The sequence below is a fragment of the Flexivirga endophytica genome (assembly GCF_014640635.1).
Classification (GTDB): domain Bacteria; phylum Actinomycetota; class Actinomycetes; order Actinomycetales; family Dermatophilaceae; genus Flexivirga; species Flexivirga endophytica.
This window is the reverse complement of the sequence record NZ_BMHI01000005.1, coordinates 399,240-456,910: the sequence shown is the minus strand read 5'-3', so window position 1 is coordinate 456,910 and position 57,671 is coordinate 399,240. Positions and strand designations below refer to the sequence as shown.

Genomic DNA, 57,671 nt, shown 5'->3' with positions numbered 1-57,671 from the left:
CATACGACGACCCGCACCTGGGCAAGGACCCGCAGCCGGCCACGATGGCCGCCTACCAGGACCTGCCGCACGACGAGGAGCACGACAACGGCGGAGTGCACATCAACTCCGGCATCCCCAACCGCGCGTTCTATCTGGCGGCAACCGCCGTCGGCGGCAACACCTGGGACGGCGCCGGTCGCATCTGGTATGACGTGCTGACCAACGCCGCTCTCCCGAAAGACGTTGATTTCAAAGGCTTTGCGGAGGCGACCATCAAGTCGGCGGGCACGATCTTCGGCGCCGGCACCAGTCAGGAGCAGGCTGTCCAGCAGGCGTGGATCGACGTGCAGGTGCTGACTACCGCCTGATGTCGGTCAGCCGCCGGATCGCGAAGTAGCGCTCGTCGATCTCCTCGATGCCGAAGTGCCCGATCGGCACCTCGCCGAGCACGAGCTCCTCGTCCAGTCCGAAGGCGTGGATCGTCGAGACGACCTCGCGCACCTGCTCGCCGTCGCGCAGCACCCGGAAGGTGTTGGTGATCTCGACCCGGCCGTCCGGCACCGGCTGCGCCTCGAACCACCGTTGGTATTCCATCCGTCCCATGGTCGAGGACGTCAGGAGCGACCGCTCCACGGGTTTGTCGGGCACGCCGCCGTAGGACCGGCTCAGCAGGATCGGCGCACCCGGCACCATGACCTGCGCCATCCGCTCCCAGAAGGCCTCACGCGCCCGCCCGCCGAGGAAATAGATCACGTTGAACAGCAGTGCGCCGCCGCACTGGTCCGGCAGCCAGGCGTCCAGGATCGACTCTGGCAGCACCGTGGTGCGGCTTCGGATGTCGTCGCGTTCAGCGATGCGCAGCATCTGCAGCGAGCGGGTCAACGGCTCCGGCTCGACCGAGATGACCTCGGTCGACGGGAAGCGCTCGGCCAGCGTGATCGTCGTCAGCCCACTGCCCGACCCGATGTCGATGAGGGGCAGCTCGGACAGGAAACCTGCCTCGTCCCAGGGGATCCCGTGCACATAGTCGCGCTCCGGATCGACCGGGAGGCGCAACACTTCACCGAACTCCGCCCAGGCCAGACTCTCCCGATCACGCGCCATGACGTCAGAAACCGAGCTTGGACAGCTGGTTGGGGTCACGCTGCCAGTCCTTGGCGATCTTGACGTGCAGGTCGAGGAAGACCTTCTGCCCGAGCAGTTCCTCGATCGCCTGGCGGGACCGGGTGCCGACGTCCCGCAGCCGCGAGCCGCCGCGGCCGATGATGATGGCCTTCTGGCTGGACCGCTCGACGAAGATGTTGACCCGCACGTCCATCAGCGGACGGTCGACCGGGCGATCGGCGCGGGGGGTCATCTCCTCGACGACGACCGCGATGCTGTGCGGCAACTCGTCACGCACGCCCTCCAGGGCTGCTTCGCGCACGAGCTCGGCGACCATCACGTCGTCCGGCTCATCGGTGAGCACGCCGTCCGGGTAGAGCTTGGGCGACTCGGGCAGGTACTTCATCAGCACCCCCAGGACGGTCTCGACCTGCTCGCCGCTGGTGGCCGAGCACGGCACGATCTCCTGCCAGTCTCCCAGCTGATCGATGGCCAGCAGGTGCTGGGCGAGCCGGTCGCGGTCGACGGTGTCGGACTTGGTCGCGAGGGCGACCACGGGGCGCTTGCGGCCACGGCGCAACTCGGCGAGCTCCGCTGCGATGAACTGGTCACCCGGGCCGATCCGCTGGTCGCACGGGAGACAGAAGCCGATCACGTCGACATCCATCAGGGTCTCCCGCACCACATCGTTGAGCCGCTGACCGAGCAGGGTGCGCGGCTTGTGCAGGCCCGGGGTGTCCACCAGGATCAGCTGCGCGTCGTCCGTGGTCGCGATGCCGCGGATCGTGTGCCGCGTCGTCTGCGGTTTGCTCGACGTGATCGCGACCTTCTGGCCGATGAGGGCATTGGTCAGCGTCGACTTGCCGGCGTTCGGCCGGCCGACGAGACAGGCGAACCCGGCGCGATAAGGCTTGTTCTCCGGTGGCGTTGCAGGTCGCAGGCTCCCGGCACCGTCACCGGATCTCAAGCCTTCCGAGCCGGTGTTTGATGAACTTCCGTAGCTACTCATTGCAGTACATCCTTTGCCGACTTCCGACCATCGTGCTGTATGGCGTCCGGTTGCCCCGCATCCGCCCCTGTTTCGGACCGGACCCCGACGTGGTCCGGCTCGTCCTCGATCGGCTGCACGCGATCGGCGACCACGCTGGCGATCTGGTGCCGGCGACCGGCCAGCCGCTCGGCCGTCAGCTGCAGACCGGCCACCTGCGCGGTGGCACCGGGGATCGGCACACGTCCGACGAGTTTGGCGAGCAGTCCACCGACCGTCTCGACGTCGTCCTCCTCGATGGTGACGTCGAAGTAATCGGCAAGGTCGTCCACCGACATACGGGCAGGAACGCGGACTGTGCCGTCCGGCAACTCCTCGGGCCCCGGTGTGACCCGGTCGAACTCGTCGTCGATCTCGCCGACGACCTCCTCGATGATGTCCTCGAGGGTGACCAGCCCGGCAGTGCCGCCGTATTCGTCTATGACGATCGCGAAGTGCCGGCGGTCCAGTTGCATCTCGCGCAGCAGGTCGTCGGCCGGCTTGCTGTCCGGCACGAACGTCACGTCGCGCATCGCCGCGGTGACCGGCTGATCGAGCAACTCGTCGCGCCGGAAGACCCGCGCAGCGACATCCTTGAAGTAGAGCACGCCGTCGATGGCGTCGGGGCTGCCACCGGCGACGGGGATCCGGGAGAAACCGGAGCGCATGAACAACCGCATCGCCTGGCCGAGCGTCTTGCTGGAGTCGATGGTGATCATGTCCGGGCGCGGCACCATCAGCTCGCGGACCACGGTCTCGTCGAGATCGAAGACCGACTGGATCATCTTGCGCTCGTCGTCCTCGATCAGCTCCGAATCCGTTGCCAGATCGACGTATTCGCGTAGCTCCTCCTCCGTGTCGAAGGGGCCGTCGCGATAACCGTGGCCGGGTGTGACGGCGTTGCCGACAGCGACCAGCGCACGGGCGATCGGTCCGAGGATGCGGTGCAGCCACAGGACGATCGGCGCCGTGCCCAGCGCCACCGAGATGGCGTGCTGGCGTCCCAGCGTGCGGGGTGACACACCGACCAGGACGAAGGAGATGACGGCCATCGCGGCGATCGCGACCAGCAGGGCGACCCAGAAGTTGTCGACCGCCTCGCGTACCGCGAGGGTGACCAGCACCGCAGCAGTGGCCTCGGCGGCGACGCGCAGAAAGGTGAGGACCATCGCGACGGAGGAGGTGTCCTCGACCAACCGGTCGAGCGCGTCCGCGCCGCGTCGGTGCTGCTCGACCAGGTCGCCGGCGGTATGTCGCCCGATCCGGCTGAGGGCAGCGTCGATCGCGGCGAAGCCGAAGCCCAGGACGACCGAGGCCAGTGCCGCAAGGAGCAGGGGGATCATCGGTCTCACTCGCCGGTCGGCGGGATGATGCGCACGTCCTCACCCTGCCGCTCGCGGCCGGCCAGGAAGGTGAGCAACAGGGTGCGCTGCAGCGAGAACATCTCGCGGCGTTCGTCGGGCTCGGCGTGGTCGAAGCCCAGTAGGTGCAGCAGTCCGTGGACCGTCAGCAACAGCAACTCCTCGGCCGTCGTGTGCCCGGCGTCGGCGGCCTGCTTGGCGGCGACCGTCGGACACAGCACGATGTCACCGAGGACGCCCTCCACGGGATCCTCGCCGGTCCGTCCGGGCCGCAACTCGTCCATCGGGAAGCTCATCACGTCGGTCGGGCCGGGCAGGTCCATCCACTGCTTGTGCAGGACCTCCATGGCGGACTCGTCGATGATGCCGATGTAGAGCTCGACCTCGGGGTGCACGTTGAGCTCCCGCAGCACGTGCGCTGCGCATTCGTGCAACTCCGGCAGATCGACCTCGAAGTCGGTCTCGTTGAGCAGGTCGATGCTCATCGGCTCCCCCGGTCGGCCCGCACGACGTTCGCCGGCCGTGCGGAGGCTGCTCCACGTGCGTCGAACTCGCCGTACGCCTCGACGATCGCACTGACCAGCCGGTGCCGCACGACGTCCTGTGCCGTGAGCCGGGAGAAGTGGATGCCCTCGACATCGCCGAGGACGTCCTGCACGACCCGCAGGCCGGATTGGGTGCCGCCAGGGAGGTCGATCTGGGTGACGTCTCCGGTCACGACCATTTTGGAGCCGAAACCGAGGCGGGTCAGGAACATCTTCATCTGCTCGGCCGAGGTGTTCTGGGCTTCGTCGAGGATGATGAAGGAGTCATTGAGCGTGCGGCCACGCATGAACGCCAACGGCGCGACCTCGATGGTGCCGGCCGCCATCAGCCGCGGGATCGAGTCGGGGTCGATCATGTCGTGCAACGCGTCATACAGCGGTCGCAGGTAGGGGTCGATCTTGTCGTTGAGCGTGCCGGGCAGGAAGCCGAGCCGCTCGCCGGCCTCGACCGCGGGGCGGGTCAGGATGATCCGGTTGACCTGCTTCGCCTGCAATGCGGCGACCGCCTTGGCCATTGCCAGGTAGGTCTTGCCGGTGCCGGCGGGGCCGATGCCGAACACAATGGTGTGGTCGTCGATGGCGTCGACGTATTCCTTCTGGCCCAACGTCTTCGGGCGGATGGTGCGGCCACGGCTGCTGACGATGTTCATGGTCAGCACGTCGGCCGGACGCTCACGGGTGCGGCCTCGCAGCATGCCGATCGACCGCTCGACAGCGTCGCGGTTGAGCGGCTGGCCCGCGTCGATCACGGTCAGCAACTCGTCGAGCAGGTCCTCGACCAACGCCATGTCTGCCGGCGCACCGGCGAGATGGAAGACGTTGCCGCGCACGTGGATCGTGAGCTTCGGAAAGGCGCGCTCCACGGTGCGCAACAACTCGTCGCGCGGCCCGAGCAGCGTCACCATCGACACGTCCGGTGGGATCTCGACGGTGTGCTCGGCGTGCACGTCGCCCGGCGCGCCGGGATCGGTGGCCTTGTCGTTGCCGGCGTGTTTGCCGTGGGCCGACCGCTTCAGCGCTCCGGGCTGTGGATCATGATCGTCACTTGTCATCGTGCGCCCATTCTACGGGCGCGGCACGACACACTCGAATCGTTTCCGTTCTCGTTCGGTAGGTGAGTGCGGAGCATCGGCTGTCGGTTCGAGAGCACCGCTGCACGACGCCAACTGGAGGTCGATGCAACTCCAGGCGCTCGTGATCCGTCCAGACGGCGAGCAATAGTGGTTTCGTAAGACGCCCCGGTCCCGGTGACGACGTCCGGACATCCTCTACGGGACGTTGGTCGCGTTCTCGCGGCCGGATCGTGTTGCGACCGACCGCTCGCCGTTCGGGGTTCGCATGTGGAACGTCTATTGGGACAGGGCAGGGTGACTCTTCAGAGTCTGATCACGAACCGTTGCGCACGTCCGTCGTCCAACACCTTCTCGAGAGTTCCGCCGCACCGTTCGATGGTCCTGATCGATGCCACGTTGTCGGACAGGCAAACCAACGCAATTGACTGTCGACCCGCGTCGCGAGCGAGGTCCACTACTTGTGCCAATGCCCAAGACGCAACACCGCGACCGCGCGCCGATGGACGGACTCCATAACCAACGTGGCCATGTCGCGCAGCCCGGGGATCGTCGGGAGCGCGGAGTGCGATTCCTCCGAGCACAACTCCATCCTCGACGATCCACCACAGGTCGCCCGGACCCTGGCGGAGTTTGCTGATCCAGGCGGCGAACCCAACCTCGCTGTCGACACGGTCGTCTTCGCCAATGCCGAACCCGTCTTCGTGAAGACCTGGACCCCATTCGCGGTGCGCTGCGATCCAGGCGTCGTAGCGGTCCACGGACGGATGAACGAGGCTGAGCACCCGATCCAGATTAGTGGTAAGCGATCTTGTTGGTGCGGCGATCGGGCCGCCGTAGGTGCATCGTGATTCGTTATGGCACGCGCCGTTTGACGATCGGCTAGCGGCGAGTCGATTCCACTGCTACCGCCATCGCCGACCGAAGTAGTGCCCCATCCGCGCGCAGTGTCGGCATTCCGTGTCAGCAGACAGGGGCTCTGCAACGATGGCAGACATGGCGTGGTGCGATGTCTGCGATCTTGAACGTTCGATGTGTGTGCATGGCCTGCACGATCACCAGATCGCGCGCGAGCAAGCAGCTCCGGTTCGAGTCTCGCCGAGAGGCATGGCCCACTTTGACGGATGCCCACACAAGGGCGACGATCCCAACTATGACCTGTGGGGACAGGTAAACGAGAAGGGCGCTTGGCAACGGCTCGGCAATGGTGAGTCGATCAGGGTGGTCGACGCGACGGGGCATGAGCTCGTAGCGACTTCACGATGCTCCGACTGCGTGGACCACGGACCTTGGTAGGAACAGCAGGACAACCGGCAATTTCCATAGCGGCAGAGCGCCAGTCCGTAACGTACCCGGGGCCGACGTTTGCGCCCGCAGATGTACACGCCACTCCAGCTGCCCGTCGCGCGGTGTTGGATCCCACCCGCAAGGGGATCGATATCCCGAACGTCGCCCCATAGGTCTTCAATGTAGCGCGGCGTCGGGGGTCACAGCCGCGACAGGAGCGTCCGGCATGGTTCGACGCCACGAAGCTGGATGTTGTCGCGGCGTTGGGTTGCCCACGTGTCTCGGGCCAGTCGCCAGCGGTTCATCAGCGCAGGCTTACCGTGTCGTGTCGCCCACTCCACTCCGTTCGGCTCGTAACCGAGGCCGCGAGAAATAGCGTTGGAGCCGTGAATGTCGACAAATGCCTCACTGCTGGCTTCGGTCGCGGCGAGCCCGTCGAAAGCCAAGTGTAAGGCGGCAGAACGCATTTCGTGACCGATCCCGCGCCGTCGGTGGTCCGCCGACACCCACGAGAAAGTCGTGACGGTCCCGAAGGTCGTGAAGTTCACGCCGATGACGTCTTGCATCCCGATCGGTTCGTCATCGGCTACGACGACGAAGAACAGCCGCCACGATTGCGCATTGAGCACGCCTCGCCCGCGCCAGATCGCTTGCAACCACTTGGCCACCCGCAAGTCCGGGTCGGCCTCGTAGAACGACATCGGATCGTCATAAGGTGCGGGGTCAGCCGATGCCTTGCCCGCACGTACGACGTCAGAGAGTTCGTCCAACATTTCGTCGGTCGCAGCACGCAACTGCAGCATCGGAGTCTCGACACTCAGCTCAAGGAAGGGATACCTCGTCATCGCGTCCGTCCTGCCGCCGTAAGAAGTTGCCGAGCAACCTCGATCCAACCCGGACCAGCCATCTCACGCACGCGAATTACGCCGCCCAGAGAGCGAGGCTTCCAGTTGAGGTCATGTAGCTAGGCAGGCAGCTTCACGTCGACGACAGAGCCGGTTCAGGTGTCCGCAATGGGTTCAGGCTGCTGCGGTTTGGTGGCCGGGCATCAGGCCGGGTGTGAGGTCCCATTCAACGCGGTCGGGTTGTATGTCGGCGGTGTAGCCCTTGCGGTGCACGGTCTGATGGTGTCGGCCGCACAGCATGGCCGAGTTGGTGAGGGAGGTTTCGCCGCCGGCCCACCACGGCCGGACATGGTGCACTTCGCAGAAACCCGGTGGCCGGTCACAACCGGGGAAGCTGCACCCACCATCGCGCAGGATCACCGCGGCCCGGATCGCTTTGGTGGCCAGGCGTTCCCGCCGGCCCACATCCAACGGGGCGCTGGGTCCGCCGAGCACGGCCGGGATCAGGTCCGCGGTGCAGGCGAACCTTCGTGCCGCACCCGCGTCGACCGTGTCACCGGTCGAGGTGGACGCCGCACCCACACCCTTGGTGAGGGTCTCCAGCCCCATCGTCAACAGCACTGTCGCCGCACTGGACTGGGTGCCTTCCCCGGTCGCGGCCCGGGCACCCGCACCAACCAAATCCAGCAGCGCGTCCAGGCGTCGCTTGCCCGGAGACCGCTCATCCCGCACCTTCTCGTCCCGCGGTTCCTCGTCCTGCACCTTCTCGTCACCGGCTTGCCCGGTCGTGTCGCCGAGGCCGAATGCCGCACCCGACCCGTGACCGCCACCGGCAGCCCGGGCTGCGCTGGCAGCGTCGTGGGTCTGCTCGTCGGCCGTGTTCCGAGTGTTGTCAGCGGGTTTCGCGGGGCTGGGTGCGGACTTGGCGTTGATCGCGTCTTTGAGGATCGCCGCGTTCGCCGGCGACAACTCCGCCACCAGGCGGGTCATCCCGGTCGGAGTGGTGGACCAGGTCAACGACTCGGTCCGCTCCAACTTCTCATCGCCCTGGGAGAGTTTGTCCGGGTCGAACCGGGCGAAGATCTGCCGCGTCAACTGCGTCAACCCCGCACACCCGAGGGCCGGGTCCAGTTGTAGGTACCACCCCAGGATCTCCTCACGGTCGGCGGTGGGGATGACGGGGGCGACCTTGTCCGCCTGGGTCAACGCAGTCCGTGCGGACTCCACCGAACACGAACCGTCCCGCAACGCGGCGGTGATGACAGTGTTCTTCCGGTCCCGGCACGCATCCGCCACCGACGCCATCGCCCGCACCGTCCGCGGTTCCACCGGCACGTCACGCACATGAGCGCCCAACCACTGCGCCGTCGTCGCGGCGTCGGAGCCGACCAGGACGCCACGAGTCACCGCGTCCGAGGCCACCAGGGTCACCACTTGCGCGGACCGGCCCAGCAACCGCAAAAGCGTTGTCACCAGCTCGGCTTCCTGGTCCTGGCCCAGTTGGTGCACGGCGCCGAGGACCTCGTCCAACACCTGCTCCGCGGCCTGCAGGAACGCGAGCACTTCCGGTCCCCGTCCCGGTTCCGCGACCGGGGCACCATCCACCACGGGTTGATCATTGGTCATGGCGTGAATTCCCTTCCCCTGTAAGCGTTTCCGCTACCTACAGGATACCGAGAAGAGGCGCTAATGGCTAGGGTTTCTTCGAACGTATTTCGGTATTCCGCACAGCCGAAGACGAGCTGATCCGACTACGACGGTCACCTCAGAGAACGTTTGTCGGTGAACTTCGACAAGACGACGCGCCATCGAGACGGCAACAACCGATGCATGAGCGACCCGTGCTCCTCTGCCACGCAAAGCACAGAAGTAGCTGCACGTGCGCTTGAGGTCAGCGACGCGGCGTACCTGCCGCTGTCAGCCCGCCGACGACCCAGATCCCAGCACCCACGACGAAGCACCACGCCATCCGAGCGGTCGAGGAGCCCACCGCGACCGGTCCTGCGATGGCGCCGAACAACGCCACCCCGAACGACGTGCCCGTCTGCCTGGCCGCGTTGTTCAGACCACCCACCAGCCCGCTGTATGACGGCGCTGCCGCCACCGCCGTGGCGACCAGCGGCATCACCAGCATCCCGAGTGCCGTTCCCGCGAGCAGCATCCCGGGGACAAGGGGCGGCAGCGCGTGCGGGGAGCGCCATACGGCGACGGCGAGCGCGACCTGTCCGACCACACCGACCGCGAACCCACCGCGGATCAGCCGATGCGGGGACACCCGCACCATCCAGCGCCGCCCGATCAACGGCACGAGCGTCAGCGGCGCGAACATCGGCAGCGTCGCGAGCCCCGCCGCAAGGGCGCCACGGCCCTGCAGCACCTGGAAGAGGAACGCGAGCACCAGCAGCGAGCCGTTGCCCACGAGGTTCATCCCGAGCGACCCCGCACACGACCGCACCAGCGCCGCGTTCCGCCACATTTCGCGCGGCACCATCGGCGCCCGAGCCCGACGCTGTCCGGCGACGAAGGCGAGCAGGGCCAGGAGGGCAGCACCGATGAGTACCAGGCCGATCGGCGTGAGTCCGGCACGTCCCACCTCGATCAGACCGGCGATGGCCGAGGCGAGGCAGACGATCGAGGTCACGGCACCGAACCGGTCGAGCGGACGCTCCTTCCGCTCGCCGGTCGGGAGGGCTCGCGCGCCGACGACCGCCGCGAGCACCACGGGCAGGTTGATCAGGAAGATCAGCCGCCAGCCACCCAGCCCGATCAGCGCCCCGCCGACCAGCGGACCGATGGCCACTGCCGATCCCGAAACCCCGGACCAGATCGCGATCGCGCGCGCCCGCCCCTCCGCGTCGTCCCAGATCGCGGCGATCAGCGAGAGACTGGCCGGCAACATCGCCGCAGCCCCGAATCCTTGCACCACTCGGCCGATCACCAGCATTGGCAATGTGATTGCCGCCGCACATCCGATCGAGCCGACACCGAACGCCAGGAGCCCGGCCGCGAACGAGCGACGTGCACCCCACCTGTCCGAGATCGTCCCCGCGGTCAGCAACAGCGCAGCGAGCGGCACCGTGTAGCTGTCAACGACCGCTTGCGCGCCGGCGGTGCCGCCGCTGAGCCCGCGCTCGATGCTCGGCAGCGCGACGTTGACGATGGACACATCCAGCAACACCAGGAACATCGCCGCACACAGGACCACCAGCCCGCGACGACTGCCGCGCTCATGCCGGGCAATCGTCGCGGGTGCGCCGTGCGACCGGGTTGACGTGCTGTGGTTCGCCATACGACGAGAATGCGACCGGGAACCTTCGGCGCTCCCCGAAACGTCACCCGACGGTTCGGTGGCGACCGAAACGTCCGGCGCGCAGAATTGCGGGTATGGCCGACAAACAGCCCCGCGACGTCTCGGACGTCGCCGCGCTCTTCGCCGATCGCGCTCGTGCACGGATGATCGGAGCACTCATCGACGGGCGACGCCTACCAGCGTCGCGTCTGGCGTCCGAGGCAGGCGTCAGCGCGGCGACCGCGAGCGGGCACCTGCGACGGATGCTGGACGGCGGCATCGTCCGGGTGGAGGTCAGTGGCCGGCACCGCTTCTACTATCTCGCCGACCGGCAGGTGGCGGCCGCCTACGAGGCGATGAGCGCGATGAGTCCGTTGCCCCCTATCACCTCACTGCGAGAAGGCACCCGGATGGCGCGACTGCGCACCGCGCGCACCTGCTACGACCACTTCGCGGGCCGGCTCGGCGTCGCCATCACCGCTGCCCTCATCGACTCCGGAGTGCTGCTCCCCCGGGATTCGCACGCCGACACGCGTCGCCGTCACGGTGACCGGTTGTCCGCTCCGGTCGCAGCAGGGCACTTCACCATCGGCCCGCGTGCTGCCGACGAATTGCGTTCGTGGGGAGTCGATCTGGTCTCCGTCGAGGGACTCAGTCGACCGACGTTGCGGTTCTGCCTGGACTGGACCGAGCAGCAGGAACACCTTGCCGGCGCGCTCGGCGCGGCGATCCTGACCGCTGCGCGCGAGCGCGAATGGGTCTGCGACGGACCGCGCCCGCGCGAGCTCGCACTCACCGAGGCAGGCACCGATGGTTTCGCCCGGCTGGCGCCCACGATCTCAGAGCAGTTGGCCGGCTGACTACCAGCGGGCGCGGGCCAGCAGGACCGCGAGCGCGGTCGGGCCGGCGTTGGATGCACGCAGCACCGTCGGACCGAGGCGTATGGCGCGACCGCCGACCGCCTCGAACGCGCCCAGTTCGTCAGGGCTGATCCCGCCCTCAGGGCCGACCACGACGACGACTTCGCCTGCGGGGATGTCGAATTCGCCGACCGACGCCTCCGCATCCTCATGGAGTATGACGACTGCGTCCGCCTCCTGGAGGCGTGCCGGCGCGGTCCGGCTGGTCACCAGCGGCTCGATGCCCGGCACCGTCGCACGACGGGACTGCTTGCTCGCGGCGAGCGTCAGAGCCTCCCACTTGCGGTGTGCCTTGCCCGCCTTGTCCCCGCGCCACTGCACGATGCTCCGGTCGGCCTGCCACGGGATGACCGCGTCGACGCCGAGCTCGGTGGCGGCCTCGACCGCCTGCTCGTCCCGGCCGCCTTTGGCGAGCGCTTGCATCAACACGAAACGGGTTGTCGGCTGGTTGGATTCGCGAAGCGAGACGATCTGGACCGCCATCCGGTCACGAGCCGCGGCGACGATCTCTCCCTCGGCGACCCGACCGGAGCCATCGGCGACCTGGACGGTCTCACCAACCTCCAGCCGGCTGACCACGACGGCATGTCTCGCTTCGTCACCGGTCACCGTGACGGTGTCGCCCGGACCGGACCCGTCGAGCGCTCCGGCCGCGGCGAAGAACAGGCGCGCGGTCATGAAGGCAGTGAATCAGACATGAGCCGGCGTCACTTGGGCTGGAAGGCGTCTCGCAGCTTTCCGAAGAGGCCCTTCTCGACGCGGCCGAAGCGCGCCTCGGGCCGCTCCTCGCCGCGCTCCTTGGCCAGCAGCCGGAGCAACTCCTCCTGCTGCGGGTCCAGCTTGGTGGGCACTCGGACGTTGGCGTGCACCAGCAGGTCACCGCGCACCTGCGAGCGCAGGTGCGTCACCCCGAGCCCGCGGAGCGTGATGACGTCGCCTGGCTGGGTGCCCTGCGGGATCGCGACGTCCCGCTCGCCGTCGAACGTTTCGAGCGGCAGTGCCGTGCCGAGTGCCGCGGCGGTCATCGGCAACTCGACCGAGCAGTGCAGGTCGTCGCCGCGGCGCTGGAAGGTGGCGTGCTTGCGAACCCGCACCTCGACGTAGAGGTCGCCGGCCGGGCCGCCACCGGCGCCGACCTCGCCCTCGCCGGTCAGCTGGATGCGCGTGCCGGTGTCGACGCCCGCCGGGACCTTGACGGTGATCGTGCGACGGTCGCGCACGCGACCCTCACCGGAGCAGTTGAAGCACGGGTCGTCGATGACCTCGCCGAACCCGCGGCAGGCCTGGCAGGGACGCGTGGTCATCACCTGGCCGAGGAAGGACCGCTGCACCTCCTGCACCTGGCCGGTGCCGTGGCAGATGTCGCACGTGTGCTTGCCGGTGCCCGGCCGTGCGCCGTCCCCGTGACACACCGAGCAGGCCACCGCGGTGTCGAAGGTCAGCTCCTCCGCGCCACCGAAAACGGCTGTGCCCAGGTCGATCTCAACCGCGATGAGCGCGTCCTGACCCCGCTGTGTGCGCGAGCGGGGTCCGCCCTGGGCTGCACCCGCACCGCCGAAGAACGCATCCATGATGTCGGAGAACGAGAAGCCCTGGCCGTAGCCGGCACCGCCGCCGGCGGTGGCGTAGGGATCGCTGCCCATGTCGTAGGCACGCCGCTTCTCGGCATCACCCAGGACGTCATACGCCTGGGCGACCTTCTTGAACTGGTCGGATGCCTCCTCGGACGGGTTGACGTCCGGGTGCAGTCTGCGCGCCAGCTTGCGGTAGGCACGCTTGATCTCTTCCGGGCTCGCGTTCTGCGCGACGCCCAGGTCGCCGTAGTAGTCGTTCACGAAGTTCCTTCGAGCGTCGCCGCTGTCATCGGGGTCTGGTTGGACGTGATCACTGGTCGAGGATGTCGGCGACATAGCGTGCCACTGCACGCACCGCCGCCATGGTCGAGGGGTAATCCATGCGGGTCGGACCGAGCACACCCAGGCTCGCATAGCTGCCCGCGTCGTATGCCGTGCTCACGACGGACGTTCCGGCGAGCCCGCTGATGGAGTTTTCGGTGCCGATCCGGACGGCGACACCGTCGGTCGGATCACCACCCTGCTGGGTCAACAACCGGAGCAGCACCATGTGTTCCTCGAGCGCGTCGAGCAACGGCCCGAGGGACAGCGCGAAGTCGGTGGATCGCACCAGGTTGGCGGTGCCACCGAGGACCACCCGGTCCTCGCGTTCCTCGGCGAACGCCGCCGCGACGGCGTCGACGACCACCGGGCGGGCGTCCGGCGCCTGGCCGGCCATCTGTGCCGACCACTCGCGCAGCGCATTGGCCGCGACCGCACGACGCAGGCCGACGCTCTTCTCGTTGAGGCCGGCACGCAACTGCTGGATCAGCTCGTCGGCTTCTGCCTCGGTCATCGACCGGTCGAGCTCGATGATGCGCTGGTCCACCTGGCCGGTCGACAGGATCACCACGAGGGTGAGCCGCTCGGCCGAGCGTGGCACCAGCTCGACATGGCGCACCAGCGCGGCGTTGAGCGACGGATATTGCACGACCGCCGCCTGTCCGGTCAGCGTCGACAGCAACCGGACCGTGCGGGATATCACGTCGTCGAGGTCCACCGACCGGACCAGGAACGTCTCGATGGCGTTGCGCTCGGCGCGGGAGAGCGGCTTGATCTGGCTGAGCTTGTCGACATACAGCCGGTATCCGGCGTCAGTGGGGATGCGGCCGGCGGACGTGTGCGGGGCCGCGATCAGGCCCTCGTCCTCGAGGGCCGCCATGTCGTTGCGGACCGTCGCGGCACTGACGCCTAGCTGGTGTCGCTCGAGCAGCGCCTTGGAACCAACCGGCTCCGAGGTCGACACGTAGTCCTGCACGATCGCGCGCAGCACCTGCAGCCTGCGATCGTCGCCGCTCATCGTTCCTTCGCTCCCTGCGCTGGTTGGCACTCCGGTATGTCGAGTGCCAAGTCTACTTGCCGCATGCAACTGGACCGAATCGCCGACGCGCCGTGGGCCGCCTCATCGGCGTCCGCGACGGCCGACACTCGCTCCGCATCGGGTCGGTCTTCCCCGCGCTCCCCGTCCCTGCTGGATACCCTTCCGGACGTGACCGACAGATATGGCACCGATGTCCTCTCCGGCGATTGGCGCAAGCCACCGCGTGGCCGCTCGGAGCAGGTTCCGGCCGAGACCGGCCTGGTCGTCGAGGAAGTGCAGACCGGCTGGTGCGGCGCGGTCATCTCGGTCGAGAAATCGGGCGGGATGCGCGTGGTGCACCTGGAGGACCGGCACGGGCGAAGCCGGGCCTTCCCGATGGGTCCAGGTTTCCTGATCGACGGCAAACCGGTGGAGCTGGTGGCTGCCACCTCTGCATCGGACACCGCGGCGTTGCGGTCGGCCCGGACCGCGGCCTCCCGCACGGCCAGCGGCTCCCGCGCCGTCGCCGACGCACCCGCCCGCGTCGCGCGCGGGTCGCGCATCTTCGTCGAGGGCAAGCACGATGCCGAACTCGTCGAGAAGGTCTGGGGTTCGGACCTGCGCATCGAGGGCGTCGTGGTGGAGATGCTGAACGGCGTCGACGACCTCCGGTCGGTCATCCGCGAGTTCGCGCCGACACCGCAGCGGCGGATGGGCGTGCTGGTGGACCACCTCGTCCCTGGCACCAAGGAAGCGCGGATCGTGGCCGACGCCCTCGCCATACCCGAGGCGCGCCAGGACGTGCTCGTGCTCGGTCACCCGTATGTCGACGTCTGGCAGTCAGTGCGTCCCGAGCGGCTCGGCTGGACGAAGTGGCCGGTCATCCCGCGTGGCACGTCCTGGAAGCACGGCATCCTCGCGGCGCTCGACTGGCCGCACGACACGCAGGCCGATGTCGCGATGGGCTGGAAGCGGATCCTCGGCACCGTGCGCAGCTACACCGATCTGCAGCCCGAGCTGCTGGGCCGGGTAGAAGAGCTCATCGACTTCGTCACGGCTGCCGGATGAGCGACGTCGGGCTGAGCGCCGAGCTGGTCGCCGTGGTGCTCGCGGTCGACGACGGGCACCCATGGGTACTGGCCGCGGGAGAACCCCCGGCTCTGCCTGCGGGGCCGCTGCGCGTCGAGGAGGAGTCCTTGCAGGCAGGCGTGCGCGAGTTCGCCCGCGAACACAGCGGATTCGATCTCGGGTATGTCGAGCAGCTCTACACCTTCGCCGACCTCGGCCGCTCCAGTGACGACCGGCGGATGGTGTCGATCTCCTACCTCGGACTGACCCGTGCCCAGATCGCGGGCAGTGTTCGACCGACCGACTGGTCGGCGCTCTACGACCTCCTGCCGTGGGAGGACCGGAGGCACCTCGACGCCTCCGGCGCCGACCGGCTCGGCGAGGAGATCGAACGCGCCCTGCGTCGATGGTCGATCGGCTCCGAGGAGCGTCTCGATCGATGCCGCTTCCTCTTCGCGTATGACGAACGGCCGTGGCGTCCCGACCTGGCGCTGCAGCGTTACGAGCTGCTCTGGGAAGCACGCCTGGTGGCCGAATCCCCCTCTGCCGGAAGCATTTCCGCGCTCACGGCCGGTCCGATGCTGCACGATCACCGCCGCATCCTGGCGACCGGTCTGTCCCGAATCCGGGCCAAGCTGCAGTACCGCCCGGTGATCTTCGAGCTGATGCCCGAGACGTTCACCCTGCTGGCACTGCAGGAGACGGTCGAGGCCATCGCCGGTCAGCACGTGCACAAGCAGAACTTCCGCCGCGCGGTGGAGGTGCAGCACGAGCTGGTCGAACCCACCGGCGAGGTCTCGCACGAGACCGGCGGCCGCCCCGCGAAGCTGTACCGCTTCCGCGGCTCGGTGCGCGAAGAACGCGCCCAGGTCGGCACCAAGCTCCCGTTGCCGAGATAGGCCCCTGCTCCGACTCATCGCCGTGGTTGACCGTCGTACCGAAGCCTCCGCAGCGTCAGCCGGCGGCCGAGTGAGTACTCCGCCCACTCGCCGAGCGGATACCCGTTGATCGAGAGGACAGGCAATTTCGCGGTCAGAGGGGCAGAATCACCTATCCACTCAGCAATCGCCTGTCCTCTCGGCACAAGGGGTGCTCGACTGACGCCGCGGACGACTGCTCTGTTATGCTCAGTTTCAGCATTTACTCAAGATGAGCATTAACCGTTTGAGGAGTCGATGGTGAGCATCAGCGAATTGCAGTCCTACGACCACGCGGCGGCATACGAGACCGTGCGGCACGTGATCCCCGAGGTCGAGTGGGCGATGTATGCCGACGACATCGAGGCGATCCAGCGCCTCAAGGTCGAGCACGATGCCGTGATCCTGGCGCACAACTACATGACACCCGAGGTGTTCCACGGCGTCGCCGACATCAAGGGCGACTCGCTAGCGCTGGCCCGCGAGGCCGAGAAGGTCGACGCCGGCACGATCGTGCTCGCCGGTGTGCACTTCATGGCCGAGACCGCCAAGCTGCTCAACCCGAGCAAACGGGTGCTGCTGCCCGACCTGCGCTCCGGCTGCTCGTTGGCGGAAAGCATCACGCCCGAAGACATCGCGCAACTGCGCAAAGACCACCCGGGAGCTCCGGTCGTCACCTACGTCAACACTTCCGCGGCTGTGAAGGCGGCGAGCGACATCTGCTGCACCTCGGGCAACGCGGTCAAGATCATCACGTCGCTCGGTGTCGACAAAGTGATCATGATCCCCGACCAGTACCTCGCCAAGAACATCGCCGCGCTGACCGGCGTCGAGGTCGTCACCCACCCGGGAGCCTGCGAGGTCCACGAGCGCTTCACCCCGCTGGACATCGTGCAGATCCGCCAGGGCCACCCTGGGGTCACCGTGCTCGCGCACCCCGAGTGCCCGCCGGAGGTCGTCGCCGAAGCCGACTTCGCCGGCTCGACCGCGGACATGCAGCGGTATGTCGAGGATGAGCAGCCGGCCAGTGTCGCACTCATCACCGAGTGCTCGATGAGCGACAACATCGCCGCGCAACACCCCGACCTTGAGTTCGTGCGCCCGTGCAACCTGTGCCCGCACATGAAGCGAAACACGTTGGGCGCCATACGAAAAGCCCTCGAGACCGGTGGCCCCGAGATCGAAGTCGACCCGTCCGTCGCCGCCCCCGCCCGCCGCGCCATCGACCGGATGCTAGAGGTGCACTGATGAAGGAAAGCCCCATCGTCATCGTCGGGTCCGGACTCGCCGGACTCACGTGCGCCTGGGCCGCGACCGAGCCATGTGTGCTGGTGACCGCGGAGTCGCTCACGTCCGGCGCCGCGAGCATGTGGGCGCAGGGTGGCGTCGCAGCCGCCCTTGCGCCGAACGACTCGACGCAGGACCACGCCGACGACACCTGGCGTGCCGGGGCGCTCGCGGGTGACCGCGCGGTCATCGACCGGATCACCGGTGTCGCGCCCGAGATCGTCCGGCTGCTGACCGAGCTCGACGTGCCGTTCGACCGTGCCGCCGACGGCAGCCTCGACCTGGCGCTCGAAGGGGGTCACCGGCGGCCGCGCGTGGCGCACGCCGGCGATCACAGTGGCGCCGCCATCACCGCCTGTATGGCGTCCGCCGTCCTGCACTCTCCCACTGTCGACGTGCGCGAAAACCAATCGCTCGTCGAGATTCTCGCCGATGATCACGGCGCGGTCCGGGGCGTGCTGGTGCGACGCACGGACGGCACGACCGAGACGATCGAGACGTCCCGCGTCGTGCTGGCGACCGGCGGCCTCGGTGGCCTCTGGGGGCACACCACCAACCCGACGACCGCGTTGGGCCAAGGCGTCGCGCTCGCTGCCCGGATCGGTGCGCGCACCGACGACCTGCACCTCGTGCAGTTCCACCCCACTGCGCTCGATGTGCCGCGTGATCCGTTGCCGTTGCTGACCGAGGCACTGCGAGGAGCCGGCGCGAAGCTGCTGGCGGACGGCAGCCGGTTCGTCGAGGAGCTGCAGCCCCGTGACGTCGTGGCTGCCGCGGTGTGGGAGCAACTGGGCGCCGGCCGCAAGGTCCGCCTCGACGCACGCGAGATCCCTGATGTAACAAGCCGATTCCCGGCTGTCGCGGCCATTGCCGAAGGCTGCGGTCTCGATCTCGCGACCGACCTGCTGCCGGTCCGGCCCGCTCTGCACTACTCCATGGGCGGCCTCACCGTCGACCAGCACAGCCGCACCTCGGTGCCGGGCCTGTGGGCGATCGGCGAGGTCTCCCGCACCGGCCTGCACGGCGCCAACCGACTCGCGTCCAATTCGTTGCTCGAAGCCGTCGTGACCGGCCGCGCTGCGGCGCAGGACGCGTGCGGCCCGCTCCCCGGGGCGTGGGCAGAGAACCTGCCGCAGGTCGACCCTGCAACGGTGCTCCCCCGCAACGACATTGCGACGCTGTCGGTGCAGGACGTGCGGGCCCTGCTCAGCAGCGCGTGCGGAGTGCTGCGCGACGGTGCGACCCTGGAACGTGCCGTCGAGAGGTTGGCCCCCCACACCGGTGAAGACGTCCCGTATGTCGCCTGGCTGATCGCCCGGTCCGCCCTGGCACACCCGCACAGCATCGGCGCCCACCGCCGCACCGACGACGTGCACGCCCGGAACACCGACCGCACCGAGACACATCAAGGAGCGACAGCATGACCACGACCCGAACCATCTCCCCCGGCCTGGAGCGCGTCGTCCGCACTGCGCTTACCGAGGACCTCGGCCTCGGCGGTGACCTCACCACTCGGTTGACCGTGCCGGGCGACGCGGCGGGAACGGCATACATCGTCAGCCGTGAGGAGGGAGTGCTCTCCGGTGACGAGGCCGCAACCGCCACGTTCACCGCCGTCGACCCGACCCTGCAGATCGACTGGGCCAAGCAGGCGGGTGACAAACTCGCGACCGGCGACCTCGTCGCGACGATCAGCGGATCGGCCCGGTCCGTGCTGACGGCTGAGCGCACCGCCCTCAACCTGCTGGGTCACCTGACCGGGATCGCCTCGCGCACCAGCATTTTCGTCGATCTCGTCGACGGCACCAAGGCACGCATCGTCGACACCCGGAAGACGACCCCGGGTCTGCGGGAGCTGGAGAAGCAGGCGGTGCTCGACGGCGGCGGGACCAACCACCGATTCGGCCTGTATGACGCAGTGCTCGTCAAGGACAACCACATCGGGCTCGGTGGCGGACTGCTTCCGGTCCTGGATCGCCTCGCGGCGGGCGGCGGTCATCTCGTGCGGGTCGAGATCGAGGTGGACACGATCGAGCAGCTCGACACGGTGCTGGCGTTCGACGCAGAGCGCATCTCCGAGGGGCTCGCCCCGGTCGTCCACGCGGTGTTGCTGGACAACATGGAGGCGTGGCAGGTCGCCACCGGCGTCTCGCACATCCGTCGCCACCCGGCACCCCTGGTCGCAGAGGTGTCCGGTGGCGTGAACGAAGAGACAGTGCAGGAGCTGGCACGCGCGGGCGCCGACGCGATCTCGGTCGGCGCGATCACCCACAGCGTCACCTGTCACGACTTCGGCCTCGACCTGCAGGCCTGAGCTCCCACGTGTGACGGCTTCTTCGCCGACTGACGACCCAATCTGACCGTCATTCGGCGAAGAAGCCGTCATTCGGCAGGGTGGGGACCGTCCGTTTACCGCGGGCCGAGTCCGGTGCGACCGTCGAGGAGTTCGCGCGCGACGTCCAGATGGCCGGCGTGCCGGGCGGTCTCCTCGATCATGTGCAGCACGATGGTTCGCACACTGGTCGCGAGCTCGACGTGCTCTGGCGCGACCGGGCCGCACGGTGCGGCATCCAGCGGGACCGACGCGAGCACCTCGTCCGACTTCCTGCACTGGGCACGGTATGCCTCCAGCACCTCGGCGATCGGTTCGTCGGTCCGGAACCCCGTCCCCGAACCCATGTCATCCGGCGCGTCGTCCGGCTCGTCCTGCTCTTCGTCTTCGGGCAGCTCACCGGCCAGCACGATCTCGAACCAGTACATCTCGGCGCCACCGAGATGCCAGATCAGCCCGATCGGTGACCACCCGGACGGCACCACCGGCGTCCGCAGCGCGGCCTCGTCCAGGCCCTCCACGATCGCGAGCACTGCTGCGCGCTGCTCCTGCAGGTATGCCGTCAGCGTCGCCTTCTCGACGTCCGCACCGACCTCGACCGTTGTGTTCATGGTTCAGCTCCTTCTGCGGGCCGACTGCCCGACCGTTCGTGTTCCGACAGGAGTGAGACGTCGCGTTCGCGGCATACTCATCGGCTGTGAGCGAAACTTCTTCCGGTGAGCCCTCGGTGGTGTCGTCACCCGACCCCGACGACGACGTGCTGCTGGCCGGCCGGGGCGACCGCGCGGCATACGACCGCCTCGTGCGACCGCTGCTCCCCGAGCTCCGTGCGCACTGCTACCGGATGCTGGCCGCCTCCCACGACGCCGACGACGCGCTGCAGGACGCGCTGGTCAAGGCCTGGCGACGGCTCGGCGACTTCGAGGGACGCAGCACGCTGCGGACCTGGCTCTACACCGTGGCCACGCGATCGTGCATCGACCTCGCTCGCGCGCGTGGGCGACGCGCGATGCCCGTCGATCTCGGACCGGCAAGCGCCCGGTCAGTCGTCAACGACGCACCGAGTGGCGAGATCGCCTGGTTGGGTCCGTACGCCGGAGACCTGCCTCACGGCACTGCCTCTCCCGCGGCGCGTTACGAGCAGCGGGAGGCGGTCGAACTCGCCTTCGTCGCGGCACTGCAACATCTGCCGGGCAATCAGCGTGCTGCCCTGCTGCTCTTCGACGTCCTCGGCTTCCCCGCCGAGGAGATCGCGACGATGATGCGCACCACGACGGCGTCGGTCAACAGCGCGCTGCAGCGCGCGCGTGCGCGGGTCGCTCGGCGCGTGCCGGACCCGTCGCAGCAGGCCACCGCGCGTGAGATCGGCGACGACGAGCTGCGCGCTGTCGTCGAACGGTTCACCACGGCGCTCGAGCGTCGCGACACCGACGCGCTGGTCGACCTGGTGACCGAGGACGTCACGTGGGCGATGCCACCGATGCCGCACTGGTATGCCGGGCTGGCGTCGGTCGGCGACTTCGCGGCGCAGGTGCCGATGGGCAACTGTGGAAGCTGGCGGACCCTTCCGACGAGCGTCAACGCGCAGCCGGCGGTTGCGTGTTATCTGTGCCCGGACGGCGCACCGGCGCACGGGGCCTGGGCCATCACCGTCCTGACTCTGCGCGACACCCGCATCTCGGGCATCACGTCCTTCCTCGGTGCCGAGCACTTCACCGCACTCGGCCTGCCGGGCGAGTTGCCACCCCTCGCCGAATGACGGCTCCCTCGCCGAGTGACGGTCGGATACGGCCGTCACTCGGCGAGAAAGCCGTCATTCGGCATGTGGGTGCGTCAGTAGGCGAGCAGCCCGCGGACCACTGTGTCGGCGAGCAGCCGCCCACGCAGGGTCAACCGAGCGGCGGGCCGATCCCGCCGGACAGCCGCCGCACCGTCGAGCAGACCGTCCGCGATGAGGCCGGCGACGGCAGCACGACCCGGCCCCCGCAGTACGTCGAGTGGCAGGCCCTCGGTGAGTCGTATGCCGAGCAGAACCTGCTCGTCATACGACTGCTCGGCGGTGAGCAACTCGCGGCCTGCCCCCGGTGACGTGCCCGCGAGCACGCGATCGGCGTATGGCGAGGGATGCTTGACGTTCCACCAGCGCACTCCGCCGACGTGGCTGTGCGCACCCGGACCGATCCCCCACCAGTCGTCGCCGCGCCAGTAGGACTCGTTGTGCCGGCACCGCGCATCCGGCCGACGAGCCCAGTTGCTGATCTCGTACCACTCGAATCCTGCTGCGCTCAGGATGGATTCGGCGATCTCGTACTTCGCTGCCTCGTCGTCGTCCTCCGGCATCTGCACGACGCCTCGTCGCACCTGGGCGGCGAGCTTGGTGCCGTCCTCGACCACCAGCGCGTAGGCGCTGATGTGGTCCGGCGCCAACTCGACGGCCGCCTCCAGGCTGCGCCGCCAGTCGTCCAGGCTCTCGCCCGGCGTGCCGTAGATGAGATCGAGGCTGACCTGCATGCCGACTTCGCGGACCGCTCGCAGCGCGGACCCGACGTTGTCCGGATCGTGAGTGCGCTCCAGTGTGGCGAGCACATGTGGGACGGCCGACTGCATCCCGAGACTCACCCTGCCGAAGCCGCCTGCGGCCAGGGCGTCGGCAACCCGACCATCAACCGTGTCGGGGTTGGCCTCGGTGGTGACCTCTGCGCCGGGTTGGAGACCGAAGACCTCACGCACCTCACCGAGCATCCGCACCAGATCGTCGGCACGCAGCATCGTCGGTGTTCCCCCTCCGACGAAGACGGTGCTCACCGCAGGTGCGTCATCGCCCAGGACCCGGCGGGCGAGACCCAACTCGGCGACGGCCGCGTCGGCATACGTCGCCACGCTCGCGCCATGTCCCCCGAGCTCGCTGATCGTGTAGGTGTTGAAGTCGCAATAGCCGCACCGGACCGAGCAGAACGGCACATGCAGGTAGATGCCCACCTGTCGCTCGCTGATCCCGTCGAGCGCCGTCGCGGGCAGTGATCCGTCGGTCGGGACGGGATCTCCGTCGGGCAGGGCTGAGGGCACCGCACCATGGTAGGTGGGGACTGCTGCGGACCTGCACGGTCGGCCGCTGACCGGCGACCGGTATGAATGACCCATGAGTCTCTTCCTCACCGTCGACGCGGGCGGCACCTCCACGCGTGCGCTCGTCCACGACTCGGACGGCACGTGCTCCGGGTACGCCGTGGCCGGTGGCGGCAATCCGACCGCGTCAGGTGTGGAAAGCGTTGCGAAAGCTATCCGTTCGGCAGCGGAGTCGGCGCTCCGGCAAGCGGCCGTCGAGCCCGCCGAGGTCGGTCATGCCTTGGCGGCGATGGCCGGCTCGGCCACCGGTCTGACCGGTGTGGAACGTGGGCTGCAGCAGCTGGGCATCACCGCACCATTGCACCTGGGCAGCGACCTGGAGGCGATGTTCTTCTCCGGCACCGCGGAGTTGAACGGCGCCGCGCTGGTGTCCGGCACCGGCGCCGCCGCCATCGTCGTCCGCGGCGGCGTGACGACTGCGCGCAGCGACGGACGCGGCTGGCTGCTCGGCGACGTCGGCTCCGGTTACTGGATCGCGCGTCGGGTGGCTCGCGCGGTGACGGCCGACCTCGACGGGCGCGGCCCGCGCACCGCACTGACCGAAGCGCTGCTCGCAGCCGCCGATGTCGTCGGTGACCGATCAGCCGGCAAGGACGTGCTGCTCGACCAACTCGTGACCACGCTCTACGCGATCCCGACGCCCGGCATCGCGCGTTTCGCACCACTGGCGTTCGAGCAGGCAGGGACCGACGAGGTCGCCCGCACGATCGTCGAGGGGGCGGGCGAAGGTCTGGCCGATACCGTCACGGCCCTCGCTGGACCGGACCGGACCGCGCCATTGATCATCGGCGGCAGCGTGCTCTTCCACCAGACCGCGCTGCGGGCACGGGTCACCGAGTTGCTGCGCGACCGCGGCTGGACCGGACCGGTCGCTGCCATGGCGGACGGCACCCTCGGAGCGGTCAGCATGAACCTCCGGTCCGCAGGCGTCACGGTCGACACCGCGCTGCACGAGTATGCAGGAAAGTCGTTGAGCGCCATACGTTCTCGCGACTGACCGGCCAGGTTCAGAGGGTGCCGGTCAGCGCCTGCAGCCCCAAGCTGGCCAGCGAGACACAGATCCACAGCAGCGCACCGAGCAGCAGCGGCCGGTGACCGGCCTCCCGCAGCTGGGCTGGCCGCAGACCGACCCCGATGCCGACGAGCGCGACGGTGATCAGGAACGTGCCGAGGAAGGTCAGCCCGTCGTGCCAGTCGGCCGGGATCACGCCGAGTGAGTTCAGCGCGGCTGCCACCAGGAACCCGATGAGGAACGCCGGCACGACCTTGCGCCACGGGATCCGCACCCGCTCGCCCTGGCTCGCCGCCTCCCGCCGCGCGACGACGAACGCCAGCACGACGACGATCGGGATGATCAACAGTGACCGGGTCAGCTTCACCACGATTGCGTAGGGGCCGGCGCCGTCGCCGAAGCTGTATGCCGCGGCGACGACCGACGAGGTGTCGTTGACCGCCGTGCCGCTCCACAACCCGAAGGAGTGACCCGTCATACCGATCAGGTGCCCGATCGGCGGAAACAACAGCACCGCAAGGATATTGAACGTGAAGATGGTGCCGATCGCGTAGGCGACGTTCGACTGCTTCGGACGCAACACCGCCGTCGTTGCCGCGATCGCCGAGGCGCCGCAGATGCCCGTGCCCACACCGATCAGCGTGGCCAGCTCGGCGTTGATGCCCAAAGCGCGCCCGAGGACGTAGGCACCGCCAAGTGCGACGACGAAGGTGCCGAGCATGACCGGTAGCGAATCGCCACCGACTTGGACCACCTTGGCCAAGGACAGTCCCGTCCCGAGCACCACGATCGACAGTTGCAGCACGCCCTTGCCTGCGAATGCGACGCCCGGGGCGACCCGTTGGGTACGAAGCGCCGGGAGGGTGCTGCCGGCCACGATGCCGAGGACGATTCCGAAGACGGGGCCGCCGACGACGGGGGCGAAGTGGCCGAGCACCGTTGCGACCGATGCGATCAGGACGGCGACAACCAGGCCGGGCAAGTAGCTCAGCACCTGGCGGCCCGAGTTTCGATCCGCCTCCTGCGCTGCGCTCCGCCGACCACTCGAACCGCCGTGCGGGCCGGTCGAGTGCCGCGAGGGACGAGCGGCGTATCGAGACCCGCTCAGGTACTTCGTCGTCATTGCCACTCTTCAAGATTCGGGCAACGACGACCCACGCGGTAGCCGTCATCTCCTCATAGCGGGTATATCCTCCGCATATGACTTCCTGGCCGGACCTCAGCGCACTGGAGTTGCTCGTCGCAGTCGCCGATCACGGCAGCCTGTCCTCCGGCGCCCGTGCGACGGGCGTCGCCCAACCCAATGCGAGCCGATCGATCGCCCGGCTCGAGCGACACCTCGGCGTGACGCTGCTGCACCGGTCGACCGCCGGATCGACGCTCACCGCGTCCGGCCTGCTGGTCGTCGACTGGTCACGCAACGTGATTCGCGCCGCCCGCGAGTTGACCGACGGGGCAGCCTCCCTCGCCACCGACAGCACCGAATCGATAGTCGTCGCAGCGAGTCAGACGGTCGCCGAGCATCTCCTGCCGTCTTGGCTGGCCGCGTTGCGCGAGGCTCATCCGGAGGTGCGCATCGAGATCCACGTGCACAACACGCACGACGTCCTCGACGACCTGCTCGAGGCACGGTGCGACCTGGGCTTCATCGAGGGCCCGCGCCCGCCGCGCGGCGTCAACCATCTCGTCGTGGCGCACGACGAGTTGGTCCTCGTGGTGACGCCCGGCCATCCCTGGGCGAGGCGCCGATCGCGCGTGTCCGCCGACGAGTTGAGTTGCACTCCGCTCGTCATGCGCGAGCCGGGATCGGGCACCCGTGTCGCCCTCGACGAAGCACTCGGGACGCCTGCCCGGCCGGCAGTCGAACTCGCCAGCAACGCAGCCGTCCGGGTCAGCGTGCAGTCGGGAACGGCGCCGGCCGTGCTGAGTCGACTCGCCGTGTCCGACGCACTGGCCGCAGGATCACTGTGCGAGGTCCCGACCACGCTGCGGCTGCATCGGCAGTTGCGCGCCGTCTGGACCGGACCGCGCCGGATGCGTGGCGCGGCAGCCGATCTGGTCGAGATCGCCGGTCGCGCCTGACCCGACTGCGCGCTAGGAGGCCCGCTTGGCCGTCACCCACAGCGGGATGATGCCCTTGACCACCTCGGTGCCGTCGGCGAGCTTGCCGGTGACTCGCACCTTCACCTCGTGCGGGGCGTCCTGGTCCCAATCGGCCGGGTCGGTCTCCGCGATGCAGTACACGGCGCTCGGCACCTTGGTGATGTAGTCCAGCTGAATTCCCTTGGGGATCCACCGAGTTCCCGGCTTGACCGTTGCCTCCGCGAGCAGTCCCATGGCCGCCTCCATGCCGTTGGCGACAGCGATCGCATGGATGGTGCCGATGTGGTTCTGGACCCCACGCCACTTGCGGATCCGGACAACACCGCGATTCGGCGCCATCTCCCGGACCTGGGGCTGCACGGTCGCGAAGTACGGCGCACGCGCCATGAAACCCAGCGCGAAGAGCTGTCGCCCGAACGGCTTGGTGGTCAGGCGCTGGTAGAGCTGGTAGGTCGACGTCATACGACGATGTTACTCGCCAGTAGCTCAACTCGCGGGAGGTTTGGTGCCGACCACATCCCGCACGATGCGGTCCACCCGCAGCCCCTTGCGCTCGAAGCGGGTCTCCACCCGGCCCTCGAAGCGCGGCGCGAAACCACCGCGGTCGCCCTGCGGATCGACGTCGACATCACCCGGGTCGGCCAGCCGGCCGGCATACGGGTTGGTGAGCCCGGAGCAGCCCTCGACCACGTCGCGGATCTGCCAGGCGTAGTCCGCCCAGTCGGTCGCAAGCCGCCAATTTCCTTCCGGCTCCAGCAGATCGGCGACCTTGTCGGCGAACTCCGGCTGCACGAGCCGTCGCTTGTGATGCTTGACCTTGGGCCAGGGGTCCGGGAAGAAGGTCCAGACCTCACGCACGCTCGCAGGCCCGAGCATGGTCGGCAGGGCTTGGGCAGCGTCCGCACAGATCAGCCGGACGTTGTCGACGCCCTCGTGCACGCACTTCGCGATCGTCTGCGCCACCCCGGGAACCCACACCTCGATGGCGAGGAAGTTGCGATCCGGGTGCTCCAGCGCAGCGTGAACCACACAGTCGCCGCCGCCGGAACCGATCTCGACGATGAGCGGCGCCGCACGGCCGAACGCACTCGCCACGTCGAGTCGGAAATCGGGCTCGACGGTCGTTCCCTCGCCGACCATCGGCAGATCCAGCAGGTATGCCGGGCCGTGCTCGGCCAGCGCGCGGTGGTGGCGCTGCGCCATTCGGCCACTGCGTCGGGTGAACGATCTGGTTCGCGAAAGGTGCGGCGAATCAGGTTGCGGCACTTACTTCTTCGCCTTCTCGACAGCGTCGGCGTCCTGCGAGAGGGCGGCAATGAAAGCCTCCTGCGGGACCTCCACGGAGCCGACCATCTTCATCCGCTTCTTGCCTTCCTTCTGCTTCTCCAGCAGCTTGCGCTTACGGCTGATGTCACCGCCGTAGCACTTGGCAAGCACGTCCTTGCGGATGGCGCGGATGTTCTCGCGAGCGATGATCCGGGTGCCGATGGCAGCCTGGATCGGCACCTCGAACTGCTGACGCGGGATGAGTTCCTTCAGCTTGGTCGCCATCGCGACGCCGTATCCGTATGCCTTGTCCCGGTGCACGATGTTGGAGAACGCGTCGACCTTGTCGCCCTGCAACAGCACGTCGACCTTGACCAGGTCCGCGACCTGCTCGCCATCGGGCTCGTAGTCGAACGAGGCGTAGCCGCGAGTCTTGGACTTCAACGCGTCGAAGAAGTCGAAGACGATCTCCGCGAGCGGCAGCGTGTATCGCATCTCGACGCGCTCGGGCGACAGGTAGTCCATGCCGCGCAACGTTCCGCGGCGGGTCTGGCACAGCTCCATGATCGAGCCGATGAACTCGCTCGGCGCCAGGATCGTCGCGCGCACCACCGGCTCGCTGATCGAGGCGACCTTACCGTCGGGGAACTCGCTCGGGTTGGTCACTGTCACCGTGCGCGAGTCGTCGAGGGTGACTTCGTAGACAACGCTCGGCAACGTCGAGATCAGATCGAGGTCGAACTCCCGCTCCAGGCGCTCACGAACGATCTCGAGGTGCAGCATGCCCAGGAAGCCGATCCGGAATCCGAAGCCAAGTGCCGCCGACGTCTCCGGCTCGTAGATCAGAGCCGCATCGTTGAGCTTCAGTTTGTCGAGGGCGTCCCGCAGGATCGGGTAGTCCGAACCGTCGATCGGGTAGAGCCCGGAGTAGACCATCGGTTTCGGGTCGCGGTAGCCGCCCAACGCCGTCGTCGCACCGTGCCGGGCGGAGGTCACCGTGTCACCGACGCGGGACTGGCGGACGTCCTTCACCCCGGTGATGAGGTAGCCGACCTCGCCGACGCCCAGGCCGTCCGCCGGCTTGGGCTCCGGTGAGATGACACCGATCTCGAGCAGGTCGTGGATCGCGCCGGTCGACATCATCTCGATGCGTTCGCGCGGACTCAGGGAGCCGTCGATGACGCGCACGTAGGTCACCACACCGCGGTAGGTGTCGTAGACCGAGTCGAAGATCATCGCCCGCGCCGGAGCGTCGGCGTCGCCCTCGGGCACCGGGATCTGCCGCACGATCTCGTCCAGCAGCGGCTCGACACCGACGCCGGTCTTGCCGGACACCTGCAGCACCTCGGATGGATCGCAACCGATCAGCCCGGCGAGCTCCTCGGCATACTTCTCCGGCTGGGCCGCCGGAAGGTCGATCTTGTTGAGCACCGGGATGATCGTGAGGTCGTTCTCCATGGCGAGGTAGAGGTTCGCCAGCGTCTGCGCCTCGATGCCCTGCGCTGCGTCGACCAGCAGGATCGCGCCCTCACACGCGGCCAGCGAGCGCGACACCTCATAGGTGAAGTCGACGTGACCCGGCGTGTCGATCATGTTGAGGCAGTAGGTCGATCCGTCGACCTCCCAAGGCATCCGGACCGCCTGGCTCTTGATCGTGATGCCACGCTCCCGCTCGATGTCCATGCGGTCGAGGTACTGCGCGCGCATCGCCCGGTCGTCGACGACACCGGTGATCTGCAGCATGCGGTCGGCCAGCGTCGACTTGCCGTGGTCGATGTGGGCGATGATGCAGAAGTTCCGGATCAGGTCCGGGGGCGTTGCGGCGGGCGACAGCGCCTGACGAGCCATGGGTGACAACGGGGATTACCTCGGAATCGGGTCAGGGAAGGACTGCGCACAGTGTCCCATGCGGGCCATGGCGATCCGAACCGGCGGATTTCGGCAAAACCTACTCGGCCGGAAGTTACGCGTTGGTAGCTTGTGATCCCCATCACAGGACCGGCGGCGCCGGCCCGGCCGAAAGGAACCACCATGGCTCACACCGCACGACGGATCGGGATCGCACTGACCGCTGCCGGAGCGGCGGCGGGCGTCGCCGTCGCCACGTCGCCGGGTGCAAGTGCGGACCCGGTGGTGACACTGCCGCAGACCGCGAAGGTCTCGACGTATGTCGCCAAGCCCGGCAAGACGGTCGTCTTCAGCGGGACGCAGACTGCCAAGATCGACCTCGGCGCCGCCGGCAACAACCTGTCGGCGACGCTCGACCTGAAGCCGGCCACCATGAAGGTCGACCTGCCGATCATCCCGGGCGTCTTCAGCATCCCCGGGATCGCCACGGCGACCCTGCAGATCGAGCCCGTGGGACCGGCCACCGGCAATGTGAACCTCACGACGAAGGACGTCGAGGCGACCCAGCAGTTCAACATCCACATCACCAAGCTCACGCCACCGATCTTCAGTTTCATCAACCTGGTCCCGAGCCAGACTTGCAAGACCGCCACCCCGGCCTCCATGCACCTCACCGGCGAGTTGACCGGCCTCACCGATCCGCTCACGCTGAGCTCGACCTACACGATCCCGAAGTTCACCGGCTGCGGTCTGCTCACCCCGCTGATCACTCAGCTCACCTCCGGCGGGGGCAACACCGTCACAGCGACATTCACGCCGCAGCTCTGAGCCGGAACCAGCTGCTGCGCCAGCCCGCTCGTGCCCTCCGGGCGCGGGCGGGTTCGTCATTCCTCCCGGAGCGATTCCCGGCGCGCGAGCATCGCGCTGCTGCCGGCGATCGCGATGCCGGCCACCGCGAGCAGCGCACCGACCCGGCTCGGCCACTCGTAGCCGAGTCCGTTCGCGAGCACCACACTGCCGAGCCAGGCGCCCAGCGCGTTGGCGATGTTCAGCGTGGAGTGGTTGAGCGCCGCCGCGAGGGACTGACCACCACCCGCGACGTCCATCAGCCGGGTCTGCAGCAGCGGCACCAGCACCGACGGCAGCAAACCGAGCAGGAACACGCCCAGCACCGCGGTCGGACGCGCCTGGGCCATGACGCCGAACAGTGCAAGCAGCACCGCGATCGCTGCCAGCATCGCGATCATTCCCCGCAACATCCCGCGGGCGGCGACACGGCCGGACAGCATCGTGCCCACCGTCATACCGACCCCGTAGACCACCAGGATCAGCGGCACTACCGCGTCGTCGAAGCCGGTGAGCTTCGTCATCGTCGGCGTGATGTAGGAGAACGTCGCGAACATGCCGCCGAACCCGACGGTGCCGACGCCGAGCGTGAGCCACACCTGCGGCCGCGCCAGCGCGCTCAGCTCCGAGCGTGCGGTGGCGGCGGCGTCGGCCGGCTGCATCGGCACCCACACCAGGACCGCGGCGATGGTGGCGACCGCCACCAGGCTCACGAAGACGTACGGCCACTGCCAGCCGAGGTGCTGGCCGAGCAGGGTCGCAAGAGGGACCCCGACGATGTTGGCGACGGTCAGGCCGGCCAGCATCATCGCGACGGCGGAGGTCCGCCGGTGCAGCGGCACCAATGATGCGGCGACCACGGAGCCGATCCCGAAGAACGCACCGTGCGGCAGTCCACTGACGAACCGCGCGATCAGCAGCACGTGATAGTTCGGCGAGAGCGCGGAGCCGAGATTGCCTGCTGCGAAGGCGACCATGAGCGCGACGAGCACGATCTTGCGACGCAGCCGCGCCGCGAACATCGCGACCAGCGGTGCTCCGACGACCACACCGATCGCGTATGCCGACACGACGTGACCGGCGGTCGGAATGGTGATGCCGACTCCGTCGGCGATCTGCGGCAACAGGCCCATCGTGACGAACTCGGTCGTCCCGATCGCGAAACCACCCAGCGCCAGAGCCAGCACCGCGAGCCGGATCCGGCCGTCGGAAAGGCGATCGGCGTCGGCGGTCTCGGCCGGGCGCGGGCTCAGGGAGGTCGTCACCGCACCAGCCTGTCGCCACCGGGTCATTACTCGCGAGTAGAGCGGTCTCGACGTGACCGGATTCACCCGCTGTCCGGCGTGCGGCCGGCGCCCCTTGCCGACAGTGCCCCGGGGTGGAAAGGATGGGCGGAACGCCGCGCGCTAGGCTGCGGTAGCGAGCCAGGTAATTCCGACATGCGAAAATTTCACACCACATTGTGGAGGTTGCACCAATGTCCGACACGACCACGCCGAATCTGCCGAACGGTGTGCAAGTCACTGGCCCGATCAAGCCCAGGTATGACGAAATACTCAGCACGGCCGCACTGGAGCTCATCGCCGAGTTGCATCGCGAGCTGAACTCGAAGCGTCTCGAGGCGCTCGAGGCACGCACGCAGCGCATCGCCGACGTCGCCGCCGGCAAGGACCTGGACTTCCTCGAGGAGACCCGTTCGGTGCGCGAGGACCCGGAGTGGAAGGTCGCGCCGCTCGCGCCGGGCCTGGAGGACCGCCGCGTGGAGATGACCGGGCCGACCGACCGCAAGATGACGATCAACGCGCTCAACTCCGGCGCCAAGGCGTGGCTGGCCGACCAGGAGGACGCCAACACCCCGCTGTGGGAGAACGTCGTCGAAGGTCCGCTGAACCTCAAGGACGCGATCGACGGCACGATCGACTTCACCAGCGCCGAGGGCAAGGAATACAAACTCGTCCCGCCGGAGCAGCAGCCGACGATCATCGTGCGCCCCCGCGGCTGGCACATGCCGGAGAAGCACATCCTGGTCGACGGCGAGGAGACCTCCGGGTCGCTCGTGGACTTCGCCCTCTACTTCGCCGCATGCGCGCAGAAGCAGATCGACGCCGGCAAGGGCCCGTACTTCTACCTGCCGAAGATGGAGAGCCACAAGGAAGCTCGGATCTGGAACGACGCGTTCGTCCTCGCCCAGGACCGGCTCGGCATACCGCAGGGCACCATCCGCGCGACCTGCCTGATCGAGACGCTGCCCGCGGCGTTCGAGATGGAGGAGATCCTCTACGAGCTGCGCGACCACTCCTCCGGCCTCAACGCGGGTCGCTGGGACTACCTCTTCTCGGTCATCAAGACCTACCGCACCCGCGGGGCGGATTACATTGTGCCGGACCGCAATTCGGTCGGTATGACGGTTCCGTTCATGCGCGCCTACACCCAGCTGCTGGTGAACACCTGTCACCGTCGCGGCGCCTCGGCGATCGGCGGTATGGCGGCCTTCATCCCGAGCAAGGACGAGTCGGTAAACAAGGCGGCATACGAGAAGGTGACCTCCGACAAGTCCCGCGAGGCCGGCGACGGTTTCGACGGTTCCTGGGTGGCGCACCCGGCGATGGTCGAGACCTGCAAGGACGTCTTCACGCAGGTGCTGGGCGACAAGCCCAATCAGATCGACAACGTGCCCGATGCCGACGTCAAGGCAGCGCAGTTGCTCGACGTGAAGTCCACACCGGGTGAGGTGACCTCCGCCGGGCTGCGTAGCAACATCGACGTGGCGCTGCAGTACCTCAAGTCGTGGCTCGCCGGCCGCGGTGCCGTCGGGATCTACAACCTGATGGAGGACGCGGCGACCGCCGAGATCAGCCGTTCGCAGATCTGGCAGCAGATCCAGAACGACGTCTCCCTCGCCGACACCGGTGAGAAGGTCACCGAGGAGATGGTGCTGAAGCTGGTCGACGACGTGATCGCCGACCTGCCGGGCGACGCGAGCGACTACGAGGACGCCAAGGCCACCTTCCTGGAGGTCGCGGTCGCCGACGACTACGCCGACTTCCTGACCCTGCCCGCCTACGCCCGCATGCCCTGAGTCGTATGACGGATCCAAAAGCACCGATCGCAGCTGTCACCGCGCAGCTGCGGTCGGTGCTTGCGTCCGGAGCGATCGTCGACGACCCGACACAGCTGGCGACCTACGACTGCGATGGTCTGCTGCACTACCGGGTGACGCCGGCGCTCGTGGTCCTGGCCCGCACCGCCGACGACGTACAACACGCAGTGCGTGCATGCGCCGAGCACGGTGTGCCGTTCGTCGCCCGCGGCTCCGGCACCGGCCTGTCCGGTGGGGCGCTCCCCCACGCCGACGGCGTGTTGATCGTGATGAGCGGATTCCGTGAGATCCGAAGCGTTTCCGCTCGCGACCAGCGTGCGGTCGTCGACCCGGGAGTCATCAATCTCGACGTCTCGACCCGCACCCGACCGGAGGGTTACTACTTCGCGCCCGACCCCTCCAGCCAGCAGGTGTGCAGCATCGGCGGCAACGTCGCCGAGAACTCCGGTGGCGCGCACTGCCTCAAATACGGCTTCACCGCTACGCATGTCGTGGCCGCCGAGGTCGTGCTGCCCGACGGCGAGCGCACCACTCTCGGCGGTGTCGCGCCCGATGCGCCGGGATACGACGTGCTGGGTGCCTTCGTCGGGTCGGAGGGCACGCTCGGTGTCGCGACCGAGGTCACCGTGCGGCTCACCCGCACCCCCGCAGCGGTGCAGACCTTCCTGGCCGGCTTCGCCGACACCGATTCCGCCGGTGCGGCCGTCTCGGCGATCATCGGCGCCGGCATCGTGCCCGCGGCGATCGAGATGATGGATGCGCTGGCCATCGAGGCCGCGGAGGCTGCGGTGGCCTGTAACTACCCCGAGGGCGCCGGCGCGGTCCTGGTCGTCGAGCTCGACGGGCCCGAGCACGAGGTGCAGACCGAGTTGCGCGAGTCCGAGGCACATTGCCGCACCGCGGGTGCGTTCGAGATCCGCATCGCCGCCGATGACGAGGAACGACAGGCGATCTGGCGTGGCCGCAAGTCCGCGTTCGCGGCAGTCGGCCGGATCAGCCCCGACTACATCGTCCAGGACGGCGTCATCCCACGCACCGCCCTGCCGGAGGTGCTGCGGGCCATGACCGTGCTCGCCCGGGAGCGTGGTGTGCGCGTGGCCAACGTCTTTCACGCAGGCGACGGCAACCTGCATCCGCTGGTGCTCTTCGACGAGCGCGTGCCCGGCCAGGGCGACGCGGCCGAGGAGACGTCCGGCGCCATACTCGACCTGTGCCTGGCGCACGGAGGCTCGATCACCGGCGAGCACGGTGTCGGCGCCGACAAGGCCAAGCACATGCCCAAGATGTTCACCGACGCCGACCTGGACACCATGCAACTCGTGCGCTGCGCCTTCGATCCGACCGGGATCTCCAACCCGGGCAAGGTTTTTCCCACTCCCCGGCTCTGTGGCGAAGTGCCCGGCAAACGCAATGCGGCGCACCCGGTGCAGGACGCCGGTCTCGGCGAGGTCTTCTGATGGTTGCGCTGACGACCGCGCTCCGCGACACCGGTATCGACGCCGCCGACGGCACCCCCGCAGACGCACTCGACGGGCAGGTCCCTGCCTGTGTCGCCCGTCCGACGAGCACCGAGCAGGTCGCCGCCGTGTTGCGCGAAGCAAGTGCGCGCGACGCCGTCACGGTGGTGCGCGGCAAAGGCACCAAGCAGACGCTCGGTGGAGTGTGTCCAGCCACAGACCTGCTGATCGACACCAGCGCCATGGACCGTCTGATCGAGCATCAGCCCGGTGACCTGATCGTCCGGGTCGAGGCCGGTATGCCGCTCGCCGCCCTGCAGGAGCACGTCCGAGCCAGCGGCCAACGGCTCGGGCTCGACGAGCCGGTCCCGGGTGGCACCGTCGGCGGCGCACTGGCGACCAACACCAGCGGCGCGCATCGCCTGCAACTGGGGACGGCGCGAGACCTGCTGATCGGTGTCACGGTGGTGCTGGCCGACGGCACCGTCGCCCGTTCGGGCGGCAAGGTCGTCAAGAACGTCGCCGGCTACGACCTGGGCAAGTTGCTGGTCGGGTCCTACGGCACGCTCGCGGTGATCACCGAGGCCACCTTCCGACTGCATCCGGTGCCGGACACCGGTCGCTGGGTGTCCGCGACGGTTCGCACCGACGCTCTCGAGCCGCTCCTCGCCCGCCTGTGCGACTCACAGCTGGCCCCGGCAGCCCTCGAGATCGACTGGCAGCCGCACGGTTCCGCGACGATCGCGTTGCTGCTCGAAGGCACGACCGACGGAGTGGCCGGCCGGGTCGAGGCGGCCACCGCCGAATTCGCGATGCCGACGACGGTGGACGTCGACCTCGACTGGCCCTGGAGCCGACCCCGGGCGACCGATGACCCCGGCACGCTCCTGAAGCTCACCTGCCGACTCGGCGCAGTCGCCGAGATCGCCACCGCCGCAGTCGAACTCGGCCTGCACCTGCGCGGCTCCGCCGGCACCGGTGTCCTGTATGCCGCCGCCCCCGCCGATGCCTCCGCCGCGTCGATCGCCGGGATGCTGCAGTTGCTGCGTCCGCTCACCGCACGATCCGGTGGTGCCGCGGTCGTGGTGACGGCGCCACTGGCGATCCGTCACGACGTCGACGTGTGGGGTCCGGTCAGCGGACTCCCGATCATGCGCCGGCTGAAGGAACAGTTCGACCCCGGGAGGCTGCTCGCGCCCGGCCGATTCGTGGGAGGCATTTAGTGACCGCGGCATTCGACGCCCACAATCCACCGTCGCAGGAGCTCATCGCCGACTGCGTGCACTGCGGTTTCTGCCTGCCGGCCTGTCCGACCTACCAGCTGTGGGGCGAGGAGATGGACTCCCCACGCGGCCGCATCCACTTGATGCAGGCCGGGCTCGAAGGCGCGCCGATGACCGACCAGATGGTCGAACACTTCGACGCCTGCCTGGGTTGTATGTCGTGTGTCACCGCGTGTCCGAGCGGCGTGCAGTACGACCGACTGTTGGAACAGACCCGCGCGCAGGTCGAGCGGCATCACGAGCGGTCCCGCGCTGAAAAAGCGCTACGCACAACGATTTTCAGTCTCTTCCCTTATCCGGCCCGGTTGCGCAAACTGCGCGGTCCGCTGCGGGCGACGCAGCGACTCGGCCTCGACCGAGCACTCCGCCGCACCCGGCTGCTCGACCGGCTGCTGCCCGGTCTGGCGGCGATGGAGCGCCTGACGCCGAAGCTCGGACCGACCGAGAAGCTTCCCGACGAGTTGCCCGCCGTCGGCGATGAGCGCGCCGTCGTCGGCATGCTGACCGGCTGTGTCCAGGACGTGTTCTTCTCCGATGTCAACGCCGCGACGGCGCGAGTGCTCGCCGCGGAAGGGTGTCGGGTCGTCATACCGAGTGGGCAGGGTTGCTGCGGCGCACTCAGCAGCCACTCCGGCCGGGAGCCCGAAGCACAGCGCTTCGCGAAGGACACGATGACGACGTTCGGCGCCGCGCCCGACGTGCAGACTGTCGTGGCCAATGCAGCCGGCTGCGGCAGTGCCATGAAGGACTACGGCTCCCTCTTCAGTGGCGAGAACGACGACAACACAACGCAATCCGCCGAGTCGTTCGCCACGAAGGTGCGTGATCTCAGCGAGGTGCTTGCCGAGCTTGGGACAGTCGCAACGCGCCACCCGTTGCCGCTGCGCGTCGCCTACCACGACGCCTGCCACCTGGGCCACGCGCAAGGCGTGCGCTCGCAGCCACGGAAGTTGCTGCGGGAGATCCCCGGCCTGGAGATCGTCGAGATCCCCGATGCCGCGATCTGCTGCGGCTCCGCCGGCGTCTACAACATCCTGCACCCGGAGACCGCGGCCGAACTCGGCGAGAGCAAGGCCCGCAACATCCTGGCGACAGCACCGGACCTCATCGTGACAGCCAACCCCGGCTGTCTCATGCAGATCGCCAACGCGCTGGAGCGGCTCGGCTCGCCGATCCCGATGGCGCACACCGCCACGGTGCTCGACGCGTCCATCCGCGGGCTGTCGGTCGATGAGCTGATCAGGCCGTGAGCGAGCGACCCGATCTACTCAGGTCCAATGCCGACACCCGAGGAACGAGGGGATCGGTGTGAACGCCCGGTTCAACCTGGCACGCACCGCGACGCGGTTCCTGGGAGACGTGCTGCGCGAGTCGATCCAGCAGTCCGGCCGGCGCCGCCAGCAAGGTCCGCGCACCACCGGAGGGCGGTCGGGTGGACCCGCCTCCTCCGCCCACCCCGCATCCGACTACCCCGGCGACTACCCGGGCGCTCCGACGATGACCTATGTGCCTGCCCCGGACGGCAACCCCGATCCGGGCGAGATCGTCTGGGGTTGGGTGCCGTTCGAGGAGGACCACGCGCAGGGCAAGGATCGCCCGGTCCTGCTCATCGGACGCGACGGCCGGTGGCTGCTCGGCCTGATGCTCACCAGCAAGGACCACGACCGCGACGCGGAGCAGGAGCGACGCGCCGGCCGGCTCTGGTGCGACATCGGCAGTGGCGATTGGGATCCGAAGCACCGGCCCAGCGAAGTCCGGGTCAATCGGGTGATCCGCTTGGCCGAGGAGACGATCCGCCGCGAAGGCGCCGTACTCCCCCGCGCGCAGTTCGACGTCGTGGCGGCCGCCGTCCGCGCCGCCTACGCCTGAGCGCCGGCTCGGCCGACAGCCCACCGGTCCCCGCCGAGAGGCTCAGGAAATCACCGGCTCCGGCGACGGATTGCTGAGCCTCTCAGTGCATTCCTGAGCCTGTCGGCGAGTGGGTGGGCCGTCTTTCCGACGTCCGTAGTACCCGATACTCGATGTTTCCGGTACCGTAAGTTACAAGAACAGTCGCCTCCCCGGCTGCGTGCTCGTACGCGCCGCCGCCGACACACGGAAAGGCAACCATGAGCCACCACACCCCGAAGCCGACCCTGGCCGATCGTGGCCAGAACTTCGGCATGCGCCTCATCACCCGCGCCGGCGGGTTGGAAGCCATGAAGAACCCGGCCCTGCGCGCCAAGGTGGAGAAGGTCCTCTACCGCGGCGCACGACAGGGCTTCCGGGCCCAGGTCGCCGCCGGCCGCGCCTTTACCGCGAAGACCGGCTCGGGCAGCCCCACCCGCAGCAAGCCGGCCAAGCCGCGCGTGCAGTTCGACCTGAACCCCAGCGACGACCAGGAGATGATCCGCGAAGCCGCGCGCGAGCTCGCCGACGAGGTGTTGCGCCCCGCGGCTCCGCAGGCCGACACGGATCGCACCGTCCCGGACGAGGTTCGCGAGCAGGCCGCCCAGATGGGTATGGCGCTGCTCGGTGTCCCCACCGAGCTCGGCGGCGTCGCCGAGGAGGCGTCCGCGGTGACCAGCGCCCTGGTGCTCGAGGAGCTGGCTCGTGGCGACATGGGACTCGCCGTCGCGGTCATGTCCCCCGCTGCTGTCGCGAACTGCCTTGTCAACTATGGCGACTCGGACCAGCAGGCGACATACTTGTCGGCCTTCACCGACGAGGCTTCGCCCGCCACCGGCGCCCTGGCCCTGATGGAGCCACAACCGCTCTTCGACCCGGCCAAGCCGCAGACCACCGGCAGCCTCGACGGCGGCTCACTGGTCCTCGACGGCACCAAGTCGCTGGTTCCCGGTGCCTCGGCGTCGGACCTGTTCATCGTGTCGGCCCTGGTCGACGGCCAGCCGCGGTTGGTCATCGTGCCGCCGAACACCGACGGCGTCACCGTCTCTGACAACCCGGCCATGGGCATCCGCGCGGCGCACACCGGCACGCTGCACCTGGAGGGCGTCCGCGTCCCGTCCCGCAACCTGCTCGGCACCACCGCCGATCATTCCGACGCGGTCGCCCGCGCACGTCTCGCCTGGGCCGCCGCCGCGGTCGGCACCGCACAGGCCGTGCTCGACCATGTGAAGGGCTACACCAAGGAGCGCAAGGCCTTCGGCGAGCCGATCGCCAACCGTCAGGCCGTCGCATTCACGGTCGCCAACATCGCCATCGAGTTGGACGGCCTGCGCCTGGTCGTATGGCGCGCAGCATCACGCCTCGACCGCGGCCTGGACGCTTCCGAGCAGATCGCCCACGCCCGCGCCCTGACCGAGAAGCACTGTGCCCAGATCGGGTCCGACGGAGTGCAACTGCTCGGCGGTCACGGCTTCGTCAAGGAGTTCGACAACGAGCGCTGGTTCCGCGATCTGCGCGGTGCCGGCCTCATGGAAGGCGTGCTGCTCGTATGAACACCCCAAACTCTTTCCAGCCCAAAGGATTTCACGCATGATCGATCTTGAGGTTCCCAAGAAGTTCATCCCGCTCGTCAAGCAGGCGGCCGGCCTCGCCGACGAGGTGTTCCGCCCGATCAGCCGCAAGTACGACCTCGCCGAGCACGAATACCCGCGCGAGCTGGACCTGATGTCCGCCGTCATCGACGGGCTGTCCGACTCCGGTGCGTCCCAGGGCGCAGGCGCACGGACCACCAGCGGTGGCGCCGGCGAGCCGGCCGGTGTGGGTGCAGGTTCACGCGCCGGCAAGACGAAGGAGACCGTCAACGGCTCCAACCTGTCGTCGGTGCTGTCGATCATGCAGACCTGCCGCGGCGACGTCGGCCTGACACTGTCGATCCCCCGGCAGGGGCTGGGCAACGCGGCGATCGCGGCCGTCGCCAATGACGAGCAGAAGCAGCGCTACGGCAGCAAGTGGGCCGCGATGGCGATCACCGAGCCGGACACCGGCTCGGACTCCGGCGCCATTCGCACGACCGCCACCAAGGACGGCGACGAATACGTCCTCAACGGCGAGAAGATCTTCGTCACCAGCGGTGAGCGTGCCGAGTTGGTCGTGGTCTGGGCGACGCTGGACCGGTCGCTCGGCAAGCGCGCCATCAAGTCCTTCGTCGTACGCCGGGACAACCCCGGGCTGAAGCTGGTGCGGCTGGAGCACAAGCTCGGCATCCGGGCGTCGGACACCGCGGCGTTCAGCCTCGACAACTGTCGTGTGCCTGCCGACGACCTGCTCGGAGACCCGGAGATCCGCACCGAGGGCGGTTTCGGCGGCGCGATGCAGACCTTCGACAACACCCGGCCGCTGGTCGCGGCGATGGCGGTCGGCCTGACACGCGCCAGTCTCGACCTGGCCACCGAGCTGCTCGAGAAGGCAGGCATCACACCGGATCCGTCGGCACCCCTGCACACCCAGTCGTATGCCGCGGCGCGCCTACTGCAGATGGAGGCCGACTACGAGTCGGCATACCTGCTGACGCTACGTGCGGCGTGGATGGCCGACAACGGCAAGCCGAACTCCATGCAGGCGTCGATGGCCAAGGCGAAGGCGGGCCGCACGTGCGTCGACGTGGCGCTCAGCTGCGTGCAGCTCTGTGGCGCAACGGGTTACGCGGAGACCGAGTTGCTGGAGAAGTGGGCACGCGACAGCAAGATCCTGGACATCTTCGAGGGCACCCAGCAGATCCAGCTGCTGGTCGTCGCACGCCGCCTGCTCGAGTTGAGCTCCAGCGAGTTGAAGTAGCGCGCACAGAGCGACGAGGCCCGACCGGTGAACCGGTCGGGCCTTCTTCATGTGCGTGCGCCGGCACCTCGAGACGCTCGCTCGTTCCTCACGAGCTCCTCGGTTGCCTCGCAGTCAGCTCTTGGTGTTGGCGCGCTGCATCGCCATCACCAGATCGTCGCGAGCGCTCTGGGTCGAAGCGTTGTGGATCGCATCCATCAGTGCACGGCGACTGCGAACGTTGTCGCGGTGGTCACGGAAGGCGCGGGCGAGCGAGGTCATGCTGGTCTCTCCTTTGAGACGAGTTCGAGAACGAAAACTTCGTTATCGAAATTTTATCTCTCGGAAGCTCTCCACTTCCACTCGGCCCGGGGTGAGTTCGCACACATCACCCGCATCTTGCTTCCGCCGCCGCTGGACCAGGTGCCGATCAGCCCCGATACGGTCCGATCAGAGCCGTTCGACGCTCGACCGCACGATGCGCAGCAGCTCCTCGGTGCCGATCCCGAGCCGGCGAACCCGCTGCGCGAAGTCATCGGCGGCAGTCGCCGCCAGCGCTCGGGTCGCGTCACCGCCGGCGGCCACCCGAGTGCCCGAGCGACCGTGCGCGGCGACCAACCCGGCGATCTCCAACTCCGTGTAGGCCTTGGCCACCGTGCCCGGCGCGACACCGAGTTCCTCGGCGAGACCGCGAACGGAGGGCAGCCGGGCTCCGACGGTCAGCTCCCCCGCCTCGATCCGCGCCGCTATCTGCTCGCAGATCTGTTGGTACGGCGGGACCGGCCCGTGGTGATCGATGGTCATCATGTGCCCATCGAACATCCTGGGCGCCGCCCACGGGAAGACGCTCCCGGAAACGCCCGCTCACAGCAGCCGTTTTGGAAACAATTTTCCTCTACCCTGCCCGTACGAGTCGAATTTTCCCCTAGGGTCGCTGTCTGTTGCCGGCCCCACCCCGTCTTCCGCGTCACCAAGGAGAACCCATGCGCACCACCACTGCTGCGGCACTCGCGTCCCTCACCGCGCTCACCCTCGCCCTCGCCGGTTGTGGCGACAGCGGCGGCTCCGGTGGCTCGGGTGGCGACGGCGGGAACGCGGTTGCCAAGGGCGGCGCCAAGTCGCTCACCTTCTGGGTCATGAAGGGCACCAATCCCGATGCGTCGAAGTTCTACGCGGTGGCGAAGAAGGAGTTCAAGAAGCAGACCGGCGCGACCCTCAACATCCAGGAGGTCGAGTGGGCGGACGCACATGATCGGCTGGTGCGGTCCTTCGCCGGTGGTGGCGGCCCGGACGTCTCGGAGATCGGCACCACCTGGACCCCGGAGTTCGCAGCGGCCGGTGGACTGGCCGACATCACCAAGCAGGTGACGTCCTCCGGGATGGGCAAGGACGAGCTGAAGGCACTGAAGGATTCGGCCACGTATGACGGCAAGCAGTACGGCGTCGGCTGGTATGCCGGAGTGCGCGGCATCGTCTACCGCAAGGACATCTTCAAGAAGGACGGCGTCAAGGTCCCGACGAACTGGGCCGAGCTGGAGCAGGCCGTCAAGACCCTGAAGGCGAAGGAGCCGAAGATGGCGGCGATGCCCATCGCGGGCGGATCGTCATACGCCTCAGCGCCGTTCATCTGGGGCGCCGGCGGTGCCTTCGCCACCAAGGACGGCGACAAGTGGAAGGGCGCCCTGGACTCCAAGGAGTCGCAGGCGGGCCTGAAGTTCTACACCGACCTGGCTCTCAAGGACGGCTCGTCGACCACCGCGGCATCCACCTGGAAGGAGACCGACCTGCTCGACGCGTTCGCCAAGAACAAGGCGGCCATGGTCATCCAGGGCAACTGGACACCCAAGACCGCGATCGAGCAGAACCCCGACCTGAAGAACAAGATCGGCGCATTCGCCATCCCCGGCAAGAACGGCGGCGTGGCACCCGCGTTCCTCGGTGGGTCCAACCTGTCGGTGATGCAGACCAGCAAGAAGAAGGACCTCGCCTGGAAGTTCGTGCAGATGATGACCACGGGCGACCTGGCCAAGAAGTGGGCGGACCAGACCGGCTACCTGCCGACCACGAAGACCGCGCTCACGCCGTATGCCGAGAGCTCCGACAAACTCGTCGCGCCGTTCGCGACCGCGATGCTCAAGGGCGGCCGCAACGTGCCGAGCGCTCCGCAATGGGGCACGGTCGAGGGCAACAAGACGATCACCGCGATGTTGCAGTCGATCCTGACCGGCACGTCGGTCGAGTCGGCGACCAAGAAGGCCTCGGCGGCCATCGAGTCGACCCTGAACGCCAAGAGCTGACCGCCGCACCCGGACCGCATTCCGTCACCCGACCCGAAGAACCGATACGTGCCCTCTTCCAAGTCACGGCCCTGGCTGCTGCTCGCCGGCCCGCTGATCGTCATCGCCGGACTGCTGCTCTACCCGATCGTTCGGGTGACGGTGTTGTCCTTCCAGCGCTACAACCTGCGCGAGGTGATCAGCGGGCACCCGGTGGGCATCGGGTTCGACAACTACAAGCAGATCTTCTCGGGCGCGCCGGGCCTGCCGGCGTCATACCTGTGGAAGACGATCCTGCCCAACACGGTCGGTTTCGCGGTGCTGGCAGTGACGCTCACCGTCGTGCTGGGCACGCTGGTGGCCTTGCTGCTGGTGACGCTCGGACCGAAGGTCCGCGCGTTGGTCATCGGCTCGGCGTTGGTCGCTTGGGCACTGCCGGCCGTCACCGGCACGTATGTGTGGGTCTGGATCTTCGACCCGGACAGCGGCGTCGCCCGACACGTGCTGCAGGGTGTCGGGCTGCTCGGGCCGGAGGGTCACAACTGGTTCACCGACCGCAACTCGTTCTACGCGATCGCGTTGCTCAACGTCGTGCATCACAGCTACCCGTTCGTGGCGATCACCATCTTCGCCGGGTTGCTGACCGTGCCGACCGAGTTGCACGAAGCCGCCAAGATCGACGGTGCGTCGGCGTGGCGGCGGTTCTGGTCGATCACCGTGCCGCTGCTGCGGCCGGTGTTCGCAGTGGTGACCATCCTGTCGACGATCTGGGACTTCAAGGTGTTCACCCAGATCTATCTGATGCCGGGCGGTGATGGGGTGAATCCCGATGTGTTCAACCTCGGCGTCTGGTCCTACATCTCCTCGATCAACCAGACGAAGTACGGCCTCGGTTCTGCCATCGCGGTGTTGCTGACCCTGGTGTTGCTGGTGATCACGCTGGTCTACCTACGAGTGCTGTTCAAGGAAGAGGAGGACCTGTAGATGACGACCAACTCACCCTGGCGGCCGGTCGGCAAGACGATCGCGGTGCTGGCACTGCTGGCGTTCACGCTCTTCCCGATCTACTTCATGCTGAGCACGGCGTTCAACGCCCGCAACGGCTCTGGCACCGACAGCCTCTTCCCGGAGCACTTCACCTTCGACAACTTCACCAAGGTCTTCGCGGAGGACGACTTCGGCCGCTACATGCTCAACTCGGCGATCGTCACGGTCGGGACCGTGGTGATCTCGGGTGCGCTCGCGCTGCTCGGCGCAGTCGCCATCGCACGCTTCCGGTTCCGCTTCCGCAACACGATGCTGGTGCTGATCCTGGTGGTGCAGATGCTGCCCGCCGAGGCCCTCGTCATTCCGCTCTTCCTGCAGATGAAGGACTGGCGGATGCTCAACTCGCTACTCGGCCTGATCCTGGTCTACATCGCCTTCTCGTTGCCGTTCGCGATCTGGAACCTCCGGGGTTTCGTCGCTGCCGTGCCCCGCGAGTTGGAGGAGGCGGCATACCTGGACGGCTGCGGGTGGTGGCGGATGTTCCGCTCGGTGCTGCTGCCGCTCGTGGTGCCGGGACTCGTTGCCACCTCGGCGTTCTCGTTCGTCATGGCCTGGGAGGAGTTCGTCTTCGCGCTCACCTTCCTGTCCAAGAACGACCGCCTCACCGTCGGCGTCGGACTGCAGCACTATCTCGGTGCGCACGTGAATGACTGGGGAGGCCTCATGGCGGCCTCGACTGTGGTTACTCTTCCCGTCGTGATCGTCTTCGTGCTCGCCCAGCGGCGCCTCGGTGCCGGCCTCGTCTCCGGCGCGGTCAAATGACCACCGACCCACGCGTGGACCAACTGGTTCACGCCGTGCTCAAGCCGGGATTCGCCGGCACGACCGAGCCGCCGCCATGGCTGGCGGACGCCATACAGCGTGGGTTGGGTGGTGTCGTCTACTTCAGCCACAACATCGGTGACGTGGAGGCGACCGCGGCATTGTCGGCTCGGCTGCACGACCTGGGTGACGTGCTCATCGCCACCGACGAGGAGGGCGGCATCGTGAGCCGACTCGGTGCGCGCGGCGGCTCCCCCCATGTCGGCGCGGCGATGCTCGGCCGGGTGGACGACGTGGCTGCGACGCGCGCGGTCGGAGCCGCGATCGGAGCGGACCTGCTCGCATCGGGGATCGACATCGATCTGGCCCCGGTCGTCGACGTCAACAGCAACCCGGCAAATCCCGTCATCGGGGTCCGCTCGTTCGGCTCGACGCCCGACCTGGTCTCCCGGCACGCGGTCGCGTATGCCGAGGGATTGCAGGCCACCGGTGTCGCTGCGACTGCCAAACATTTCCCGGGTCACGGTGACACTGCAGTGGATTCGCACGTCGGACTGCCCCGGGTCGACGCTTCCCTCGAGGTGCTGCGCGAGCGGGAGATGGCGCCGTTCGCCGCAGCGGTGGACGCAGGGGTTCGCGCCGTGATGACGGCGCACGTCATCGTGCCCGCCTTGGATCCGACGCGGCCCGCCACGATCAGTGCGGCGGCCTTGTCGATGTTGCGGGACGACCTCGGTTTCGACGGCGTGATCATGACCGACGCACTCGACATGGGGGCCATCCGCGACACCATCGGCCTGGGCGAAGGCTGCGTCCAGGCGTTGCTCGCCGGCGCGGATCTGCTGGGGCTCGGCAACCCGGTGCTCGGCGCGACGGACTCGGACAAGGACGCGCGGGTCTTCGCCGAAGCCCACGGCGCAGTGCTGGCCGCGGTCCGTGAAGGGCGGCTCCCCGTCGAGCGACTGGAGGCTGCCGCACACCGGGTCGATGCGCTGCGTCACTGGCGACGCACCCGACCGGCTCACACCACGGCAGCCGACGGCTCGCCCGATCGGTCCGTCGCAAGCCGTGCGCTCGCAACCCGCGGACGCATCGGTGTCCCACGAGGACCGTTGCAAGTGCTCGACATTCGGCGGCAGCGCAATGTCGCCGCCGGCGCACTCTCCTCGTCGACGGTCCGGGCCGTCCTCGACGGCGCACCCGGCTCGACCCTGACCACGGCATTCGTGCTGCCCGACGCGGTCGAGGGCCATGCCGAGGAGACCCAACTCGCCTTGCGGGCCGACCTGCCGGTTGCCGACGTCGTCGTCATGGGGGCGCCCGGTCACGACCTGGAGCAGGACGAGCAGTTGCGTCGCTGTGTCTCGGCGAACCCGCGAGTGCTGGTGCTGGTCACCGGTTTCGCCACTGGCACCGAGGAGTTGAGCGGTGCGCAGCAGGTGATCTGGACCTTCGGTGACAGTCTGCCGACGGCCGTCGCGGTGGCGGCGCTGCTGCACCGTTGACCCACTCCGCTGCCCTCGGTTCGAGCTCGTCAGCGTTTGGTCAAAACTTCACAATTCCCTTGGCACGCCATACGGCTCGGACCACACTCGAGACGGTAATCGTTATCTCACGATCGTTTACCATGCACGTTCCTTTTCCTGGTAGCTACGAGGAGCAACCATGAAACCCACTCGCCGCGCCGTCCTGGGCTCAGGTATGACCGCCGCTCTCACCGGAGTACTGGGCGTCAGCGCCGCACGCAGACCCGCTGCCGCCGCCACCGGCGCTACGAAGATCCAGGACCTCAGCGGACCCGCTCAGACCGGGCAGTTCGCCACCCCGTGGTCCGACCTCGGCATACCGGCCAGGTGCCCGGACGGGTCGATGCTCTTCGTCGGTGGCGACTCATTCGACGGCCCGGACATCCACGGTGGCAACTGGCGCGCACCGGTCGGATTGCGTTCCAGCAGCAGCATTCTCGGATCTCTCACCATTGACAGCGCAGTGGGCGGCAGCTCGGCGGTCGGCCTGGTCCCCGAGGGCCACATACCCGTCGACGGCGGCTACACCACAGCCATCCCGAGCGACGTCTTCACCATCGGCAACACGATGTACATGCACCTGATGCGAGGCGTCATCTATCAGACCGACCACACCGACTTCTGGAAGTCCGAGGACAACGGCAACACCTGGACCTATCTGTGCCAGTGGCCCGGTGACCTGCTCGGTGGGCAGTTCCAGCAGAAGACGTATGCCGTCGCCGACGACGGTTACTGCTACGTGCTGTCCAGCGTCTTCAACCGTGGCACGACGTCAGGGCTGCTGCTGCACCGCGTGCCGCACGCGGAGGTCGGCACGCCGTCGTCATACGAACCCTGGGGTTACGCGAACGGCGCCTGGGCATAGGGCAATCCGGCGTCCACCATCACCACTCCCCGCGGCTGGGGTGAGATCTGTTTCCGGCAGATCGAAGGACGTTTCGTGCTGACCTACCTGGAGGGTTCGACCATCTACGCGCAGGTGCTCGACAGTCCGCTGGGCAACGTGTTCACTGCACCGAAGCAGACACTCATTGTCAACGGCCCTGCAAACATGCAGGGCGGCAACGTCGTGTGCGCGCCGTACGGTGGCTTCATCATCCCCGGCTCCAGCCTGGCCGATCTCGAGCTGGTGGTCAGCCAGTGGTATGACGACACCAACTACCGCTTCATGCAATACCGGATCGGCGGGCTCGCCGTCTGACCTGCCACGAAGAGAAGTAGCCTGACCGGCCAAATCGGGTGACAACGTCCCTGCGTCGAAACAGGGCGGGTTCCGTTGGAACCCGCCCTGCTTCACCCGCTCTCGAGAAGGTCAGCGGCGCTCTTCCTCGACGGTACGGCGCACGGCGTCGGCGACCGCCGGCGCCACGTCGGCGTCGAAGACGCTCGGCACGATGTAACTCGCGTTGAGCTCGCCGGGTCCGACGGAGTCGGCGATGGCCCGTGCCGCGGCGACCAGCAGCGGGGTGCTGATCTTGTGCGCCGAGGCGTCCAACAAGCCGCGGAAGAGCCCCGGGAACGCCAGCACGTTGTTGATCTGGTTGGGGAAGTCGCTGCGACCGGTAGCGACCACGGCGGCGTGTTTGGCAGCCTCGGCGGCCGGGACCTCCGGATCCGGGTTGGCAAGGGCGAAGACGATCGAGTTGTCGGCCATCCGCGCAATGTCCTTCTCGCCCAAGATGTTCGGACCGGAGACGCCGATGAATACATCGGCGTCCACGAGCGCGTCGGAGAGCGATCCGGTCACGCCACGCGGGTTCGTGTGCTCGGCGATCCACACCCGGTGCTCGTCCTTGTAGTCCCCGTCCCGGTGGATCGCGCCGGATCGACTGCACCCGACGATGTCCGAGGCACCCTGGGCACCGAGCAACTTGATGATCGCGTGCCCGGCCGCGCCAACACCGGAGATGACGATGCGCACGTCCTCGATCTTCTTGTCGACCACGCGCAACGCGTTGATGAGCGCTGCGAGCACCACGATGGCGGTGCCGTGCTGGTCGTCGTGGAAGACGGGGATGTCGAGCTCCTCGCGCAGCCGACGCTCGATCTCGAAACAACGGGGCGCAGCGATGTCCTCGAGGTTGACTCCGCCGTAGACCGGAGCCAACGCCTTGACGATGGAGATGATCTCCTCGGTGTCGGTCGTGTCCAGGCAGACCGGCCAGGCGTCGACGCCCCCGAACTGCTTGAACAGCGCCGCCTTGCCCTCCATCACCGGCAAGGCCGCGGCCGGACCGATGTCGCCGAGCCCGAGGACCGCAGTGCCGTCCGTGACGACCGCGACGGTGTTGCGCTTGATCGTCAGTCGCCGAGCGTCCTCCGGGTTGTTCGCGATCGCCAGGCACACCCGAGCAACACCGGGGGTGTAGGCGCGGGACAGATCGTCACGCGTGCGCAGCTCGACCTTCGGCTCCACCGACAGCTTGCCGCCGATGTGCATCAGGAAGGTCCGGTCACTCACCTTCCGAACGTCGTATCCGCCTGCGGACACGAGTGATTCGCGAATCCGCTCAGCGTGGTTCTCGTCGGTCGTGTCGCATGTCACGTCGACCACCAGGCCATCAGGAGTCGACTCCGTGACGTCCAGTGCGGTCACCGACGCACCCGCGTCGGCGACCGCGGCAGCGAGGTCACTGGCCGTGCGCTGCCCGGGCGTGAGGCCGACGCGCAGCGTCACCGAGTATCCGGGGCTGGTGTGAGTCATGTAGCTCTCCGATCTTGTGTCGTTCATCAGAAATCGTGCCAGTGCGGGGCGCGACTGCCGCCCGAATTTCGTCGCAGTATGCCGCATGCCCACCGCACGGGGCGGATGCGACGCAATGCGGACGCCGCCGGACGGTGCCGACCGATGCCCCTTGACGGAACGCGATTCATCTTGGCACACTTTCACTATTCGATATTGTTATTCCGCATCATGAAACTTCTTGGAAAGGTCGCCGGCATGACCCGCCATACCGTGAACGCCTCGATCCTGCTGACCGACCGTCCGCTGCTGGAGCGGCCGGCCGCCGCCCGCGAGGCCGGCTTCGATGCAGTCGAGTTCTGGTGGCCCTGGCCCCAGACCGCAACGCCGTCCGGCGGGGAGGTCGACGCCTTCGTCGGTGCCGTCCAGGACGCCGGTGTCCAGCTGACCGGGTTGAACTTCTTCGCGGGCGACATGCCGGCCGGCGAGCGCGGCATCGTCAGCAACCCCGAGCGCCGCGACGAGTTCCACGCCAACGTCGAGCTCGTCGTCGACATCGGTAAGCGCTTGGGCTGCCGGCACTTCAACGCGCTCTACGGACTGCACGACCCGTCTCGTGACACCGAGGCGGAGGCCGAGGCCGCACGCGACAACCTGACGTATGCCGCCAAGGCCGTCGACGCCATCGGCGGCACGGTCCTGCTCGAGCCGGTCTCCGGCGCGGACTCCTACCCGCTCAAGAAGGCCGCCGACGCGCTCGCCGTCATCGACTCGGTCGACGTGGGCAACGTCAAGCTGCTCGCGGACTTCTATCACCTCGCGGTCAACGGCGACGACGTCGCGCAGGTCATCGCCGGCCACGCGGCGGACTTCGGGCACATCCAGATCGCCGACTCCCCCGGCCGCGGCGCCCCGGGCACCGGAGAGCTGCCACTCGACGAGTGGATCGCCGCCGCGCAGCGCGGTGGCTACGACGGGCCGATCGGCCTGGAGTACCTCGCCGGCGACGGCAACCCGTTCGCCTGGCTGCAGCGCTGAATCCCCTGTTCGCCATACGTTTTCAAGGAGCCAAGTCATGAGCAACACCACATCGGTCGCCGTCATCGGATTGGGCATCATGGGTGCCCCGATGGCCGCCAACCTCGTGCAGTCGGGCTACCAGGTCACCGGCTACAACCGCAGTCAGGACGCCATCGACAAGCTGGTCGCGGCCGGTGGCAAGGGTGCCACGTCGGTCGCTGACGCGGTGCGGGATGCCGACGTCATCATCACGATGGTCCCCGACTCCCCCGACGTCGCAGCCCTCGCACGCGGCGAGGGTGACGAGGCCGGACTGATCGCGTCCGCCAAGGCGGGTGCGACCTGGATCGACTGCTCGACCATCCGCCCGGACATCGCCCGCGAGGTCGCCGCCGAGGCGGCCGCGGCAGGCCTGAAGGCGCTGGACGCACCGGTCTCCGGTGGCGAGGCGGGAGCCGTGGAGGGCACGCTGTCGATCATGGTCGGTGGCGATGCGGGCGACCTCGAGGCGATCCGCCCGATCCTCGAAACCGTTGGCAAGACGGTGGTTCACGTCGGGCCGAGCGGATCGGGACAGACCGTCAAGGCCGCCAACCAACTGATCGTCGCGGGCACCATCGAACTTGTCGCCGAAGCACTCGTCTTTCTCGAGGCGTATGACGTCGACACGACCGCGGCCGTGGAGGTCCTGGCCGGCGGTCTCGCGGGCAACCGCATCCTGGACCGCAAGGCGGCCTCGATGATCAAGCGCGAGTTCCAGCCCGGCTTCCGGATCGACCTGCACCACAAGGACATGGGCATCGTGCTCGATTCTGCCCGTGCGGCAGGTGTCGCCATACCGCTCGGCGCGCAGACCGCGCAGCTCGTGCAGGACCTGCGCAACCTCGGCCATGGCGGCCTCGACCACTCCGCACTGTTGCTCCTCGTCGAGCAACTGTCCGGCCGCAGCACGAAGAACGAAGGAGAGGCGAAATGACACGCATGCAAGCGGTCGACGCCGCCGTCCTGATCCTCGAAAAGGAAGGCGCCACACAGACATTCGGTCTGCCGGGAGCTGCCATCAACCCGTTCTACGCGGCGATGCGACGTCACGGCGGCATGCAGCACGTGCTGGCCCGCCATGTGGAAGCCGCCTCGCACATGGCCGAGGGCTACACCCGCGCCGCGGCCGGCAACATCGGTGTCTGCCTGGGCACCTCCGGCCCGGCCGGCACCGACATGATCACCGGGCTCTACTCCGCATCGGCCGACTCCATCCCCATCCTGGCGATCACCGGGCAGGCACCGATCGCGAAGTTGGACAAGGAGGACTTCCAGGCCGTCGACATCGCCTCGATCGCCACTCCGGTGACCAAATGGGCCGTCACGGTCAAGGAAGCCGCCCAGGTGCCCGGCACGTTCGCGAAGGCCTTCTGGCTGATGCGCGAGGGCCGGCCGGGCCCGGTGCTGATCGACCTGCCGATCGACGTGCAACAGACCGAGATCGACTTCGACATCGACACCTACGAGCCGCTGCCGGTCACCCGACCGGCGGCGACACCAGGACAGATCGCCAAGGTGTTCGACCTGTTGCTCGCGGCGGAGCGTCCGGTGATCATCGCCGGTGGCGGCATCATCAACGCCGATGCCTCCGACAAGCTGGTCGAGGCCGCCGAGCTGCTCGGCATACCGGTGATTCCCACCCTGATGGGTTGGGGCGTCATCCCGGACGACCACCCGCTGCATGCGGGCATGGTCGGCCTGCAGACGGCACACCGCTACGGCAACGAGACCCTGCTCGCCTCCGACTTCGTCCTCGGGGTCGGCAACCGGTGGGCCAACCGCCATACCGGCGCGCTCGACGTTTACCGGCAGGGCCGCACGTTCGTGCACGTCGACATCGAGCCGACCCAGATCGGCCGGGTCTTCGCGCCGGACTACGGGGTCGTCTCTGACGCCGGCGCCTTCCTCGACGCGTTCCTCGCTGCGGCCAAACGGTTGCAGGCGGCCGGACCGCTGCCGGACCACGCCGTCTGGGCGAAGGAGTGCCAGCAGCGCAAGGCGACCCTGCAGCGCAAGACGCACTTCGACAACATCCCGATCAAGCCGCAGCGGGTCTACGAGGCGATGAACGCCGCATTCGACCGGGAGACGACCTATGTGTCGACGATCGGACTGTCGCAGATCGCCGGCGCCCAACTGCTGCACGTCTTCGGCCCGCGCCGCTGGATCAACTGCGGCCAGGCCGGACCTCTCGGCTGGACGCTGCCGGCCGCTCTCGGGGTGGCCACCGCGCACCCCGACCGCCAGGTCGTCGCGCTGTCGGGTGACTACGACTTCCAGTTCCTCATCGAGGAACTCGCTGTCGGCGCGCAGCACAACATCGGCTACGTCCACGTGCTGGTGAACAACTCCTATCTCGGCCTGATCCGGCAGTCGCAGCGTGGCTTCGACATGGACTACCAGGTGTCGCTGGCGTTCGAGAACATCAACTCCCCCGAGGTCGAGGGGTATGGCGTGGACCATCTCAAGGTCATCGAAGGCTTGGGATGCAAGGCGATTCGCGTGCACGACCCCGCCGACCTGGAGACGGCACTGCGGAAGGCCGGCGCGATGGCGCAAGAACTCGCGGTCCCTGTCGTCGTCGAGGTCATCCTGGAGCGCATCACCAACATCTCCATGGGAGCTGCGGGCATCGACGCGATCAACGAGTTCGAGGCCGTCGCGGAGTCCGCGGCCGACGCACCCACCGCCATCCTGCCGATCGGCTGACGGTCGGCCGGTAGGGCCGAAGTCCGCTCCGGAGCACCATGGTGGGTCGAAGATGGACAACGAGTCTTCAACCCCGTCCTCGACCGACGATCGGAGTACAGAGTGCGCGTGGTCATCGCCCCTGACAAGTTCAAGGGCTCACTGTCAGCCGACGGAGTCGCCGAGGCCGTCGCCGGCGGTCTCCAGGCCGCCGGGTCATGCACCATCGACCTGGTGCCGATGGCCGACGGCGGCGACGGAACCCTCGACGCCGCCGTGCGTGCCGGCTTCTCGGAGTCGACGCGCCGGGTCACCGGCCCGGACGGGTCCCCCGTCGATGCGACGCTCGCGATCGATGCAGGAACCGCCGTCGTCGAGCTCGCGACCGCGTCGGGACTCGCACTGCTGCCACCGGACGGGCTGCTCCCGCTCACGGCGACAAGCCGAGGCACCGGCGAACTCATCCGCGCCGCCCTCGACGCCGGCTGTTCGCGCATCGTGCTCGGCGTGGGTGGCAGCGCCTGCACCGACGGCGGCGCGGGCCTGATGGCAGCGCTCGGCGCGCGGCTGCTCGACGCTGCTGGATCGCCGGTCCCCGACGGCGGCGGTGCATTGGCCGACGTCGCACGAATCGACTTGTCGGCACTCGATGTTCGGATCCGCACGACCGAGTTCGTGGTCGCGCTCGATGTCGACAACCCGCTGCTGGGCGACACCGGTGCCGCGCACACCTTCGGGCCGCAGAAGGGCGCCGACCCGCAGCAGGTGCTCCAACTCGACTCCGCACTCGCGAACTTCGCCCGCGTGCTCGGTGTCGCGCAGGAACACGACCTCCGGGATGCGATCGAGACCCCCGGAGCCGGTGCCGCCGGCGGCGTCGGCTTCGCTGCCCTCACCGTGCTCGGGGCGAGCCCGGAGACCGGCCTGGAGCTCGTCGCCGACCTCGTCGACCTGCGCGGCCGGGTGCGTGGTGCAGATCTGGTGATCACCGGCGAAGGCAGTCTGGACCGGCAGAGTCTGGGCGGCAAGACCCCCGTAGGCGTGGCCCGAATCGCACGTGCGGTGGGCGTGCCCGCAGTGGTCGCCGTGTGCGGAGTCAGCTCCTTGTCCCCCGACGAGGAACGAGCGGCCGGCTTCGACGCGGTGTGGACGCTCGCCGAGCTCGAGCCCGACATCAACCGCAGCATCGCCGATGCCGCACCTCTGCTGACCACCATCGGCGAACGCATCGGACAATGGACGAGGACCGCCGCGCCGAGTGAGGACATCACCAGCGAACCCGCGCCTGAGGAGGCCTGAATGACCGACACCACGTCACTGCTCGCTGCAGTCAACCAACCGAAGGCTGTCGAGCAACAGATCGCTGAATTCATTGCATCCCACGGTGATCCGCGCGCAGCGGCACCGGCGTCCGCAAACACCCCGGGGGCGCTCGAGCTCGTCATCCGCGGCTCACGCGTCCTCACCGAGGAAGGTGAAGCACCTCGGGAGATCGGCATCGCCGGCGGCCGCATCAGCGCCATCGAAACGCTCGGCACCGGCTTGCAGGCTCCGGACGTGGTCACCCTGGCGGACGACGAGGTGCTGATGCCCGGCGTCATCGATGCACACGTGCACGTGAACGAACCCGGACGCACCGACTGGGAGGGCTTCTGGACCGCGACGCGGGCTGCCGCCGCGGGGGGCGTGACGACGATCATCGACATGCCGCTCAACTCGATCCCGTCGACGGTCACCGTGCCGGCACTGGACTACAAGCGCCTCGTCGCCACCGGCCAGACGTTCGTCGACGTCGGCTTCTGGGGCGGCGCCGTGCCCGGCAACCAGGAACAGCTCCGGGCGCTGCACGAGAGGGGTGTCTTCGGTTTCAAGTGCTTCCTGCTGCATTCGGGAGTGGACGAGTTCCCGCCGCTGACCCCCGACGCCCTGCAGGACTATCTCGAGACGTTGGCGGGCTTCGACGGGCTGATGATCGTCCACGCCGAGGACGCCGCGACGATCGACGGCGCGGTCGCCCCGCACGGCAACCGCTACGCGGACTTCCTGTCGTCGCGTCCCCGGGAGGCTGAGAACCTCGCGATCGCCGCGGTCGCCGAGCGCGCCCGCCGCACGGGTGCCCGCACCCACATCCTGCACCTGTCGTCGTCCGACGCCCTGTCGACGCTCCGTTCCGCCAAGGCCGACGGCGTCGACATCACGGCCGAGACCTGCCCGCACTACCTGACGCTGACCGCGGAAGACGTCCCGAACGGCGGTACGGCATACAAGTGCTGTCCGCCGATCCGGGAAGCAGAGAACCGCGAATTGCTCTGGGAGGCACTGGCGGACGGCACCATCGACTACATCGCATCCGATCACTCACCGTCGACCGTCGAGCTGAAGGACCTCGAGCACGGTGACTTCGGAGCGGCTTGGGGCGGCATCGCATCGGTCCAACTCGCCCTGCCCGCAATCTGGACGGAGGCACGGCGACGTGGCATCGAGTTGGCCACGGTGTCGGAATGGATGACCGCGCGGCCGGCCGAACGGATCGGCTTGCGCAACAAGGGCCGGATCGCTCTCGGGAACGACGCAGATCTGGCGGTCTTCGCCCCGGATGACGAGTTCGTCGTCGACGCAACGCAATTGCAGCACAAGAACCCCGTGTCCGCGTATGACGGCAAGCGCCTCTCCGGTGTCGTCCGCACCACCTTCGTGCGCGGTGCCGTGGTCGACAACGAGCACCCGACCGGGCGTCTGCTCGAGCGTGGTGAGGACTGAGTCCCGGCCGCCGCCGGTCCGGGCGACCTCAGGCGATGCGGGTCAGCTCGCTCGCCCGGACCGGGTAGCGCAGCGGATGCCCCTGGGCCAGACGCTCGACCTCGTCGACCGCCGTCGCGCCCATCCGCAGGACCTCGTTGCCCATCGACCCTGCGATGTGTGGCGTGAGAACGACGTTCGGCATCCGGAAGAGTGGGCTGTCCGCCGGCAGTGGTTCGGGTTCGGTCACATCCAGGTAGGCGTCGAGCCGACCGGATGCGACGTGAGGTTCGAGCGCCGCCGTGTCGACCAGACTGCCTCGTGCGGTGTTGATCAGGACCGTGCCGTCGCGCATCATCGCGAGCATGCGGTCATCGAGCAGGTGATGTGTCTCCGGGATCGCCGGGGCGTGCAGCGTCACCACGTCGCTGCGCCGCAACAGGTCCGGCAACTCGACGAGTGTCGCCCCGAGCTGTCGCGCCTCGTCCTCGGCCAGGAACGGATCACTGACGAGCACGGACACATCGAGCACACCCAACAGGTCCATCACCCGACGGCCGATGCGCGAAGCACCGACGACGCCGATGGTGATGCCGTGCGTGCCGTGTGGCAGACGCTCCTCGCCGAACGATCGCTTGTCACCTGTCTCCCGGTATGCCGCCACGTGTCGCGAGAATCGCTTGCACGCGAGCACCACTGTTGCCAGGGTGAATTCGGCCACCGGGACGGAGTTGGCATCGGCCGCGGTGGACACCTGGACTCCGGCGTCCCACACCGCTGCGTCCAGGAACGCCTTGACCGATCCGGCGGCGTGCACGATGGCGCGCAGGTGATCGAGACGGCCCAACACCTCGGCGTCGATGCGTGGGACGCCCCAGCCGGTGACCAGCACCTCCACCTGTCGAAGGTCGACCGCCCCGTCGAAGCTCTGCACCAGGAGCGGTCCACCGGCATCGTCCGTGAGCACCGTGGCGGTCCCCCGGAGCCGGACGAGGGTCGCTTCGTCGAACATCGTCCGGTAGGTCACGTCGGACATCGCGAAGCACACCAAGGGTCGATCAGCGCCAGCCATCACACCGGCATACCACCACACCATGCCAACCGGTTATTCATCGGCTCTTTGTAACCAACGGCGTCCATCCCACCTGATTTCCTGCTAAATTTCTGTTGATTCCTCCGATGTTTGTGAAAGTTGGTCTCCATGCGCTTGCTTCGTGTCGGTCCCCCGGGAGCCGAACGTCCAGCGGCACTCGCGGCGGACGGGTCTGCCGTCGACATCTCCTCCGTGGTGCAGGACCTCGACCATCGCACCCTCGACCCCGGCACGCTCGAGCGTGTCGCTGCCGCTGTCGCCGGCGGCGACCTCCCGGCGCTGGACCTCGCCGGTCAGCGGATCGGTCCCCCGGTCGCGCGCCCCGGCAAGGTCGTCTGCATCGGTCTGAACTATCGCGATCACGCCCGCGAAACCGGCGCCGAGATCCCAGCCGAGCCGATCATCTTCATGAAGGATCCGTGGACGGTGGTCGGTCCCGATGACACCGTGCCGATCCCCCGCGGCAGCACCAAGACCGACTACGAGGTCGAGCTGGCGATCATCATCGGCAGCACCGCGCGCTACGTCGCGAGCCCGCAGGACGCGGCTGCGCACATCGCCGGCTACGCCGTGTCCCACGACGTGTCGGAGCGCGAGTTCCAGCTCGAGCGTGGCGGCCAGTGGGACAAGGGCAAGAGCTGCGAGGCGTTCAATCCACTCGGCCCGTGGCTCGTCACGCCCGATGACTTCGATCCGGCAGCTGCACCGATCCGGCTGTCCGTCAACGGGTCTCGCCGCCAGGACAGCAAGACCGACCAGCTGATCTTCGATGTGCCGACGATCGTGCACTACCTGAGCCAGTTCATGGTGCTGCACCCCGGCGATGTCATCAACACCGGCACACCGAGCGGTGTCGCTCTCGGTATGACGGACCCGAAGCCCTACCTGCGCGACGGCGACGTCGTGGAGGCGGAGATCGAAGGCCTCGGACGCATGCGACAGACCTTCGAGCAGGCCTGACGATGTCGAGGATCACCGCGCTGCGCACGGTGGACGTGCGTTTCCCCACGTCGCTGTCGCTCGACGGATCGGACGCGATGAACGCCGACCCCGACTACTCCGCGGCATACGTGGTCGTCGACACCGATGCGGGCGACGACCTGTCC

At 68.0% G+C, this 57,671-nt stretch carries 52 protein-coding genes and 1 pseudogene (2 of these 53 cut by a window edge); 30 read left to right on the top strand and 23 right to left on the bottom strand.

Annotated features, from left to right (window positions below):
• Positions 1-350 carry the final stretch of a M4 family metallopeptidase gene (locus tag IEX71_RS17445; RefSeq protein ID WP_188838302.1) on the top strand. 817 nt of this gene lie to the left of the window's left edge, so only the last 350 of its 1,167 coding nucleotides appear in the window; its start codon lies beyond the left edge, outside the window; it ends in the stop codon at positions 348-350.
• Here IEX71_RS17445 and IEX71_RS17440 read toward each other — a convergent pair.
• From IEX71_RS17440 to IEX71_RS17400, 9 genes are all read right to left on the bottom strand, one after another.
• Positions 340-1,086 (bottom strand): class I SAM-dependent methyltransferase, encoded by a 747-nt coding sequence (locus tag IEX71_RS17440; protein ID WP_188838301.1) that lies wholly within the window; start codon positions 1,084-1,086, stop codon positions 340-342. The two genes, IEX71_RS17445 and IEX71_RS17440, sit on opposite strands and share 11 nt — an antisense overlap.
• A 4-nt stretch (positions 1,087-1,090) precedes the next feature.
• Positions 1,091-2,095: a GTPase Era gene (gene era / locus IEX71_RS17435; protein ID WP_188838300.1), complete on the bottom strand. Its 1,005-nt coding sequence runs from the start codon at positions 2,093-2,095 to the stop codon at positions 1,091-1,093.
• Positions 2,092-3,456, bottom strand: coding sequence for a hemolysin family protein (locus IEX71_RS17430; RefSeq protein ID WP_188838299.1), 1,365 nt, complete (start codon positions 3,454-3,456; stop codon positions 2,092-2,094). The genes era and IEX71_RS17430 overlap by 4 nt, the downstream gene beginning before the upstream one ends.
• Positions 3,457-3,461: 5 nt before the next feature.
• On the bottom strand, positions 3,462-3,959 hold the full coding sequence (ybeY, locus tag IEX71_RS17425; RefSeq protein ID WP_188838298.1) for an rRNA maturation RNase YbeY: 498 nt from the start codon (positions 3,957-3,959) through the stop codon (positions 3,462-3,464).
• Complete coding sequence (locus IEX71_RS17420; RefSeq protein ID WP_188838297.1) at positions 3,956-5,071, bottom strand: PhoH family protein; 1,116 nt, start codon at positions 5,069-5,071, stop codon at positions 3,956-3,958. The genes ybeY and IEX71_RS17420 overlap by 4 nt, the downstream gene beginning before the upstream one ends.
• A gap of 323 nt (positions 5,072-5,394) precedes the next feature.
• Positions 5,395-5,850: a GNAT family N-acetyltransferase gene (locus IEX71_RS22865; protein ID WP_373284660.1), complete on the bottom strand. Its 456-nt coding sequence runs from the start codon at positions 5,848-5,850 to the stop codon at positions 5,395-5,397.
• Between the two features lie 726 nt (positions 5,851-6,576).
• The gene (locus IEX71_RS17410; protein WP_229749832.1) at positions 6,577-7,179 is read right to left on the bottom strand and encodes a GNAT family N-acetyltransferase; all 603 of its coding nucleotides are present in this window, start codon (positions 7,177-7,179) and stop codon (positions 6,577-6,579) included.
• A 216-nt stretch (positions 7,180-7,395) separates the two neighbouring features.
• Entirely contained in the window at positions 7,396-8,847 is a 1,452-nt protein-coding gene (locus IEX71_RS17405; protein WP_188838294.1) for an HNH endonuclease signature motif containing protein, read from the bottom strand.
• A 265-nt stretch (positions 8,848-9,112) separates the two neighbouring features.
• Positions 9,113-10,510, bottom strand: coding sequence for an MFS transporter (locus IEX71_RS17400; RefSeq protein ID WP_188838293.1), 1,398 nt, complete (start codon positions 10,508-10,510; stop codon positions 9,113-9,115).
• Between the two features lie 95 nt (positions 10,511-10,605).
• Between IEX71_RS17400 and IEX71_RS17395 the strand changes: the two genes are divergently transcribed.
• A complete protein-coding gene (locus tag IEX71_RS17395; protein WP_188838292.1) occupies positions 10,606-11,370 on the top strand; it encodes an ArsR/SmtB family transcription factor in 765 nt (254 codons plus the stop codon).
• Here IEX71_RS17395 and IEX71_RS17390 read toward each other — a convergent pair whose 3' ends face one another.
• From IEX71_RS17390 to hrcA, 3 genes are read right to left on the bottom strand one after another with little or no spacing between them, the layout of a single operon-like run.
• Positions 11,371-12,108: a 16S rRNA (uracil(1498)-N(3))-methyltransferase gene (locus IEX71_RS17390; RefSeq protein WP_188838291.1), complete on the bottom strand. Its 738-nt coding sequence runs from the start codon at positions 12,106-12,108 to the stop codon at positions 11,371-11,373.
• 29 nt (positions 12,109-12,137) lie between these two features.
• A complete protein-coding gene (dnaJ, locus tag IEX71_RS17385) occupies positions 12,138-13,265 on the bottom strand; it encodes a molecular chaperone DnaJ (RefSeq protein ID WP_188838290.1) in 1,128 nt (375 codons plus the stop codon).
• A 49-nt stretch (positions 13,266-13,314) separates the two neighbouring features.
• On the bottom strand, positions 13,315-14,343 hold the full coding sequence (hrcA, locus tag IEX71_RS17380) for a heat-inducible transcriptional repressor HrcA (protein ID WP_188838289.1): 1,029 nt from the start codon (positions 14,341-14,343) through the stop codon (positions 13,315-13,317).
• A 189-nt stretch (positions 14,344-14,532) separates the two neighbouring features.
• Between hrcA and IEX71_RS17375 the strand changes: the two genes are divergently transcribed.
• The 5 genes from IEX71_RS17375 (at position 14,533) to nadC (ending at position 19,929) form a co-directional block, all read left to right on the top strand.
• Complete coding sequence (locus IEX71_RS17375; protein ID WP_229749831.1) at positions 14,533-15,411, top strand: DUF3097 domain-containing protein; 879 nt, start codon at positions 14,533-14,535, stop codon at positions 15,409-15,411.
• Complete coding sequence (locus tag IEX71_RS17370) at positions 15,408-16,310, top strand: NUDIX hydrolase (RefSeq protein ID WP_188838287.1); 903 nt, start codon at positions 15,408-15,410, stop codon at positions 16,308-16,310. Before IEX71_RS17375 ends, IEX71_RS17370 begins: the two co-directional genes overlap by 4 nt.
• A 279-nt stretch (positions 16,311-16,589) precedes the next feature.
• On the top strand, positions 16,590-17,576 hold the full coding sequence (nadA, locus tag IEX71_RS17365) for a quinolinate synthase NadA (RefSeq protein WP_229749830.1): 987 nt from the start codon (positions 16,590-16,592) through the stop codon (positions 17,574-17,576).
• On the top strand, positions 17,576-19,039 hold the full coding sequence (locus IEX71_RS17360; RefSeq protein ID WP_188838285.1) for an L-aspartate oxidase: 1,464 nt from the start codon (positions 17,576-17,578) through the stop codon (positions 19,037-19,039). The genes nadA and IEX71_RS17360 overlap by 1 nt, the downstream gene beginning before the upstream one ends.
• Positions 19,036-19,929 carry a carboxylating nicotinate-nucleotide diphosphorylase gene (gene nadC / locus IEX71_RS17355; RefSeq protein WP_188838284.1) on the top strand — a complete coding sequence of 298 codons (894 nt, stop codon included), beginning with the start codon at positions 19,036-19,038 and terminating at the stop codon, positions 19,927-19,929. Before IEX71_RS17360 ends, nadC begins: the two co-directional genes overlap by 4 nt.
• A gap of 95 nt (positions 19,930-20,024) precedes the next feature.
• Here nadC and IEX71_RS17350 read toward each other — a convergent pair whose 3' ends face one another.
• Entirely contained in the window at positions 20,025-20,558 is a 534-nt protein-coding gene (locus IEX71_RS17350) for a DinB family protein (protein ID WP_188838283.1), read from the bottom strand.
• Between the two features lie 86 nt (positions 20,559-20,644).
• Here IEX71_RS17350 and IEX71_RS17345 point away from each other — a divergent pair, with 86 nt between their 5' ends.
• Positions 20,645-21,706 carry an RNA polymerase subunit sigma-70 gene (locus IEX71_RS17345; protein WP_229749829.1) on the top strand — a complete coding sequence of 354 codons (1,062 nt, stop codon included), beginning with the start codon at positions 20,645-20,647 and terminating at the stop codon, positions 21,704-21,706.
• A 74-nt stretch (positions 21,707-21,780) separates the two neighbouring features.
• On the opposite strand, the gene hemW is transcribed toward IEX71_RS17345, so the two are convergent.
• The gene (gene hemW / locus IEX71_RS17340; RefSeq protein ID WP_188838282.1) at positions 21,781-23,013 is read right to left on the bottom strand and encodes a radical SAM family heme chaperone HemW; all 1,233 of its coding nucleotides are present in this window, start codon (positions 23,011-23,013) and stop codon (positions 21,781-21,783) included.
• Between the two features lie 73 nt (positions 23,014-23,086).
• Between hemW and IEX71_RS17335 the strand changes: the two genes are divergently transcribed.
• Positions 23,087-24,070 (top strand): N-acetylglucosamine kinase, encoded by a 984-nt coding sequence (locus tag IEX71_RS17335; RefSeq protein ID WP_188838281.1) that lies wholly within the window; start codon positions 23,087-23,089, stop codon positions 24,068-24,070.
• Between the two features lie 10 nt (positions 24,071-24,080).
• Here the strand turns inward: IEX71_RS17335 and IEX71_RS17330 are convergent, their stop codons facing one another.
• On the bottom strand, positions 24,081-25,208 hold the full coding sequence (locus IEX71_RS17330; RefSeq protein WP_188838280.1) for a YeiH family protein: 1,128 nt from the start codon (positions 25,206-25,208) through the stop codon (positions 24,081-24,083).
• 77 nt (positions 25,209-25,285) lie between these two features.
• Here IEX71_RS17330 and IEX71_RS17325 point away from each other — a divergent pair, with 77 nt between their 5' ends.
• Positions 25,286-26,167 (top strand): LysR family transcriptional regulator, encoded by an 882-nt coding sequence (locus tag IEX71_RS17325; protein ID WP_188838279.1) that lies wholly within the window; start codon positions 25,286-25,288, stop codon positions 26,165-26,167.
• Between the two features lie 12 nt (positions 26,168-26,179).
• Here the strand turns inward: IEX71_RS17325 and IEX71_RS17320 are convergent, their stop codons facing one another.
• The 3 genes from IEX71_RS17320 to lepA form a co-directional block, all read right to left on the bottom strand.
• The gene (locus tag IEX71_RS17320) at positions 26,180-26,650 is read right to left on the bottom strand and encodes a hotdog fold domain-containing protein (RefSeq protein ID WP_188838278.1); all 471 of its coding nucleotides are present in this window, start codon (positions 26,648-26,650) and stop codon (positions 26,180-26,182) included.
• A 24-nt stretch (positions 26,651-26,674) separates the two neighbouring features.
• The gene (gene trmB, locus IEX71_RS17315; RefSeq protein ID WP_188838277.1) at positions 26,675-27,391 is read right to left on the bottom strand and encodes a tRNA (guanosine(46)-N7)-methyltransferase TrmB; all 717 of its coding nucleotides are present in this window, start codon (positions 27,389-27,391) and stop codon (positions 26,675-26,677) included.
• A 63-nt stretch (positions 27,392-27,454) separates the two neighbouring features.
• Positions 27,455-29,302 carry a translation elongation factor 4 gene (lepA, locus tag IEX71_RS17310; RefSeq protein WP_188838276.1) on the bottom strand — a complete coding sequence of 616 codons (1,848 nt, stop codon included), beginning with the start codon at positions 29,300-29,302 and terminating at the stop codon, positions 27,455-27,457.
• A gap of 183 nt (positions 29,303-29,485) precedes the next feature.
• Between lepA and IEX71_RS17305 the strand changes: the two genes are divergently transcribed.
• Positions 29,486-30,130, top strand: coding sequence for a hypothetical protein (locus IEX71_RS17305; protein WP_188838275.1), 645 nt, complete (start codon positions 29,486-29,488; stop codon positions 30,128-30,130).
• 56 nt (positions 30,131-30,186) lie between these two features.
• On the opposite strand, the gene IEX71_RS17300 is transcribed toward IEX71_RS17305, so the two are convergent.
• Positions 30,187-31,413: an MFS transporter gene (locus tag IEX71_RS17300; protein WP_229749828.1), complete on the bottom strand. Its 1,227-nt coding sequence runs from the start codon at positions 31,411-31,413 to the stop codon at positions 30,187-30,189.
• A 212-nt stretch (positions 31,414-31,625) separates the two neighbouring features.
• On the opposite strand from IEX71_RS17300, the gene aceB reads away from it, so the two are divergent.
• The 7 genes from aceB (at position 31,626) to IEX71_RS17265 (ending at position 40,710) form a co-directional block, all read left to right on the top strand.
• Positions 31,626-33,227 carry a malate synthase A gene (gene aceB / locus IEX71_RS17295; RefSeq protein WP_188838273.1) on the top strand — a complete coding sequence of 534 codons (1,602 nt, stop codon included), beginning with the start codon at positions 31,626-31,628 and terminating at the stop codon, positions 33,225-33,227.
• Between the two features lie 5 nt (positions 33,228-33,232).
• A complete protein-coding gene (locus IEX71_RS17290) occupies positions 33,233-34,705 on the top strand; it encodes an FAD-linked oxidase C-terminal domain-containing protein (RefSeq protein ID WP_188838272.1) in 1,473 nt (490 codons plus the stop codon).
• On the top strand, positions 34,705-35,928 hold the full coding sequence (locus IEX71_RS17285) for an FAD-binding oxidoreductase (protein ID WP_188838271.1): 1,224 nt from the start codon (positions 34,705-34,707) through the stop codon (positions 35,926-35,928). The genes IEX71_RS17290 and IEX71_RS17285 overlap by 1 nt, the downstream gene beginning before the upstream one ends.
• Positions 35,928-37,238: a (Fe-S)-binding protein gene (locus IEX71_RS17280; RefSeq protein WP_229749827.1), complete on the top strand. Its 1,311-nt coding sequence runs from the start codon at positions 35,928-35,930 to the stop codon at positions 37,236-37,238. Before IEX71_RS17285 ends, IEX71_RS17280 begins: the two co-directional genes overlap by 1 nt.
• Positions 37,239-37,296: 58 nt before the next feature.
• On the top strand, positions 37,297-37,857 hold the full coding sequence (locus IEX71_RS17275) for a type II toxin-antitoxin system PemK/MazF family toxin (protein ID WP_229749826.1): 561 nt from the start codon (positions 37,297-37,299) through the stop codon (positions 37,855-37,857).
• Positions 37,858-38,096: 239 nt separating this feature from the next.
• Positions 38,097-39,428, top strand: a complete 1,332-nt coding sequence (locus IEX71_RS17270; RefSeq protein WP_188838270.1) for an acyl-CoA dehydrogenase family protein — start codon at positions 38,097-38,099, stop codon at positions 39,426-39,428.
• A 37-nt stretch (positions 39,429-39,465) separates the two neighbouring features.
• Complete coding sequence (locus IEX71_RS17265) at positions 39,466-40,710, top strand: acyl-CoA dehydrogenase family protein (RefSeq protein ID WP_188838269.1); 1,245 nt, start codon at positions 39,466-39,468, stop codon at positions 40,708-40,710.
• Between the two features lie 114 nt (positions 40,711-40,824).
• Here the strand turns inward: IEX71_RS17265 and IEX71_RS17260 are convergent, their stop codons facing one another.
• Together IEX71_RS17260 and IEX71_RS17255 are read right to left on the bottom strand one after the other, a co-directional pair.
• Positions 40,825-40,971 carry a hypothetical protein gene (locus IEX71_RS17260; RefSeq protein WP_188838268.1) on the bottom strand — a complete coding sequence of 49 codons (147 nt, stop codon included), beginning with the start codon at positions 40,969-40,971 and terminating at the stop codon, positions 40,825-40,827.
• Between the two features lie 168 nt (positions 40,972-41,139).
• On the bottom strand, positions 41,140-41,496 hold the full coding sequence (locus tag IEX71_RS17255) for a GntR family transcriptional regulator (protein WP_188838267.1): 357 nt from the start codon (positions 41,494-41,496) through the stop codon (positions 41,140-41,142).
• A gap of 176 nt (positions 41,497-41,672) precedes the next feature.
• Here IEX71_RS17255 and IEX71_RS17250 point away from each other — a divergent pair, with 176 nt between their 5' ends.
• The 5 genes and pseudogenes from IEX71_RS17250 (at position 41,673) to IEX71_RS17230 (ending at position 47,501) form a co-directional block, all read left to right on the top strand.
• Positions 41,673-42,986 carry a sugar ABC transporter substrate-binding protein gene (locus IEX71_RS17250; protein WP_188838266.1) on the top strand — a complete coding sequence of 438 codons (1,314 nt, stop codon included), beginning with the start codon at positions 41,673-41,675 and terminating at the stop codon, positions 42,984-42,986.
• Positions 42,987-43,034: 48 nt separating this feature from the next.
• The gene (locus IEX71_RS17245) at positions 43,035-43,949 is read left to right on the top strand and encodes a carbohydrate ABC transporter permease (RefSeq protein WP_188838265.1); all 915 of its coding nucleotides are present in this window, start codon (positions 43,035-43,037) and stop codon (positions 43,947-43,949) included.
• Entirely contained in the window at positions 43,950-44,774 is an 825-nt protein-coding gene (locus IEX71_RS17240; RefSeq protein ID WP_188838264.1) for a carbohydrate ABC transporter permease, read from the top strand.
• A complete protein-coding gene (locus tag IEX71_RS17235; RefSeq protein WP_188838263.1) occupies positions 44,771-46,279 on the top strand; it encodes a glycoside hydrolase family 3 N-terminal domain-containing protein in 1,509 nt (502 codons plus the stop codon). The genes IEX71_RS17240 and IEX71_RS17235 overlap by 4 nt, the downstream gene beginning before the upstream one ends.
• 160 nt (positions 46,280-46,439) lie before the next feature.
• Positions 46,440-47,501: pseudogene (locus IEX71_RS17230) on the top strand (DUF4185 domain-containing protein).
• 111 nt (positions 47,502-47,612) lie between these two features.
• On the opposite strand, the gene IEX71_RS17225 reads toward IEX71_RS17230, so the two are convergent.
• Positions 47,613-49,004, bottom strand: a complete 1,392-nt coding sequence (locus tag IEX71_RS17225; protein ID WP_188838262.1) for an NAD(P)-dependent malic enzyme — start codon at positions 49,002-49,004, stop codon at positions 47,613-47,615.
• A 210-nt stretch (positions 49,005-49,214) separates the two neighbouring features.
• On the opposite strand from IEX71_RS17225, the gene IEX71_RS17220 reads away from it, so the two are divergent.
• The 5 genes from IEX71_RS17220 (at position 49,215) to allB (ending at position 55,493) form a co-directional block, all read left to right on the top strand.
• The gene (locus IEX71_RS17220) at positions 49,215-50,021 is read left to right on the top strand and encodes a hydroxypyruvate isomerase family protein (RefSeq protein ID WP_373284654.1); all 807 of its coding nucleotides are present in this window, start codon (positions 49,215-49,217) and stop codon (positions 50,019-50,021) included.
• 37 nt (positions 50,022-50,058) lie between these two features.
• On the top strand, positions 50,059-50,979 hold the full coding sequence (locus IEX71_RS17215) for a 2-hydroxy-3-oxopropionate reductase (RefSeq protein WP_188838261.1): 921 nt from the start codon (positions 50,059-50,061) through the stop codon (positions 50,977-50,979).
• Positions 50,976-52,754, top strand: coding sequence for a glyoxylate carboligase (gene gcl, locus IEX71_RS17210; protein ID WP_188838260.1), 1,779 nt, complete (start codon positions 50,976-50,978; stop codon positions 52,752-52,754). Before IEX71_RS17215 ends, gcl begins: the two co-directional genes overlap by 4 nt.
• A gap of 102 nt (positions 52,755-52,856) precedes the next feature.
• A complete protein-coding gene (locus IEX71_RS17205) occupies positions 52,857-54,032 on the top strand; it encodes a glycerate kinase (RefSeq protein ID WP_188838259.1) in 1,176 nt (391 codons plus the stop codon).
• Complete coding sequence (allB, locus tag IEX71_RS17200) at positions 54,033-55,493, top strand: allantoinase AllB (protein WP_188838258.1); 1,461 nt, start codon at positions 54,033-54,035, stop codon at positions 55,491-55,493.
• 28 nt (positions 55,494-55,521) lie between these two features.
• Here allB and IEX71_RS17195 read toward each other — a convergent pair whose 3' ends face one another.
• Complete coding sequence (locus tag IEX71_RS17195; RefSeq protein WP_188838257.1) at positions 55,522-56,544, bottom strand: hydroxyacid dehydrogenase; 1,023 nt, start codon at positions 56,542-56,544, stop codon at positions 55,522-55,524.
• A 129-nt stretch (positions 56,545-56,673) separates the two neighbouring features.
• Between IEX71_RS17195 and IEX71_RS17190 the strand changes: the two genes are divergently transcribed.
• Both IEX71_RS17190 and IEX71_RS17185 read left to right on the top strand, forming a co-directional pair.
• Positions 56,674-57,525, top strand: coding sequence for a fumarylacetoacetate hydrolase family protein (locus IEX71_RS17190; RefSeq protein WP_188838256.1), 852 nt, complete (start codon positions 56,674-56,676; stop codon positions 57,523-57,525).
• Between the two features lie 2 nt (positions 57,526-57,527).
• On the top strand, positions 57,528-57,671 hold the start of the coding sequence (locus tag IEX71_RS17185) for an L-fuconate dehydratase (protein ID WP_188838255.1). It continues 1,173 nt past the right edge of the window; only the first 144 of its 1,317 coding nucleotides appear in the window; its start codon is at positions 57,528-57,530; its stop codon lies off the right edge, out of view.

Coding starts and splice junctions, on each gene's coding strand:
- IEX71_RS17305 (WP_188838275.1), top strand. CDS start 29,486: ATGGCTCACACCGCACGACGGATCGGGATCGCACTGACCGCTGCCGGA.
- IEX71_RS17220 (WP_373284654.1), top strand. CDS start 49,215: ATGAAACTTCTTGGAAAGGTCGCCGGCATGACCCGCCATACCGTGAAC.
- IEX71_RS17330 (WP_188838280.1), bottom strand. CDS start 25,208: ATGACGACGAAGTACCTGAGCGGGTCTCGATACGCCGCTCGTCCCTCG.
- IEX71_RS17325 (WP_188838279.1), top strand. CDS start 25,286: ATGACTTCCTGGCCGGACCTCAGCGCACTGGAGTTGCTCGTCGCAGTC.
- IEX71_RS17370 (WP_188838287.1), top strand. CDS start 15,408: ATGAGCGACGTCGGGCTGAGCGCCGAGCTGGTCGCCGTGGTGCTCGCG.
- IEX71_RS17235 (WP_188838263.1), top strand. CDS start 44,771: ATGACCACCGACCCACGCGTGGACCAACTGGTTCACGCCGTGCTCAAG.
- IEX71_RS17215 (WP_188838261.1), top strand. CDS start 50,059: ATGAGCAACACCACATCGGTCGCCGTCATCGGATTGGGCATCATGGGT.
- aceB (WP_188838273.1), top strand. CDS start 31,626: ATGTCCGACACGACCACGCCGAATCTGCCGAACGGTGTGCAAGTCACT.
- ybeY (WP_188838298.1), bottom strand. CDS start 3,959: ATGAGCATCGACCTGCTCAACGAGACCGACTTCGAGGTCGATCTGCCG.
- IEX71_RS17260 (WP_188838268.1), bottom strand. CDS start 40,971: ATGACCTCGCTCGCCCGCGCCTTCCGTGACCACCGCGACAACGTTCGC.
- IEX71_RS17265 (WP_188838269.1), top strand. CDS start 39,466: ATGATCGATCTTGAGGTTCCCAAGAAGTTCATCCCGCTCGTCAAGCAG.
- IEX71_RS17195 (WP_188838257.1), bottom strand. CDS start 56,544: ATGGCTGGCGCTGATCGACCCTTGGTGTGCTTCGCGATGTCCGACGTG.
- IEX71_RS17290 (WP_188838272.1), top strand. CDS start 33,233: ATGACGGATCCAAAAGCACCGATCGCAGCTGTCACCGCGCAGCTGCGG.
- IEX71_RS17390 (WP_188838291.1), bottom strand. CDS start 12,108: ATGACCGCGCGCCTGTTCTTCGCCGCGGCCGGAGCGCTCGACGGGTCC.
- hrcA (WP_188838289.1), bottom strand. CDS start 14,343: ATGAGCGGCGACGATCGCAGGCTGCAGGTGCTGCGCGCGATCGTGCAG.
- lepA (WP_188838276.1), bottom strand. CDS start 29,302: ATGGCTCGTCAGGCGCTGTCGCCCGCCGCAACGCCCCCGGACCTGATC.
- IEX71_RS17360 (WP_188838285.1), top strand. CDS start 17,576: ATGAAGGAAAGCCCCATCGTCATCGTCGGGTCCGGACTCGCCGGACTC.
- trmB (WP_188838277.1), bottom strand. CDS start 27,391: ATGGCGCAGCGCCACCACCGCGCGCTGGCCGAGCACGGCCCGGCATAC.
- IEX71_RS17440 (WP_188838301.1), bottom strand. CDS start 1,086: ATGGCGCGTGATCGGGAGAGTCTGGCCTGGGCGGAGTTCGGTGAAGTG.
- IEX71_RS17405 (WP_188838294.1), bottom strand. CDS start 8,847: ATGACCAATGATCAACCCGTGGTGGATGGTGCCCCGGTCGCGGAACCG.
- IEX71_RS17430 (WP_188838299.1), bottom strand. CDS start 3,456: ATGATCCCCCTGCTCCTTGCGGCACTGGCCTCGGTCGTCCTGGGCTTC.
- IEX71_RS17400 (WP_188838293.1), bottom strand. CDS start 10,510: ATGGCGAACCACAGCACGTCAACCCGGTCGCACGGCGCACCCGCGACG.
- IEX71_RS17350 (WP_188838283.1), bottom strand. CDS start 20,558: ATGAACACAACGGTCGAGGTCGGTGCGGACGTCGAGAAGGCGACGCTG.
- IEX71_RS17250 (WP_188838266.1), top strand. CDS start 41,673: ATGCGCACCACCACTGCTGCGGCACTCGCGTCCCTCACCGCGCTCACC.
- gcl (WP_188838260.1), top strand. CDS start 50,976: ATGACACGCATGCAAGCGGTCGACGCCGCCGTCCTGATCCTCGAAAAG.
- IEX71_RS17285 (WP_188838271.1), top strand. CDS start 34,705: ATGGTTGCGCTGACGACCGCGCTCCGCGACACCGGTATCGACGCCGCC.
- era (WP_188838300.1), bottom strand. CDS start 2,095: ATGAGTAGCTACGGAAGTTCATCAAACACCGGCTCGGAAGGCTTGAGA.
- IEX71_RS17270 (WP_188838270.1), top strand. CDS start 38,097: ATGAGCCACCACACCCCGAAGCCGACCCTGGCCGATCGTGGCCAGAAC.
- IEX71_RS17225 (WP_188838262.1), bottom strand. CDS start 49,004: ATGACTCACACCAGCCCCGGATACTCGGTGACGCTGCGCGTCGGCCTC.
- allB (WP_188838258.1), top strand. CDS start 54,033: ATGACCGACACCACGTCACTGCTCGCTGCAGTCAACCAACCGAAGGCT.
- IEX71_RS17335 (WP_188838281.1), top strand. CDS start 23,087: ATGAGTCTCTTCCTCACCGTCGACGCGGGCGGCACCTCCACGCGTGCG.
- IEX71_RS17420 (WP_188838297.1), bottom strand. CDS start 5,071: ATGACAAGTGACGATCATGATCCACAGCCCGGAGCGCTGAAGCGGTCG.
- IEX71_RS17320 (WP_188838278.1), bottom strand. CDS start 26,650: ATGACGTCGACCTACCAGCTCTACCAGCGCCTGACCACCAAGCCGTTC.
- IEX71_RS17255 (WP_188838267.1), bottom strand. CDS start 41,496: ATGATGACCATCGATCACCACGGGCCGGTCCCGCCGTACCAACAGATC.
- IEX71_RS17395 (WP_188838292.1), top strand. CDS start 10,606: ATGGCCGACAAACAGCCCCGCGACGTCTCGGACGTCGCCGCGCTCTTC.
- nadC (WP_188838284.1), top strand. CDS start 19,036: ATGACCACGACCCGAACCATCTCCCCCGGCCTGGAGCGCGTCGTCCGC.
- IEX71_RS17190 (WP_188838256.1), top strand. CDS start 56,674: ATGCGCTTGCTTCGTGTCGGTCCCCCGGGAGCCGAACGTCCAGCGGCA.
- IEX71_RS17410 (WP_229749832.1), bottom strand. CDS start 7,179: ATGCTGCAGTTGCGTGCTGCGACCGACGAAATGTTGGACGAACTCTCT.
- IEX71_RS17240 (WP_188838264.1), top strand. CDS start 43,950: ATGACGACCAACTCACCCTGGCGGCCGGTCGGCAAGACGATCGCGGTG.